Here is a 54,636-nt window from a genome sequence, read left to right as displayed (position 1 = left end):
ACCCGGCTGGCGCTGGCCAGCACCCCACGGTTGAGATGGAACCCCACCGCCTGCGCCATCACATCGGCGGAGGTCCGGTAGTACGGCGCCGTGGTGGCTGTCAGGTCGTCTCTCAGCTCAGCCAGCCTGCGGTCGGTACCCAGCAACGCGCGCGGGGCGAACCGCGAAGCCAGCATGCGTTGCACCACCAGGACACCCTCGGCGATCACCAGACCCTTGCCGGTGGGCAGGTCGGGACGGCGGTCAACGCTGTTCAGGTCGCGGAAATCGTCCAGGCGCGGGTCGTCGGGATCGGTGACGTCCTGAACATCGATGTCCGGCGCGGTCACGGGCTTTCGTCGACCAGAGCCGAGATCAGGTCGGACGCGTTGCGCAGGATGTCGAGCTGGGCATCGTCCAAAGTCGCAAGCCGCTCGGCCAGCCACTCCTGACGGGCCTGACGGGCCGCTCTGACCAATTCGGCGCCGGCCGCGGAGACCGAAACCAGCACCTGCCGGCCGTCGACGGGATGCGGGGCGCGGTCGACCAGCCCCTCGTCGGCCAGGGACGCGATCACCCGGGTCATCGACGGCGGCCGGACCCGTTCCCGGATCGCCAGCGCGCCGGGCGTCATCGCACCCTCGTTGGCCAGCGTCGTCAGTGCCGAAAGCTGGGTCAGCGATACCGGTGACGAAGCGTTCCGAAACCGGAGTTGGCGAGCCAGCCGCATGACTGCCAACGACAAGTCTGCTGCCAACCGCGCATCGCTGTCAGGCACAGCGCGAGGTTACAACCAAACGCCAGGGACGGGAATCAGAAACGGCGAACCACACGCCGCCGTCTCACCACGGCGATCGCCACCGGGATCGTCGGCGGTATGTTGAGACGCGAAATGACTGACCAGCCTGCACCCGAACCACCGCCGCTGCCACCGGCACTGCTTGCGGTATGGCCGATCATCCTGGTCGGTGCGTTGGGCTGGCTGGTCGCCGTGGCCGTCGCGTTCCTCGTACCCGGTCTCGAGACGTGGCGCCCGGTGGCTATCGCCGGCCTCGGGGTGGGGGTGCTGGGAACCAGCATCTTCGGGTGGCAACTTGCCGCCGCCCGCCGCGGCGCCAGAGGTGCGCAGGCCGGTCTGGAAACCCTGCTCGATCATCGATAACTCTAGGAGGACGCATGGCCGCCCCGCTGCTGCAGGCTTCGATCGACATCGACGCGCCGCCCGCCAAAGTGTGGGAGTTGATCTCTGACTTCCGGCGCATGCCGCAGTGGAGTCCCCAGTGCCGGTGGATGCGGCAGTTCGGACCGCTGCGCAACGGGACCCGCACGCTGAATCTCAACCGGCGCAACCGCCTGTTCTGGCCGACGACGTCCACGGTCGTGGAGGTCGTTCCGGAGAAGAAGTTGGCATTCCGGGTCGACACCAATCGCACCGTATGGAGCTACGAGCTCGAACCCCAAGGGGCGGGCACTCGCGTAACGGAGAGCCGCCACGCCGAAAACGGCACCAGCGCGGTGTCCAACCTGACGGTGAATGCACTGCTGGGTGGAACCGACAGCTTCGAGCGGGAGTTGGTCGAGGGCATGAACGCATCGCTGGAACGGATCAAGGCCGCCGCCGAGGGCCGCTGAGGCGCCGGCCGCGGCGGCCAGCACCGCGGCTTAGCGGTCAAAGCTGTTGAGCCGCAGCGTATTACAAGATCGATCGGGCGGCGTTAGCCGGACTCCGGACCGTGGCTGGGCGCGTCGGGCACCTGCGGTTGCACAGGCTCCGTGAGGTCTGTCGGTCCCGCTGTCTCAGCCAGTGCGGAGGGCTCCTGCTCCGTCGGCTCAGGGGTCTCGGCGGGCGCGTCAGTCTCAACCGGCGCGTCAGTCTCAACCGGCGCGTCAGTCTCAACCAGCGCGTCGGGCGCGTCAGCCGCGGCATCCAGAGCTTCGACGACCTCGACAGGCGGCTTCGCTGCCACGTCGAGCACCCCGTCGTCGTACGGTTCGTACATCGGCGAACCGGTACCCGCCGGGGCGGGAGTATCGGAATGCGCGCCGCACCCGTAGAACTTGTCGACGACGTGACCGTCGGCGGACAGTTCATTGCCGCAGACCCCGAACATCTCCCCGAGCGATCCGGCGAGCGGCAGGAAGAATCCGCAGTCACGGCACACGCGCTTGGTCGCGCGCGACATCGCCGAGTCGGGTCCGTAGTCGCCTTCATGCCAGCGCTCCGCGGCGTCGGCGCGGCCCCAGGGGCTCATCACCCAGCGCCGGCCCAGGCCGAGTTCGACGGCGACCTCATCGATGGAGGGATCCCCGCTCGCGCTGTATCCGGGGACCAGCCGCGGGTCGTCCTTCACCGGCGCCAACAGGTCCCCGGGGCCCAAGTCTCCCGGCCGCACCCGCTGGTCCCACGGAACCCAGTCCGGCGCGAGCAGCGCGGTCGGACCGGGGATCAGCACCACCTCGCTGATCGTGGCGTGGTCGGCACCGGGGTAGCCGGCGACGACGACGGCCCACTGCCAGCCCTGATATCCCGGCACGTGGGCCAGGAACCGGTGGGTGGCGGCGTTCGGGTCCTCGTAGCTGACACCCAGGTAATCGCCGACGGCGTCAGCCCCGCTGAACTCGGCCACCGCTTCCCTGGCCTGCTCAGCCGCACCCGTGAGCACCCCCGCGAGCTCGTCGGGCCACTCAGCCACGGTCGCTACGGAGGACTCCTGCATGGGTCCGGTCACAGTGTCACCTTAATGTCACCTTGTCGATGGCGTTCTTTCGTGCGCCCCCATACTGCCGGAAGACACGATGACCGAGCCACACCGGTTTACTCCGCGGCGACTCGGCATAGGACAGAATTGAATGGTGTCCGGACGGCGAGGTGATGATGCGGGCCGGATGGCCCCACCCCCGGGCCGCCGGACCCGATCGCCCAACCAGCATCCGGGCATGGCCAACTATCCGGCAGATGACGCCGACTATCGCCGGTCGCGCCGGCCGCCACCACCGCCGAGCGCCAACCGTTACCTGCCGCCGCTGGACCACGAGCCGCCCCGGGCGCGCGACGCCGAGCCCGAGTCGCCGCGCGCCGCCGGTGAACGCATCACCGTCACCCGCGCCGCCGCCATGCGCAGCCGTGAGATGGGTTCCCGGATGTACTGGATGGTGCAGCGCGCCGCCACCGCTGACGGAGCCGACAAGTCCGGGCTCACCGCGCTGACCTGGCCGGTGATGGCGAACTTTGCCGTCGACTCCGCGATGGCGGTCGCCCTGGCCAACACCCTGTTCTTCGCGGCGGCCAGCGGTGAAAGCAAGTCCAAGGTCGCGCTGTACCTGTTGATCACCATCGCACCGTTCGCCGTCATCGCGCCGCTGATCGGCCCGGCGCTGGACAAGCTGCAGCACGGCCGACGGGTCGCGTTGGCGTTGTCGTTCGCGCTGCGCACCGCGCTGGCGCTGGTGCTGATCATGAACTACGACGGCGCCAGCGGCAGCTTCCCGCCGTGGGTGCTGTATCCCTGCGCCCTGGCGATGATGGTGTTCTCCAAGTCGTTCAGTGTGCTGCGCAGCGCCGTGACGCCGCGCGTCATGCCGCCGACCATCGATCTGGTCCGGGTCAACTCCCGGCTGACGGTGTTCGGGCTGCTGGGCGGCACCATCGCCGGCGGCGCAATCGCGGCGGGCGTCGAGTTCGCATGCACCCACATGTTCAAACTGCCCGGAGCGCTGTTCGTCGTCGTCGGCATCACGATCGCCGGCGCCCTGCTCTCCATGCGCATCCCGAGTTGGGTGGAGGTGACCGCGGGCGAGGTCCCCGCCACCTTGAGCTACCACCGTCACAGCGACCACCTGCACCAGAGCTGGCAGGAGGAAAGCGCGAAGGTCGGCGGCAAGCTGCGACAACCCTTAGGCCGCAACATCATCACCTCGCTGTGGGGCAACTGCACCATCAAGGTGATGGTCGGCTTCCTTTTCTTGTACCCGGCGTTCGTGGCCAAGGCGCACGACGCCGACGGGTGGGTGCAGCTGGCCATGCTGGGCATGATCGGTGCCGCCGCCGCCATCGGTAACTTCGCCGGCAACTTCGCCAGCGCGCGTCTGAAGCTAGGGCGGCCGGCCGTTCTGGTGGTGCGGTGCACCCTGGCGGTGACTGCGTTCGCCATCGCCGCCGCGGTCGGCGGGAACCTGATCGTGGTCGCAATCGCCACGCTGGTCACCTCGGGTTCGAGCGCCATCGCCAAGGCCTCGCTGGACGCCTCGCTGCAGGACGACCTACCTGAGGAATCCCGCGCTTCAGGATTCGGGCGTTCGGAGTCCACCTTGCAGTTGGCGTGGGTACTGGGAGGCGCGGTCGGCGTGTTGGTCTACACCGAATTGTGGGTCGGCTTCACCGTCGTCAGTGCCCTGCTGATTCTTGGCCTGGCCCAGACGATCGTCAGCTTCCGGGGCGACTCGCTGATCCCCGGTCTCGGTGGCAACCGGCCTGTCATGGTCGAGCAGGAGGGCCGGCGCCCCGGCGCCCCGACGCCCGGAGTGATGCCGCGGTGAAACGCACAGTGGCCGCCCTGGTCGCGGTCGTCGTGGTGGCGCTGGCCGCCGGAGCCGGTCTCGGGATCTGGCTACTGTCCCGCGATCGAGGCCCGCACTTCCCGGAGATCAGCGCCTACTCGCGTGGCCACACCGTCCGGGTGGGTCCCTACCTGTATTGCAACGTGCTGAACCTCAACGACTGCCAGACGCCACAGTCGCAGGGCGAATTGCAAGTGAGCGAACGCTTTCCGGTGCAGCTGTCGGTGCCCGAGGCCATCGGCCGGGCCCCGTGGCGGCTGTTACAGATCTATGAGGACCCGACCAACACCGCGACCACCTTCTTCCGGCCGGACACCCGCCTCGCGGTCACCATCCCCACCGTCGACCCACACCGGGGCCGGCTGACCGGGGTGGTGGTGCAGCTATTGACCCTGGTGGTCGACGACGGCGAACTGCGCGAAGCACCGCATGCGGAATGGTCTGTCCGCGTGACCTTTTGACCTGCGCCGAACTCACGCGCCGTGAGCGGCTGGCACCCGTTCCCCGTCGGCCGGCGGCCCGGGTGGAGTGCCGTCACCGAACGGTCTGCCGCCCAACGCTTCCCGGCCGTGCGGTGTGAGCCAGCCGGACAGGTCGGGGCCCTTGGGCACGATGCGGGTGGGGTTGATGTCGGCGTGCACGATGTAATAGTGCTGCTTGATCTGAACGAAGTCGGTGGTGTCGCCGAAACCCGGCGTCTGGAACAGGTCTCGCGCATACGCCCACAGCACCGGCAGCTCTGACAGCTTGGACCGATTGCATTTGAAGTGCCCGTGATACACCGGGTCGAAGCGGGCCAGCGTGGTGAACAGCCGGACGTCAGCCTCGGTGATGGTGTCTCCCACCAGATATCGCTGCTGCGCCAGCCGGTCGCTGACCCAATCCAGCGCGGTGAACAACCGGTCGTACGCCGCCTCGTAGGACTCCTGCGAGCCGGCGAACCCGCAGCGGTACACCCCATTGTTGATCTCGGTGTAGATGCGCTTGCTCACTTCATCAATCTCGTCGCGCAACTCCCGCGGGTAGAGCTGCGGCGCCCCCTCCCGGTGGTAGGCCGTCCACTCGGTGGAGAAGTCGAGGGTGATCTGCGCGAAATCGTTGGTGACGACGGCGCCGGTCGGTATGTCGACGATTGCCGGGACCGTGATGCCCTTGGGGTAATCGGGATCACGCTTGAAATAGGCGTCCTGCAAGCGCGGAATCTTCAGTACCGGGTCCACTCCTCCGGGATCGAGGTCGAACGTCCAGCTGCGCTCGTCATGGGTGGGACCGCAAAAACCAATGGAGAGAACGGATTCCAGGCCGAGTAATCGGCGCACGATGATGGTGCGATTGGCCCAGGGGCACGCGCGGGCGACCACGAGCCGATATCGGCCCGGCTCCACCGGATAACCGTCACGCCCGTCGGCGGTGATGCGGGTGGTGATGTAGTTGGTGTCGCGGTTGAATTCGCCCTTGCCGGCAACGTAGGAGCCCATTCATCCATCCTGCCGCACGGACGATGGTGGATCAGGCCTCGAACTCCCGCGCGACGGCCTTGACCACCTCGGAGATCTGGCGGGCGGTCTTGCGATCCGGGTAGCGGCCCTTGCGGAGCTCGGGCTGCACGGTGCTTTCCAGCAAGGTGATCATGTCCTCGACCATGCCGTGCAGCTCGTCGGGACTGTGCTTGTGCTCGGCCGGAGCCTCCCGGCGCGGGCGGGCGCCGGCTCGGGCCAGGCTCGGCGGCGGGTCGATCAGCTTCAGGCTCAACGCCTGCGGTCCACGCCGGCCCGAGGCGATACCGAACTCGACCTTCTGCCCCGCTTTGAGCCCTTCGACACCCGCGGGCAACGCCGAGGAGCGGACGTAGACGTCCTCGCCATCCTCCTGCGACAGGAAGCCGAACCCCTTCTCGGAGTCGTACCACTTCACTTTGCCGGTCGGCACTGCTCTCACCTGCTTGTCTGATGGATCACTCGTATGCGACATAGAAGACGCGTCCCGCCTGCGCAGGACGCGTTGACGATCACAGATCCTACTCGGATGCCCGACCGCCGAGCACCCCGGTTTGGCGGGTACTCGGTAGGCTTGCATTACCGCTGGAGGAAAGATGCGCCTGATCCTGAACGTTATCTGGTTGATTTTCGGTGGCCTCTGGCTGGCTCTCGGCTATCTCCTGGCGGCGCTGGTGTGCTTTCTGCTGATCGTCACCATCCCGTTCGGTTTCGCCGCGTTGCGTATCGCGTCATATGCGCTGTGGCCGTTCGGGCGCACCATCGTCGAGAAGCCCGGCACCGGGACGGGCGCGCTGATCGGCAACGTCATCTGGGTCCTGCTGTTCGGGTTGTGGCTGGCGATCGGTCACCTCGCGAGCGCGATCGCCATGGCCGCCACGATCATCGGCATTCCCCTGGCGCTGGCCAATCTGAAGCTGATCCCGGTGTCACTGGTCCCGCTCGGTAAGGAAATCGTCCCGGCCGACGCACGGACGACCGCATGACGCTGACCGCTCTGGGCTTACCGTCGGTGCCACGGCAGGGCGCCGCTCGGGAACCCATGGACGGGCCTCTGCTGGACAGCTACGGCCGCGTCGCCACCGATCTGCGGGTCTCGCTCACCGACCGCTGCAATCTGCGATGCAACTACTGCATGCCCGAGGAGGGCCTGAACTGGCTACCCGGCCACCAGTTGCTGCAGCCCGACGAGCTGGCCCGGCTGCTGCGCATCGCCGTCGCCCGGCTGGGAGTCACCAGCGTCCGGTTCACCGGTGGCGAACCGTTGCTGGCCCGGCATCTCGAAGAGGTGATCGCCGCGGCGGCCGCGCTGACCCCACGTCCGGAAATCTCGCTGACCACCAACGGAGTGGGGCTGGCGCGACGGGCGGCGGCCCTGGCCGCGGCCGGGCTGGACCGGGTCAATATCTCGCTGGACAGCGTCAACCCCGCCCACTTCGCGGCAATCACCCGCCGGGACCGCCTTGATGATGTATTGGCCGGCCTGGCCGCCGCTGACGCCGCTGGACTGCGCCCGGTCAAGGTCAATGCGGTCCTGGATCCCGGCACCGGCCGGCAGGACGTCGTGGAACTGCTGCGTTACTGCCTGGCGCACGGCTACCAGCTACGTGTCATCGAGCAGATGCCGCTCGACGCCGGGCACCGGTGGCGTCCCGGCGCCGCACTGAGTGCCGACGACGTCCTCGAGGCCCTGCGCCCGCACTTCCGTCTTGAACCCGACCCGGCACCGCGCGGTTCGGCTCCGGCGCAGCTCTGGCTGGTCGATTCGGGACCGGACACACCGGGCGGCAAGGTCGGGATCATCGCGTCGGTGTCGCACGCGTTCTGTTCCACCTGTGACCGCACCCGGCTGACGGCCGACGGCCAGATCCGCAGCTGCCTGTTCTCGAGCGAGGAGACGGACCTCCGCGGACTTCTTCGTGGCGGCGCCGACGACGATGCCATCGAGACAGCCTGGCGCGCCGCGATGTGGGCCAAGCCCGCCGGCCACGGAATCAACGAACCGGGATTCATCCAGCCCGCCCGTCCGATGAGCGCCATCGGTGGCTGAGGTTCCCCGGCAGGCCACCGGCGTCGCGGTGACCGTCCGCTATTTCGCCGCCGCCCGCGCAGCAGCAGGTCTCGAGTCGGAAACGCTGGTGTTGCCAACTGGTACGACGGTGGCCGAGCTGGTTGAAAAGCTGGCCAACCGGGGTACCCACCTGGCAACGATCTTGAGCCGATGCTCCTATCTGCGCGACGGAATTGCGGTGCGAGATGAGGCCTCGGCGTTATCCGCCGGCGACACGGTTGACGTACTCCCACCGTTCGCGGGCGGATAAAAACTGTGAGTTATCTCACGTAACGGAACGATAACAACCCGGCCACGGCCCGGTGTCGGGTGCTATGAGCTGCGCAAACGCGGTCGATTCCTGGCGTTTTGCGGCGCCGCTGTGACGAAAACGCCGATCAATTGCACACGTGACGGGATCGCCAGAAACCGCTACCGTCTCGGGAGGCTCGTCAAACCCAACCCGAGCGATGAGCCCTCCTTCACCTACAGCGCGCTTAGCTCCATCCGTGTAGGCGAGGGATTCCGACCCGCGGATGGAGGCGGGGGACCCACCAGGTCCGCCGAGATCGGACCGGGGCCTTGCGGCCCCTTGGGGTGAAGCCGGCGTCGTATCAACGGTGAACGACGCGGCCGGGTGACCTCTCCCATCCGAACCCGACAGCTGACCTCGCAAGCGTGTTACCGAGAGGAACTACTCGCGTATGACTGGACGTCACCGCAAGCCCACTACCTCGAGCGTCAGCGTCGCCAAGATCGCCTTCACCGGTGCGGTCCTGGGTGGCGGCGGCATCGCCATGGCCGGTCAGGCCGCGGCTGCCACCGACGCCGAATGGGACCAGGTAGCCCGTTGCGAATCTGGCGGCAACTGGGCGATCAACACAGGTAACGGGTTCTACGGCGGCGTGCAGTTCGCAGCCGGTACCTGGGCCTCGCACGGAGGCGGCGAGTACGCCCCCTCGGCCCAGCTGGCCACCAAAGACCAACAGATTGCCATCGCCGAGCGCGTGCTGGCCTCTCAGGGCCGCGGCGCCTGGCCGGTGTGTGGCACCGGCCTGTCCGGCCCGTCGCCGCACAACCCGGCTCCCGAGGCGGCCGCCTGGGACCGCCAGCCGATGGACGCTCCCGCACTGAACGGCGAGCAGATCCCCGACGCGCCGCCGCCGGTCGAGGCCCCCGCACCCGAGGTGCAGATGGCCGGCAACGACCTCGCGCTGGCGCCCGCCCCGGCTGACCTGCCGCCCGCCCCGGCCGACCTGCCGCCGGCACCCGCGGACCTGCCTCCGGCTCCGGCCGACCTGCCGCCGGCACCCGCGGCTGACCTGCCCCCCGCGCCCGCCGACCTGCCCCCCGCGCCCGCCGACCTGCCGCCCGCTCCCGGCGACGTGCCGGCTCCCCCGGCCCCCGCGGTGGTCGACACCGGCTTCCAGCCCGCGCCCGCCGATGTTCCGGCACCGGCTCCGGGCGACGTCGAGAACCCGCCGGTCGAGATCCACCAGGTCGCCGAGGTCGGCTACCACCAGCAGTTGTGGCAGGCGATCGTCGGCCAGGAGATCGCCGGCAACGACGCGCTGGACGCGCTCGTCGCGGGTCCCGTCAGCTGACCCCTTCAGCCGGCCGAGTGGTTCAGCCCTGAGCCCGCCCGGCTCAGGCCGAACCCACCCATTCTTCGGACCCGTCGTCGAAGAACTGGTGCTTCCACACCGGTAACCGCTCCTTGATCGCGTTCACCAGCAGCGCGCAGGTGGCGAACGCCGCCTGGCGATGATCAGCGGCCACCGCGGCCACCAGAGCGGCTTCTCCGATGTGCAGAACGCCGACGCGGTGGCTGGCGGCCACCGCCCGCACTCCGTCGGCGTGACCGGCGACCTCCGCCACCACCTCCGCGAAGACATCCGGGGCCGACGGGTGCGCGGAATATTCCAGCCGCACCACCTGACGGCCGCCGTCGTGGTCGCGGATCATGCCGACAAAGCCCACGACGGCCCCGGCGGACTGATGATTCACCAGAGCCTCGTGCTCGGCGAGGGAAATCGGCTGATCGGTCACTGCGGCGCGCAGGACCGTCGTCATCGCGGGTGATCTCCGCCGGCAAGCTGCTCGAGTGCATGGATGAGCACGCCGTCGAGCACCCCGAGGCCGTCGCGCACCCCACCCGGCGATCCCGGGAGATTGACGATCAGCGTCTTGCCCGCCACCCCGCACACGCCACGCGACAACACCGACGTCGGCACCTTCGGCAGTCCCGACTGGCGAATCGCGTCGGCCAAGCCGGGGATCAGGTAATCCAGCACCGCCACCGTCTGTTCCGGGGTGGTGTCGGTCGGCGCGATGCCGGTGCCGCCCGAGGTGATGATCACGTCGACGTCGGCCTCGAGCGAATCGTGCAGCGCGTCACCCACCTCGTTCCCATCCGCCACCACCCTGGGCTGGGTCGGCAGAAACCCGCGCTGTTCCAGCCATTCGGCGATGATGGGTCCGCATTCATCGGTATACACACCCTTGGATGCGCGGGTGGAGGCGATGATGATCCGGGCAGTGCGGCTCATGGTCGCGTCCAACTTCCGCTGCGACCGCCTTCTTTGCTGATCACCCGGATGCCGTCGATGCGGGCGGCCGGGTCGACCGCTTTGATCATGTCGTAAAGGGTCAGGGCCGCCACACTTACAGCGGTCAGCGCTTCCATCTCCACCCCCGTTCGGTCGGTGCTGCGCACCGTCGCTCTGATCTCAACATCTGACTCCCCGACGGTGAAGTCAACATCGACCTTGGTGAGTGCGAGCTGATGACACAGCGGGATCAGGTCGCTGGTGCGTTTTGCGGCCAGGATGCCCGCCACCCGTGCGGTCGCCAGCGCATCGCCTTTGGGCAGGCCACCGGCCGATATGAGCGCCACAACCTCAGCAGAGGTGCACAGCACGCCAACGGCCACGGCGGTACGCCGCGTCGTCCCTTTGTCGGTGACGTCGACCATGTGCGCGGCCCCGCGCTCGTCCAGGTGCGACAGCGCCGACCCGGGGGGGTCAGGGCGTTGGTCAAAGGCCCCGGCCCCCGACATCCCGTGCCCTACCAGGTGGCGACCGTCACCGGATGGACGTAGGGCAACTCCTCGGCGGGCACCGGAAACACCACTTCGCCGAACGGCGAGAGTGCGCCCGTGCGGTCGGTCACGAGTTCGCTCACCGCATGGTCGTCCGGGTCCGTGGTCGGCCAGCCGGGGTCCACATACTTCTCTTTGCGCGCCTTCGAGTCAGCCACGCGCTCTATTCTGACAGGTCCGGCAACCGTCCGCGGCGGAAGGTTGAAGCTCACGCCTAGGCTTGATCAGCAATGACCGAACACACCCCGGATATCCCGCTGGGGTCCTGGCTGGCCGACCTGCCCGACGAGCGGCTGATCCTGCTGTTGGAGCTGCGGCCGGACCTTGCCCAGCCGCCTCCCGGCAGCATCGCGGCACTGGCCGCCCGCGCGCAGGCGCGTCAGTCGGTCAAGGCTGCCACCGACGACCTGGACTTCCTGCGGTTGGCGGTGCTGGACGCCCTGTTGGTGCTGCAGGCCGACACCGAACCCGTCCCGGTGACGAAGTTGACGGCCCTGGTCGCCGAGCTGGCTCCGGACGCCGACGTGACGGCGGCACTGGATGACCTCAGGAACCGCGCCCTGGTGTGGGGCGCTACGGCGGTGCGGGTGGCCGCCGACACCGGCAGCGCCCTGCCGTGGCATCCCGGGCAGGTCACCCTCGAGGACCGCGCCCACACCGGCGCGCAGATCGCCGCGCTGATCGCCGACGCCGATGACGCACAGCGCGACGTCCTGGAGAAGCTGCTCGAAGGGTCGCCGATGGGACGCACCCGCGACGCAGCACCCGGAGCTCCGATGGACCGGCCCGTCCCGCAACTGCTCGCGTCGGGCCTGCTGCGACGCGTCGACGCCGAGACGGTGATACTGCCCCGCCACGTCGCACAGGTGTTGCGCGGCGAGTCGCCCGGGCCGGTGCAACTGACCGAACCCGATCCGGTGGTGTCGACCGTCTCGGCTGCCGATGCCGACGCCGCAGCCGCCGGCGCCGTCGTCGACCTGCTGCGTCAGGTCGATGTGCTGCTCGAGAACCTCAGTACCGCACCGGTTTCCGAGCTGCGCAGCGGCGGCCTGGGTATCCGCGAACTCAAGCGGCTGGCCAAAGTGACCGGGATCGACGAGTCCCGGCTGGGCCTGATCCTGGAGATCGCCGCGGCGGCGGGGTTGATCGCCAGTGGCATGCCCGATCCCGACCCGGCCCACGGGGACGGACCCTACTGGGCGCCCACGGCGACAGCCGATCGGTTCAACACGCTGGCCGCCGCCGACCGTTGGTATCTGCTGGCCACCACCTGGCTCGACCTGACCTGCCGCCCGACGCTGATCGGCAGCCGCGGTCCGGACGGCAAACCGTTTGGCGCGCTTTCGAATTCATTGTTCTCCACGGCGGCCCCACTGGACCGGCGGCTACTCCTGACACTGCTCGCCGGCCTACCGGGCGGCGCCGGCGTCGACGCGAGAACTGCGTCCGCGGCGTTGATTTGGCGGCGCCCGCGCTGGGCCCGGCGGTTGCAGCCCGAGCCGGTCGCCGACCTGCTGGCCGAGGGCCACGCAGTGGGACTGATCGGTCGCGGGGCGATCAGCACGCCGGGCCGCGCACTGCTCGGTGACGAGAGCCCGGACGTCGTCGTCGACGCGATGACGCGGGCGCTGCCCAAACCGATCGACCACTTCCTGGTCCAGGCCGACCTGACCGTGGTGGTGCCGGGTCCGCTGGAACGCGACCTGGCCGATGACCTCGCCACCGTCGCGACCGTCGAATCGGCCGGTGCGGCAATGGTTTACCGGGTCAGCGAACAGTCCATCCGGCATGCACTCGACATCGGCAAGACGCGCGACTGGATGCAGGCCTTTTTCGCCGAGCACTCCAAAACCCCGGTGCCGCAGGGTCTCACCTACCTGATCGACGACGTGGCGCGTCGGCACGGTCAACTCCGTATCGGGATGGCATCCTCATTCGTGCGCTGCGAAGATCCGGCGCTGCTTGCGCAGGCGGTTGCGGCACCGGCTACCGAGGGACTGCAGCTACGGGCGCTGGCCCCCACGGTGGCGGTGTCGCCGGCGAGCATCGCCGAAGTGCTCGCCGCCTTGCGAACCGCGGGGTTCGCCCCGGCCGCTGAAGACTCCACCGGCGCGATCGTCGACGTGCGGACCCGCGGCGCCCGGGTCGCCGCTCCGCCCCAGCGCCGGGCGTACCGGCCGGTTCCCCGGCCCAGCAGTGAAACGCTGAACGCCGTGGTCGGGGTGCTGCGCAAGGTCACCTCGGCCCCGTTCGGCAACATCCGCGTCGATCCTGCGGTGTCGATGTCGCTGCTGCAGCGCGCCGCCAAAGACCAGGACACGGTGCTCATCGGCTACCTCGACGCCGCAGGGGTGGCCACCCAGCGGGTGGTGTCCCCGATCGTCGTCCGGGGTGGCCAGCTGGTGGCTTTCGATTCAGGGTCCGGGAGGATGCGGGATTTCGCCATCCACCGCATCACATCGGTGATGTCGGCGGACGAAGGATAATGGACGTTGCTCCCCGCCAACCGCTTGCCGGGGAGCAACGATTGGAGGAGCAGCGCCCATGACAGACGGGCCGTTGATCGTGCAGTCCGATAAAACGGTGCTGCTCGAAGTCGACCATGAGCAGGCCGGGGCGGCGCGCGCCGCCATCGCGCCGTTCGCCGAGCTGGAACGCGCACCCGAGCACATCCACACCTACCGCATCACACCGCTGGCGCTGTGGAACGCCCGCGCCGCCGGACACGACGCTGAGCAGGTGGTCGACGCGCTGGTCAGCTTCTCCCGCTACGCGGTGCCGCAACCCCTGCTGGTCGACATCGTCGACACCATGGCGCGGTACGGCCGCCTGCAACTGGTCAAGCACCCCGCGCACGGCCTGACGCTGGTGAGCTTCGATCGCGCCGTCCTCGAAGAAGTGCTGCGCAACAAGAAGATCGCGCCGATGCTCGGCGCCCGCATCGACGACGACACCGTCGCCGTTCACCCCAGCGAGCGCGGCCGGGTCAAGCAGATGCTCCTCAAGATCGGCTGGCCGGCGGAGGATCTCGCCGGCTACGTGGACGGCGAGGCTCACCCGATCAGCCTGGAACCCGACGGGTGGGAGCTGCGCGACTACCAGCAGCTCGCCGCGGACTCGTTCTGGGCCGGCGGCTCGGGCGTGGTGGTACTGCCCTGCGGCGCCGGCAAGACGCTGGTCGGTGCGGCCGCCATGGCCAAAGCGCAGGCCACGACGCTGATTCTGGTCACCAATATCGTGGCGGCCCGGCAGTGGAAGCGCGAACTCGTGGCACGGACCTCGCTCACCGAGGAGGAGATCGGCGAATACTCCGGCGAGCGCAAGGAGATCCGGCCCGTCACCATCTCGACGTACCAGATGATCACGCGACGCACCAAGGGCGAGTACCGGCATCTGGAGCTGTTCGACAGCCGCGACTGGGGCCTGATTGTCTATGACGAGGTGCACCTGCTGCCGGCACCGGTGTTCCGGATGACCGCCGACCTGCAGTCCAAGCGGCGCCTTGGCCTCACCGCCACGCTGATCCGCGAGGACGGCCGGGAGGGCGATGTGTTCTCGCTGATCGGGCCGAAGCGATATGACGCCCCGTGGAAGGACATTGAGGCCCAGGGCTGGATCGCACCGGCTGAGTGCGTGGAAGTCCGGGTCACTATGACCGACAACGAGCGGATGATCTACGCCACCGCCGAGCCCGAGGAACGCTACAAGCTGTGTTCAACCGTGCACACCAAAATTGCTGTGGTGAAATCGATCTTGAAGAATCACCCTGACGAGCAGACCCTGGTGATCGGCGCCTACCTAGATCAGCTCGACGAGCTGGGTGCCGAGCTGGGCGCCCCGGTGATCCAGGGGTCGACCAAGACCCGGGAACGCGAGGACCTGTTCGACCAGTTCCGGCGTGGTGAGATCGCGACACTGGTGGTGTCCAAGGTGGCCAACTTTTCCATTGACCTGCCGGAAGCCTCTGTTGCGGTTCAGGTTTCGGGCACCTTCGGGTCACGACAGGAGGAGGCCCAGCGCCTGGGCCGGCTACTGCGGCCCAAGGCGGACGGTGGCGGCGCCATCTTCTATTCGGTGGTGGCGCGCGACAGCCTGGACGCCGAGTATGCCGCGCACCGGCAGCGTTTTCTGGCCGAGCAAGGCTACGGGTACATCATTCGCGACGCCGACGACCTGCTAGGCCCGGCGATTTAGCAGGTCGCCGGGACGCTCCTCGGAACGGCCTGGCGATGTCACGCTGCGGCGGCCGACCCGGCGTTCGTGCCCTATCGCAATAGTTGCATAGTGCTATTATTGTGCCATCCATCAGGGACGGGGTGGGCAAATGAAGATCGCCATAGTCGGCGCCGGTATCGCCGGTCCAACCCTCGCATATTGGTTATCACGGTATGGCCATGAGCCGACCTTGATCGAAAAGGCGCCGCGACTCCGCACCGGCGGTTACGTAGTGGACTTCTGGGGAGGCGGATACACCGTTGCCGAACGCATGGGACTCACCGCCGAGCTGTACGCCGCGGGATACGTGATGCGCGAGCTCCGACTCGTCGATCGGCGTTCGCGGCGGGTAGGCGGTTTTTCGGCTGAATTGTTCCGGCGCAACCTTGATGGCCGGTTCGTCACGGTGCCCCGTGGCGACCTGTCGGCCATGATCTATCGCTCCATCGACAACCGGTGTGAAACCCTGTTCGGGGAAAGTGTTGCGGCAGTCGAGCAAGACGATTCGGAGGTGCGGGTCACCCTCCAGAGCGGTGAGCTACGGCAATTCGACTTGCTCGTCGGTGCGGGTGGAATCCATTCTCCCGTGCGGAACTTGGTATTCGGTCCCCCATCTGAATTCGAGACGGATCTCGGCTACCGAGTCGCGGCATTCGAAGCCGACGGCTATCGGCCGCGTGACGAACTCGTCTATGTCGCCTGCTCCATGCCAGGACGCATGGTCGCCCGATTCGCGATGCGCGACGACAAGACGATGTTTCTCTTTGTTTTCGACAGGGACCACATGAGCGGCCCCGATCCGCAGGACGTATCGGAGTCCAAGGCGACCCTGCACCGCGTGTTCGGCGACGCGTGCTGGGAATGCCCGGAGATCCTGCGCCAATTGGACGCGGTCTGCGACGTGTACTTCGACCGCACTAGCCAAATCGTCATGGACCACTGGTCGCAGGGGCGGGTGGTGCTCATCGGCGATGCCGCGGCCGCGGTCTCGCTGCTGGCGGGTGAAGGGACGGGCCTGGCAATGGTGCAGGCCTACACACTGGCGGGGGAACTCAATCGCGCGGGAGCCGATTACCGGAATGCGTTTGCTCGCTACGAGCGGCGGTTACGGCCGATCGTCGAGGCCAGACAGCGCTCGGCGCGGGCATTCGCCAAAATGTTCGCGCCAAGGACGGCGCTGGGCGTATGGACCCGCAACCGGGCATCAAGGCTGCTGAACCTTACGCCGCTGGCCGACTGGGCAATCCGCAGCGAGTTCCGCGACGACATAGCACTACCCGACTACGCCGATAGCCGGTCCGACCGCGGTTTGAGCTGAGAAGGTTTTGGGCTCAGGCAGCTTAGCCCCGCGAGCAGACGCAAAATCACCTCGGAACACGTGCTCCAAGGGGATTTTGCGTCTGCTCGGCAGGAAGCTAGAGCGACAGGATGGTCGCCGAGGCGGTACCCGGCGCGCCGTAGACCTGCGCCAGACCCACCCGCGGGTTGCCCGGCACCTGCCGTTCGCCTGCCTCACCGCGCAACTGCCGCACCAACTCATGCATCTGACGCAACCCGGACGCGCCGATCGGCTCGCCGTTGGCGATGAGACCGCCGTCGGTGTTGACCGGAATCGAACCGTGAATCTCGGTGGCCCCGTCGGCCACCAACTTCTCCTGTTCGCCGTCAGCGCACAAACCCGTCTCGGCCATGTGGATCACCTCGTTGCCGGCATCGGTGTCCTGCAACTGGGCCACGTCGACGTCCTCAGGCCCGATGCCCGCGGCCTCGTAGGCGGCCTCGGCCGCGTACACCGTCGGCGAAGCGTCGCCGTCCAGCGGAGCGAACGTGGCGTGCACCTCGTAGGCGCCGTAGCGCCGGGTGCGAATCTCGCAGGCGCGCACGTACACCGGCTTGTCGGTGTATTTGTGTGCCAGGTCGGCACGGCACATGATCACCGCCGCGGCCCCCTCGTCCGGCGCGCAGAACATGTACTGCGTCAGCGGATAGTTGAGCACCGCTGAGTTGAGGATCTCTTCCTCCGGAATTGCCTTGCGGCGGAACGCATTCGGGTTCATCGCGCCGTTGCGAAAGTTCTTGGCCGCCACCTTGGCCAGCGTCGCCTGAGAGATGTTGTGGTCGTGCAGATACTTGTTGGCCTTCATGCCGAAGAACTTCGTGGTGACGAACTGCCCGTTCTGCGCATACCACTGCGGCAGCGCGAGTTTGGCGGGATCGTCGGTGAACGCGCCGCGGGGATGCTTGTCCAGCCCGATCGCGATTCCGAGGTCGTACTTGCCCAACCGGATGGTGTCGGCGGTCTGCTGGATGGCGCTCGCCGCCGTGGCGCAGGCGTTGAACACATTGGTGAACGTGATTCCGGTGAGCCCGACCAGGCGCGTCACGGCGTCCGGGTTGGACACCTCGTGACTGCCGCCGAAGCCGAACTGGATGTCCTTCCAATCCACGCCGGCGTCGGTCAGGGCGGATTGGATCGCCTCGGCACCCATCTCCATCGCGGTCTTCTCGAACCTGCCGAAGGGGTGCAGGCCGACGCCGATGATGGCGACATCGTTGGTCATCTCATGCTCCTGTCGCTGCGACCGGCTGGAACGCGAAGGTCATGATTTCGGTGCCGTCGTCGTCGCGATTCAGCGGCACCATGGTGAGTTCGACCTCCTGACCGAAATCCAGCTTTGCCGGATCATTCTCGGTGAGCCTGCCTTCCACGCGGATCACGTCACCGAGTTGAACCAGGCCGACCCCGAACGGCACGAAGTCCTTGCCGACAGGTCCGGCGTAAGGCGCGCCCGGCGGGAACCCCTGGGTGGTCCATGCGACCAGCGTGCCGCGCCGCGGCAGCAACACCTCGGTCATCTCGCTGCGGCTGCAGCGCGGACAGTACCGCTGCACCGGGAACGTCGTGGCCTCACAACTGCCGCATCGGCTGCCGATCAGCTGGGGCCTCTCGTCCGGCCAGGTAGAGATTTCAGGGGCTAACGCCTTCTGCATCGACAAACCTCCGTGGAGCACGGGAAAAGTCCGACTCACTGAACGGTACAACACCGTTCCGCAAAAGTGGAAATTGCATTCTCATCCGAGTCGACACGGACGACTCGTTCGGTGTCGTGGAAAATTGCCAGCAATTACGATTTGGCCATGTCCCTCGTCGTTGGCCAGGTGTTCGCCGGATACACGATCCTGCGCGTGCTGGGTGCGGGCGGTATGGGCAGGGTTTATCTGGCAACGCATCCGCGCCTGCCCCGCGAGGACGCGCTCAAAGTGTTGCCCGCGGAGTACACCGACGATCCCGAATACCGGAAGCGGTTCGCGCGCGAAGCCGACGTGGCCGCCGGCCTGTCCCATCCCCACATCGTGCGGATCTACGACCGCGGTGAGACCGACGGCCAACTGTGGATCTCGATGGACTACGTGGCCGGCACCGACGCTTCCCATTTGTTGTCCGAGCGCTACCAGCGCGGCATGCCTGTCGACGAAGTGGTCGCCATCATCTCCGCGGTCGCCTCCGCACTGGACTACGCCCACCACCGCGGCCTGTTGCACCGCGATGTCAAGCCCGCCAACATCCTGCTCACCGAACCCGACGGCGGGCAGGCGCGCCGGATATATCTGGCCGACTTCGGCATTGCACGCCGTATCGATGACGCGTCGTCCATAACGGACATAAACGTCGCGGTAGGCACCGTCGCCTATGCCGCACCCGAACAGCTCAAGGGTGCGCCGGTCGACGGGCGCGTTGACCAATACGCGTTGGCCTGCACGGCTTATCACCTGTTGACCGGCGCCCCCCCGTTCACCGACAGCAGCCCGACGGTGGTTATCACCCAGCAGATCAGTTCCCCGCCCCCGCCGATCGGCACGCGTCGACCCGAATTGTCGTCATTGGACCCGGTTTTCGCCATAGCCATGGCCAAAGACCCGGACGGCCGCTACAGCAGCTGCAGTGACTTCGCCTTAGAGTTGACCAAACACCTCGCCACGCAAAACTACGACACCCCGGTCGATTTGCACGCCCGGCAAACTCAGCCCTCGATCCCGCTGATCAAGTCGAGCGAGCCGGACCCGAGAGGATGGGCGCGGCGGCCGGCCGTCCTCTTCAGCGTGCTGGTGGCCGTCGCGTTGCTGGTCGTCGGCGGCGTCTTCGCCGGCACCAAATTCAGGCATTCCGGCAAGCACACCGCCGCGCCGCTCGGGTCGTCCACCGCGGAGCCGCAGGCCATGCCCCCAGCGGCGCAGGGCCCGTTCACCGGCACTTACCGCGCCGACTTCGGCCCGGTTACGTTGATGAACGGCAAGCAAGTTCCAAATGCGCAACCCACCACGGGCACCTATGGCGTGCGCTCGACGTGCGGGGGCACTGGTTGCGTGGCAACGGGTTCGCGCCTTAAAGGCGAGAGATTTTTCGCCGCGAGCATGGTTTTCGATCAGCTGGGCAGCAGCTGGGTGGCGGTGGCGCTGTCCACCCAACCATGCAATGACACGACCAGTGAGATCTGGGAGGTCTTCACGTTGGAGGCACGTCCAGACGGAACTTTGGTCGGCGAACAAACGCGCACCGCCCGCAACAACTGCGAAGAGCGGCGAACCGTGACCTTCACCCGCACCGGCGACGCCCCGGCCGGCCTTCCCGACCCGGCGACCCTGCCGCCGCGGGTGCCGTCAGTGGCCGAGGCGTTTCACGGCCGCTATGCGCGGACCCTCACGGTGGCGGGCCGGGGCGCCCAGCCGGAGGGCGATTCCCAGGGCGTCACCAATTGCTTGCGTACCGGTGATCGGTGCATGAGCTTCTTTCACTTTGATTCAGGCGATGCTCCCCTGATATTCGCGGGCGGCAGCTGGACGTGGGATGAACTGAGCAGCGGCAGGTGTCCAGACGGGAGCCCGACGACGCTGCGGATCAGCGCCACGTACCCGCTGCCACAACCGGCTGCGGATCCGCTGCCGTCGCTGACCGGCCACGGGCACTGGGCGCAAACGGGGACGTGCTCGGTCAACGTAGATCTTGACGACACGTTCACTCGGACAGGCGATTAGCCCCGTGCCGCTGGATGTTGGACAAGCTTTCGCCGGGTACACGATCCTGCGCGTGCTGGGTGCGGGCGGCATGGGCACGGTGTATCTCGCGACGCATCCGCGGCTGCCGCGCGAGGACGCGCTCAAAGTGCTGCCCGCAGAGTTCACCAACGATGCCGAGTACCGGGCGCGGTTCAATCGCGAGGCGGAACTGGCCGCGGGTTTGTCCCATCCGCACATCGTCGGGGTTCAGGACCGGGGCGAATTCGACGGCCAGTTCTGGATCTCGATGGATTACGTGACCGGCGCCGACGCCTCCCGGTTGCTCAAAGACCAGTACACGTCGGGCATGCCCGCCGAGGAGGTGCTGCCCATCGTCACCGCGGTCGCAGCCGCGCTGGATTACGCCCATGACCGCGGGTTGCTACACCGCGACGTCAAACCGGCCAACATCCTCCTGGCCGATCCCGACGGGCAGGACCGCCGCGTGTACCTGGCCGATTTCGGGATCGCGCGGCGCATCGACGATTCTGCCGGGTTGACCGACACCAATGTGGCGGTCGGCACGGTTGCCTATGCCGCGCCCGAGCAACTCCGGGGCGACCCTATCGACGGACGCGCCGACCAATATGCGCTGGCGTGCACTGCCTTTCATTTACTGACCGGCGCGCCGCCGTATCCGGACGACAACCCCGCCGTCGTGATCACCCATCATCTGTACGCTCCGCCGCCGTCGGTGGGAGACCATGATGAGCAGTTGCGGAGTCTTGACCCGGTGTTTACCCGGGCCATGGCCAAGCAACCAGCCGACCGGTTCGTCACCTGCAGCGAGTTTGCCTCTCAACTGCGCAGGCACCTCGACGGCCGCGCGCCGATCACGGCGCCGGAGCACCTCGTCACCGCGCCCGTTGCCCGGCCGCCGCAAAAACGTTCCAGGGTGCTGATCGCCGCGCTCGTCGGCGTCGCGCTCCTGGTCGGTGGCGGGATCTTCGCCGGGTTCAAGCTCATGCACAAGCCGGTAGCCGCGCCCGCGCCGACCAACACCGCTACCGCCGCCACATCGTCGACCCCGGTTAGCATTCCGACCACCACTTCGGTAGCGCCACTGACCCCTGGCCCGTTCAATGGCCGCTACAAGGCGGATTTCGGCGCCGCGACCGATCTCGACGGCGACGGCCACGGCGCAGGGCCGGCCACCGTCACCTACGGGCTTCGCTCGGCGTGCAGAGGCGCCGAATGTGTGGCGACAGCCGAATCTCTGGGTAGGCCCAATGACCTGGCTAAGACGATGGTGTTCGACGAGGTCGGTGGCAGGTGGCTGGCGGTGGCGCTGATCACCGCTGATTGCCTTTCGGCGAATACCGAATTCTGGCTGGCGTTCTCCCTGCAGCTGGGTCCCGACGGCACCCTCACCGGAGAGATGACCCGGACCAGTGCCACCAACTGCCGTGACAAGAGGCCGATAACCCTGACGCGCACAGGCGATCTCGACGTCGATACGGTCGCCGACCCGGCCACCGTCGCACCGCGGGTGGCGTCCCCGGCCGAAGCGTTACACGGCCAGTATCAAGTTTTGCGGACCTACCCCACATCGGCGATTCCGTCGCAGCCCGCGCAGACCGCCGTCGTCACGACCTGCTTGCGCACGGGCGACCGCTGCATGAGCTATTTCCACGGGAAGTCGGGCGACAACCCTCTCGTTTTTCAGAACGGCATCTGGGCCCTCACCGCGAACGCCGATTACCCGTGTCCAGCGGGCGGCACTTTGCATTTCAGTGTCATTGCGGAGTTTCCGCTGCCCCAGCCGGCGCAGAATCCCATCCAGCTGCTCAGCGGGCACGGGCACCAGGCACAGACCGGCGCGTGCGAGGTCGACACCACCTTCGACCAAACCTTCACGCGTACCGGCGATTAACTGAGCGCCGGGATCACTTCCCGCTCGAACAGCTCGATGCCGGAGCGATCGTACGCGGCCTCGGGAAAGTAGCAGATCGCATAGTCACACCCTAGGTCACGTACCTTGGTGAGCCGCTCGATCACCTGTTCGGTCGTGCCCATCGCCGAGTCGGGCATGCCAGCCACCATCGAATCCGCCACCGCGTCCGGCACATAACCGTCCAGGCGGTCACGCACCCGCTGTTTGCGGTCGTTGACGTCGGCTTCCGATGTGCCGACCACAGCGGTGAAGTTGGCCGACCGCACGATCGCGTCGAAGTCGGTGCCCAGTGTGCGACAGTGCTCGGCGAGCACCTGCGACTTGTGGGCGAATACCTCGAGTTCCGGAGTGAAGTTGGTGTATTGCGCATAAGCGGCGGCGATGCGCAACGTCACCTTCTCGCCGCCACCGGCGATCCACAGCGGAATACCATTGCGCTGCAACGGCTTCGGGGCCACGATCGCGCCGTCAACCTGGTAGTGCTTCCCGTCGAAGCTGACTTTTCCGTCCCGCCAGGCATCCCGCATGATCTGGACGCCTTCGTCGAGGCGCGCCAGCCGCACTCCGGCGGAGGGGAATCCGTAACCGTAAGCGCGCCACTCGTGTTCGTACCAACCACCGCCGATACCCATCTGGACGCGGCCGCCGGAGATGATGTCGGCGGTGGCCGCGACCTTAGCGAGATACACCGGGTTGCGGTAACTCATCGCGGTGCACATCTGGCCCAGCTTGATTCGCGACGTCACCGCCGCGTAGGCCGACATCAGCGACCACGCCTCGTGAGTGGCCTGGTCGCTGGGCAGCGGGACGGTGTGGAAGTGGTCGTAGACCCACAGCGAGTCCCAGGCGCTGCCGTCGGCGTAGGTCGCGAGATCGCGCATCACCGCCCAGTGCTGCTCGGGTTCGATGCCGACGAGATCCATCCGCCAGCCTTGCGGGATGAAGAGACCGAAACGCATAGCGGTGACTCTACTTGGGTGAGCAGACACAAAATCGCCCATTTCGCTAGGCGAAAGGGCGATTTTGTGTCTGCTCGGCAGTACTAGGTGAGTGAGTCCGGCGGCAGGAAACGGTCGCCGTACTTCTCGGCCAGCTCGCGGGCGCGGGCCACGAAGGCTTCTTTGCCCCGGCCGAGCGGACCCTCGTAACCGACGATGTACTGCGCGCTACCACCGGTCCACGGCGGGAACCCGATGCCCATGATCGACCCGATGTTCGCGTCGGCCGTGGTCATCAGCACGTTCTCGTCGAGGCACTTCTGGGTCTCCAGCGCCTCGGCGAACAGCATCCGGTCGATCATGTCCTGCAGCGGCGGCTCCGAGCTACCCGACTTGAAGGTCTCCCGCAGCCCCGGCCACAAGCCGGAACGCTTGCCCTCGGGGTACTCGTAGAAGCCCGCGCCCTTCAGACGGCCCGAGCGGCCGAGCTCAATCATCTTCTCCACCACGGCTTCTGCCGGGTGCGGCTCGTACTTGCCGCCCGCGTCCTCGACACCCTTGCGGGTGGCGACGGCGATCTTGTGCATCAGCTCCAGGTTGAGCTCGTCGGACAGCTGCAGCGGCGGCGCCGGGTAACCGGCCTGCGAACCCGCCTGCTCGATGCTGGCCGGCTCGACACCCTCGCCCAGCATGGCCAGCGCCTCGTTGACGAAGGTGCCGATGACCCGGGAGGTGAAGAAGCCGCGGCTGTCGTTGACCACGATCGGGGTCTTGCCGATGGCCAGCGTGTAGTCGAACACGCGGGCCAGCGCCTCGTCAGAAGTCTTCTCGCCCTTGATGATCTCCACCAGCGGCATCTTGTCGACCGGCGAGAAGAAGTGGATCCCGATGAAGTCCTCCTGCCGCTTGACGCCGGTCGCCAGACCGGTGATCGGCAGCGTCGAGGTGTTGGAGCCGAGCAGCGCGTTGGGCTCGACGATGTCCTCGATCTCCTGGAAGACCTTGTGCTTGAGATCCTGGCTCTCGAACACCGCCTCGATCACGAAGTCGACGCCCTTGAAGTCAGCGGGGTCGGCCGTCGGAGTGATGCGCGCCAGCAGGGCGTCGCTCTTCTCCTGCGTGGTGCGGCCCCGCTCCAGCGCTTTGGCTTCCAGCTTCTCGGAGTAGCCCTTGCCCTTCTGCGCGGCCTCGATGCTGACATCCTTCAGTACCACGTCGTAGCCGGCCTTGGCCGAGACGTAGGCGATGCCCGCGCCCATCATGCCGGCGCCGAGCACGCCGATCTTGTTGATCTTGACCGGCTCGATGCCGTCCGGGCGGGACTTGCCGGCGTTGATGGCCTGCAGGTCGAAGAAGAACGCCTGGATCATGTTCTTCGAGACCTGGCCGGTGACCAGCGTGGTGAAGTAGCGGCTTTCGATGCGGCTGGCGGTGTCGAAGTCCACCTGCGCGCCCTCGACCGCGGCGGCCAGGATGGCCTTCGGCGCCGGCATCGGCGCACCCTTGATCTGCTTGCGCAGCAACGCCGGGAACGACGGCAGGATGGATGCGAGCGCGGGCGACGACGGGGTGCCGCCGGGCATCTTGTAGCCCTTCTTGTCCCACGGCTGCTCGTGGCTGTCGGGGTTGGCCTTGATCCACGCCTTGGCGGCGGGCACCAACTCCTCGACCGTCGGCAGCAACTCGTCGATGAGACCGAGTTCCTTGGCCTTGGCCGGCTTGAACCGGGTGCCCTGCGACAGGACATTCATGAAGGCGTTCTGGATACCGAACATCCGCACCGAGCGGGTGACACCACCCGCGCCCGGCAGCAGACCCAGAGTCGCCTCGGGGAAGCCGAACTGCGATCCCTTCACGTCGGCCGCAATGCGGTGGTGGCAGGCCAGGGCAATCTCCAGGCCCCCGCCCAGGGCCGCGCCATTGAGCGCGGCGACCACTGGCTTGCCCAGCGTCTCGAGCGTGCGCAGCTGCTTCTTGACGTTCTCGACCAGGTCGAAAGCCTCACCGGCGTTCTCCGGGCCGATCTGGATCATGCTCTTCACGTCACCGCCGGCGAAGAAGGTCTTCTTCGCACTGGTGATCACCACGCCGGTGATCGAATCCTTCTCCGCGACAAGGCGTTCCACCGCCTTGCCCATCGACTCGATGTACGCCTCGTTCATGACGTTGGCCGACCCCGACGGGTCGTCCAGGGTCAGCGTGACGATGCCGTCGGCATCCTTGTCCCACTGAATTGTGTTGTCGGACATTCTAATTAAACCCTCTCAGACTCGTTCAATGATCGTCGCGACACCCATGCCGCCGCCAATACAAAGCGTCACCAGGGCGCGCCGGGCATTGCGGCGCTCCAGCTCGTCGACCATGGTGCCCAGGATCATCGCGCCGGTGGCACCCAGCGGGTGGCCCATGGCGATCGCGCCGCCGTTGACGTTGAGCTTCTCGTCGGGGATGTTCAGGTCCTTCTGGAACTTCAGCACCACCGAGGCGAAGGCCTCGTTGAGCTCGAACAGGTCGATGTCGTCGACGGTCAGGCCGGCGCGGTCGAGCACCTTGCGGGTGGCCGGGGTGGGGCCGGTCAGCATGATCACCGGGTCGGCCCCGCTGGTCGCGGTCGCGACGATGCGGGCGCGCGGGGTCGCGTTGATGGCCGCCCCGGCCTTCTCGTTACCGACCATGACGAGGGAGGCGCCGTCCACGATGCCGGAGCTGTTGCCACCGGTGTGCACGTGGTTGATCTTCTCGACCCAGTGGTACTTCTGCAGCGCCACGTCGTCGAAGCCGCCCATCGCGGCCAGGACCTCGAACGCCGGCTTGAGCTTGCCCAGGCCTTCCTTGGTGGTGTCCGGGCGCATGTGCTCGTCGTGGTCGAGGATCAGCAGACCGTTCTGGTCGCGGACCGGCACCACGGACTTGGCGAAGTAGCCGCCCGACCACGCCTCAGCGGCCTTTTCCTGGCTGCGCAGGGCGTAGTTGTCCACGTCGTCGCGGGTGAAGCCCTCGATGGTGGCGATCAGGTCGGCGCCGATGCCCTGCGGGACGAACATCACGTCGTAGTTGGTCTCCGGGTCCAGGCCCATGGCGCCGCCGTCGGATCCCATCGGCACGCGGCTCATCGACTCCACACCGCCGGCCAGGACCAGGTCATCCCAGCCCGAGCGCACCTTCTGCGCGGCGGTGTTGACGGCCTCGAGGCCCGATGCGCAGAACCGGTTGAGCTGAACGCCGCCCGAGGTGACGGGCATGCCGGAGGCCAGCACCGCGGCGCGGGCGATGTCACCGCCCTGGTCGCCCACGGGTGAGACGCACCCCAGGATGACGTCGCTGATCAGGTTCTCGTCGAGGTCAGGGTTGCGCTTGCGCAGCTCCTCGATGAGGCCCACGACCAGGTCGAGGGGCTTGACTTCGTTCAGCGCGCCGTTGCGTTGCTTGCCGCGCGGCGTGCGGATGGCCTCATAGATGAAGGCTTCTTCGGACATGTCGGTTTCCTGTTCCAAAAAGGGAGGGTTTGGATCCGTCTTCAAGAGTAGGTCCAGGAAAGGAACACTAACAGGGGCCTCGGCCAACCTGTTGGTTGGGAGGGAGTTTGCAGGTCAGGCGCCCTACCTCGACCGCGAACGTGAAGCTGGCCGCACGTTGGATGCCGAACGTGAAGCTGGCCGCACGCTCGGCGACGACGGCGCGCCCTAAGCTCGACCACCATGACGGTCACGCGGCTGCAGCCCTACGCGACCACGGTGTTCGCCGAGATGTCGGCGCTCGCCGCGCGGATCGGCGCGGTGAACCTCGGCCAGGGCTTTCCCGACGAGGACGGGCCCCCGCGGATGCTCCAGGCCGCGCAGGACGCCATCGCCGCGGGCGTCAACCAGTACCCGCCCGGGCTGGGCATCGCACCGCTGAGACAGGCCATCGCAGCGCAGCGCCACCGGCACTTCGGCATCGACTACGACCCCGATACCGAGGTGCTGGTGACGGTCGGCGCCACGGAGGCCATCGCCAGTGCCGTGCTGGGCCTGGTGGAGCCCGGCTCGGAGGTATTGCTGATCGAGCCGTTCTACGACTCCTACTCCCCCGTGGTGGCGATGGCCGGCGCTCACCGCGTCGCGGTGCCCCTGGTCGCCGACGGCCGCGGCTTCGCGTTGGACGCCGACGCACTGCGTCGCGCGATAACCCCGCGAACACGTGCCCTGATCGTCAACTCACCCCACAACCCCACCGGCGCAGTCCTGAGGACGCAGGAGTTGCACGCCATCGCCGAACTCGCGGTGGCCGCCGACCTCCTGGTGATCACCGACGAGGTCTACGAGCACCTGGTGTATGACGACCACACCCACGTACCGCTCGCCGGGTTCGACGGCATGGCAGAGCGCACCGTCACCATCTCCAGTGCCGCCAAGATGTTCAACTGCACCGGTTGGAAGATCGGCTGGGCGTGCGGACCCGCGCACCTGATCGCCGGCGTGCGCGCGGCCAAGCAGTACCTCAGTTATGTAGGTGGGGCGCCGTTTCAGCCCGCGGTGGCGCTGGCTCTGGATACCGAAGACAACTGGGTGAGGGCTCTGCGCGATTCGCTGCAGGCGCGACGGGACCGGCTGGCCTCGGGACTCAAAGGAATCGGTTTCGAGGTCCACGACAGCTTCGGCACCTACTTTCTGTGTGCCGACCCACGTCCGCTGGGCTACGACGACAGCTCGGCGTTCTGCGCGGCACTACCGCAGAAAGTCGGCGTGGCGGCCATTCCGATGTCGGCCTTCTGCGATCCGGCCGCGGAGCACGCCGACCTATGGAATCACTTGGTGCGCTTCACATTCTGCAAACGGGAGGACACCCTGGACGAGGCGATCAGCCGACTCGGGGCACTGCGCGACAGCTAGCCGAGGCTTCCCATCACCCGGCGTCGCAGTCCCTCGGTGGCCGCGTCGAGGATCTTCCTGCGGGCCCGGTTGACCAGGAATTCCGGTAGCGGCGCCGAGGGTTCGACGGTGATGGTGAACCGCACCCGCGTCTTGTCGTCGCCCTCGCGGCTCAGGTTGTACTCGCCGTGCTGACCGTGTTGCTGCTTGGTCTTCTTCGCATCCCACACCACCCAGTCCGGGCCCCAGTGATACTCGAGCAGCTCCCGGTCGATGATCCCGACGACCTTGATGGCGACCTTCACATAACGCGGGCGACCGTCCGGCCAGGTTTCGACGACTTCGGCCTGCTTGTGCACCGACGACCACGACGGCACCGCCTGCATGTCGGCAAGCGCGTCGATGATGACGTCCGGCGGCGCGTCGATAACGACTTCACTGGAAGCTTGAATGGCCACTGTTGTTCAAACTAGCAATCATCGACCGGCTGAAAACGTCACTGCTCGTCCTGCTCCGACGTGTCGCCCATGACCCGCTTCTGTAAGCCCTTGGCCGCGGCGTCGAGAATCTGCTCACTGGCCCGTCGGACGATGAATCCCGGAATGGGTCCCGACGGCTCGACGGTGACGTCGAACCGCACCCGGGTCTTGTCGAGACCTTCGGGGGTGAGCTTGTATTCGACGTGCTGACCGTGCTGCTGGAAGGTCTTGTCCGCATCCCAGCACACCCAGTCCGGGCCCCAGTGATATTCGAGAATCTCCTTGTCGACCAGGCCCAGAATCTTGACCGTCGCCCGCACGTGGTGTGGCCGGCCGTCGGGGTAGTAGTCGATCACTTCGACGCTTTTGTGCAGCGGTGACCACGACGTCAGAATGCTGACGTCTGCCAGCGCCTCCATGATCGCTTCCTGGGGCGCATCAATGACGAATTCTCGCGATGCTTTTACGGCCACCGAGTTCAAGCTAGCAACGCCGCCGCGCACCCGGACACGGTTCAGGCAAATACCTTGTTACCAGCCTATTTCGGCGAGGGTCGTGGTCTGCACCGGCGGCCGCCCCACCGGCGGGGCCGGCGTGCGGGAGAACCGCGGCGCCGGCGCGGCCTGCTCGACGCCGTACGCGGTGATCACCGTCGACCGGCCGGTCAGATGAGCATCGCAAGCGGCTTCGGCCCACGTCAGCACCGGCGTCACGCAGGCATCGGTGCCGGCAAAGACCCCGGTCCACTCGTCGCGGGTGCGACTGGCGAACTTCTCGGTGAACAGCTCACGCATCCGGGTAAAGGAGCCGGCGTCCAGTTGAGCGGGCACCTCGTCGGGCGACAGTCCCAGGCCGGCCAGTAGCGCCGCGAAGAACTGCGGCTCGATCGCTCCGACTGCGACGTACTTGCCGTCGGCGGTCTCGTAGCAACGGTAGAACGGGGCGCCGCCGTCGAGCAGGAACGATTCGCGCTGGTCACGCAGCGACCCGGTCGACTTCATCGTCCACATCATCTGGGCGAGCACGCTGACCCCGTCGACCGTGGCGGCGTCGATCACCTGCCCCAGGCCCGAGTGCTCACGCTCATACAGCGCCGTCACGATGCCCAGCAGCACCAGCATCGAACCCCCACCGAAATCGGCCACCAGGTTCAGCGGCGGCATCGGTGGCCGGTCGCGGTAGCCGAGCGCCGACATCGCGCCGGTCTGCGACAGATAGTTGATGTCGTGACCCGCCGTGGATGCCAGCGGCCCATCCTGGCCCCAGCCGGTGATGCGCGCGTAGATCAGGCGCGGGTTCACGGCCGCGCACTCGTCAGGGCCGATGCCGAGGCGCTCGCAGGTGCCCGGCCGGAAGCAGTCCAGCAACACGTCTGCCTTGGCCGCCAGGTCCAGCAGCGCTCCGGGCTGCGTCTTGACGTCGAGGTCGACGATCCGCTTGCCGCGGTGCAGCAGATCCTGGTCTTCGGCGGGCATCTGCAGGGGCCTTTTGTGGCGACCCGCTTCGCCCGGCTTCGCCGCGCTTGCGATCGCCACGTCAGGCCGGCGCACCCGGACCACGTCCGCCCCGAGATCAGCCAGCACCATGCCGGCGTGCGGACCCGGACCGATGCCGCCGAGTTCGATGACCCTGACCCCGGCCAGTGGCCCCCCGCCAACCACTGCCGGCTACTTCCCCTTCTTCACCTTCAGCACGCGCTCGCGCAGATCCTTGGTGGCCGAATCGATCGTCCCCTTGACGGCCCGCTTGAGTACGAAACCGGGCAGCGGCACATTCGGATCTGCCAGGAGGTCGAACTTGACCAGGGTGGAGTCGCCCTTGGGAACCAGCACGTACTTCCCGTCCTGGGCCTTCTGCTGAGCAGAGCTGACCAATTCCCAGCTCACCTCGTTGTCTTTCCACGTGTAGGCGACCACTTGTTCGTCAGTGATCCCGGCGACTTTGACCTTCATCTTGACCTTGCTGGGACGTCCGTCGGCGCCCGTCTCGAGGATCTCTGCGCTCTGATGTGGCTCGGACCACTCGGGCATCGCCTCAAAATCGGCGATGACATCCAGGATCTCCTCGGGACTGGCTTCGATGACGATCTCGCGGGATTCTTTGATTGCCATGGCCCGCACGATATCGCGGGCAGCGCCCGGCGGGAATAGGCTCTTTGCGGGGTACCGTCGTTTTCGTGACTGATCCCGCTTACACCGTCGGTGATTATCTTCTCGACCGCCTTGCCGAACTCGGGATCTCGGAGATTTTCGGCGTTCCGGGCGACTACAACCTGGCGTTCCTCGATCACATCGTGACCCACCCGAAGCTGCGCTGGGTCGGCAACGCCAACGAACTGAACGCCGGCTATGCCGCCGACGGTTACGGGCGTCTTCGCGGATTGTCAGCTGTGGTAACGACTTTCGGCGTCGGTGAGCTTTCGCTCGCCAACGCCATAGCGGGCAGCTACGCCGAACACGTACCCGTTGTCCACATCGTCGGCGGGCCGTCCAAAGACGCGCAGGCCTCCCGCCGCGCCCTGCACCACTCGCTCGGCGACGGCGACTTCGAGCACTTCCTCCGGATAAGCCGCGAAATCACCTGCGCTCAAACCAATCTCATGCCGGCGACAGCTTGCCGGGAGATCGACCGGGTGCTGTGCGAGGTCCGGGAACAGAAGCGCCCCGGCTACATCCTGATGTCCACCGACGTGGCGCGCTTCCCCACCGAACCTCCCGCGAGCCCATTGCCCGGCACCAGCGGGGGTACCAGCCCCCGCGCCCTGGCCATGTTCACCGAGGCGGCAGCCAAACTGATCGGTGACCACCAATTGACCGTGCTCGCCGACCTGTTGGTGCACCGTCTGCAAGCGGTCGACGAACTGCAATCCCTGCTGGACGCAGACGTTGTGCCACATGCCACGTTGATGTGGGGCAAGAGCCTGCTCAACGAAAGCTCGCCCAACTTCATGGGTATCTACGCGGGCACGGCCAGTACCGAACGGGTCCGCGCGGCCGTCGAGGACGCACCCGTGCTGGTCACAGCGGGGGTGGTCTTCACCGACATGGTCAGCGGCTTCTTCAGCCAGCGGATCGACCCGGCTCGAACCATCGACATCGGCCAGTACCAGAGCAGCGTGGCCGATGAGGTGTTCGCGCCACTGGAAATGAGTGCCGCACTCACCGCGCTGACGGCGATTCTCACCGAACGCGGGATCGAGTCGCCGGCCGTCCCGGCACCGGTGGCCCCGCCGCCGGCGCCAACGCCCGCGCGCGACGAGCCGCTGACCCAACGAATGCTGTGGGACAGGCTCTGTGCCGCACTCACGCCCGGCAACGTGGTGCTGGCCGATCAGGGCACGTCGTTCTACGGGATGGCCGACCACGTGCTGCCGCAGGGCGTCACCTTCATCGGCCAACCCCTCTGGGGCTCAATTGGTTACACGTTGCCCGCCGCCTTCGGCGCGGCGGTGGCGCATCCCGAGCGCAGGACGGTGCTGTTGATCGGCGACGGCGCGGCACAGCTGACCGTGCAGGAACTCGGCTCCTTCTCCCGCGAGGGACTTTCGCCCGTCATCGTGGTGGTCAACAACGATGGTTACACCGTCGAACGCGCGATTCACGGAGAAACCGCCCCGTACAACGACATCGCCGGCTGGAACTGGACCCAGGTCCCCGCCACGCTGGGGGTGGCCAACCACCTCGCGTTCCGGGCGCAGACTTATGGCGAACTCGACGACGCACTCACCGCGGCCGCCGAGAAGCAGGACCGGATGGTCTTCGTCGAGGTGGTGCTGCCGCGGCTCGAAATCCCGCCGCTGCTAGCCCAACTTGTGGGGAACATGCATCCGGCGCCACGCTCATAACACGAAAGGGCGGTCAGCGTCCGCGTGTCGGCCCAGGTGAAGATCTCGCCATCAAGCCCGGGAGATCAGGAGCCGCTGCCGCGGCAACACGGTGGCGTCATGCCGTCGGCAGACCGGTCCGCGGTGCGCGACGTGATGATGGCCCGGACGGTGCGTCGACAGCGACCGCAGTCGGCCCCCGCGCCGCAGGCGGCGGCGACCTGCTTCGTGGTTGCCGCCCCAGCCGCCACGGCATCGGCCACCATCTGGCTGGTGATGCCGTTACACAGGCACACGAACATCGAGTGGTCCGATCACTCCACGTCGATCCGCATCATGTCGAAATAGCGACCGACGAACAGTGGCGGGTAAGCGCCCACCCCCGCACCGCCACCCATCCATTGGGCGGTCGCGTCGGGGTGATCGATCCACTGACGGGCACTTTCCTCGTCGGGAAACTCCTGCAGGATCAGCACTTCGTGGGAATCGTCAAAAGCCTGGAACACCCAGGTCTTTCGGACACCAGCTGAGGAGAATCGGTCCATCGCATGCCCGACCCGGGCGGTGAGGGCGGACACGTCGTCTACTGATGCGAATGCGGCCAGGACTACTCCCGGAGCCTTGGGTGCGGCGGGCGGGCTGGTGATGAATCTTTCGACGATCTCCCCGGCGAACACCGCCGGTATGTCCTCGACACCGGCCTCGTCGAACCAGTCGAAGAACACCCGTGAGCGCAGCAACTCCACGATCGGCTCGCGGCTGTGCACGCCGATCATGACCAGGACGCGGCCGTAGTCGTGCGTCGAGACATAGACCAGGACGTGATGTGCCCCGATGTCCGCCAGAGCCGCTTTGTTTCGCTCGAGCAAAGGCCACACCCGCGTAGGATCCGGGATCCGGTAGTCCGACGCGATCACCATCGAGTGAATGTCGCCGTCGGTCATCGGACTCCTCAAGCCGGATTGAACTGCGAGATGAGCCACTTCCCATCGGCTTTCGTCAGCGTGACCAGCACACTGCTGGACGTCGTCGTCGGCTCCGGGCGGTCGCGGCTCTGCGTGCTCTGGTTGATGAACAGCAGCACGGTGGCCGATTCAGGATGGAACTCCGTGAGCGCGCCGCGCAACACCACGGCAGTCGTCTTGACCGCCTTCTGCTTGGCGGCCGGTGCGACGATCTGCTGGGTGAATTGGTCGTAGTACGAGAGGAAGTCGCCCGTCAGATGAGATCGTGCGCTGGAGAAATCGCGGTCGAGAGTGTCCGGTGAGTACGAGAGGATGGCGATCGTCCCGTCGCTGGCGGCCGCGATGGCCGACTTGGCCGCCTCGGCATCGACCGCGCGGTCCGGCCGGTAGGAAAACCAGTACAGCGCTCCCAGGGCCGAAAGCGACGTCACGACAACCAAGGTCAGTACGACGACACCGATCTTCCCCGACCATTTGGAACGCTTTGACGACCGCTTGCTGACTCGTTCGGTCCAACCCCTGAACCGCCCGGCCCGCGGCTCGTCTGACTTCTCGATGGCCTTTGGCTCTTCGGCGGCCTCAGCCGTCGTCGATTTCTTGGGACTCAAGGGACGAACTCGACTTTCGACATTTTGAGCTGTCCACCATCTCGTGTCATGGTCACGATCAGCCGGTACTTGCGTGGATCCTGTTTGGCGCCGGCCGCGTTGGTGACTTCCGACGTGCTGGCCACCAGCACCACTGCCGAGTTGTCGGTCATCGAATCCAGATCCACCGCGGCGGCCTGGACAGAACCCTGCGAGACCACCTTCGACTGTTCGACGACGTTGGTGAAATCATCGGCCATCTTGAGAAAGTCGTCCTTGAACGTTCCCGTCGAGACTTCGACGATGCGTTGCACTCCTTCTTTCGCGTGCTCAAAGTCCAGTGACGTCAAGGTCACCACACCCTGCCGCGCCGCTGCGGCGTACTCGGCCACCTGCTGACGCTCCCGCACCGCGTGCTTGTGCAGTACCGCCATTTCCACGCCCGCACCCAAGGCGACGAGCGATACGAGGACGGCCAGCACGGCGGCAATCGCGGACAATTTCGGGCGGCCCGGCCACCGTCGGCCCGCCTCAGGCTCTTCGGTTTCCAGCGAATCCTCGTCAGCCTCCGCGGAATCGGCGTCGGCCTCGGCTTCCTCTGGTTCCTCCGCGGACTCGGTGTCTTGCGGCTCGTCTTCCGGGGCCTGCTCGCTGACAACCGATTCCGTCGGCGCGGCCTCGTCTTTCTCATCCTGGGCCGCGGCAGCTTCGCTGATGTCTTCTTCGACAGGCTTTTTGGTTTCGACAAGTTCAGCTTCGCGCCGCAACCTGATGGCCCGGGCGCGGGCACGGGCGGCAGCGGCAAGAGCTTCAGCTTCGGCGGCCTCAGCCTCAGCCTGATCGGCGAGAGACCGGATCTCCGCGGCAGTGTGGGGTGTGTCGCCCTTTTTCACCAGACCTGCTCGTCGCTCAACCTGAACTCCTCTACCGCTTGCCCCGTCGGTGACGAATCACCTCGTTGCCGCTGGAACGCGACCGGCGCCGCCGTTGGCCAAACCCTACTCGGCACCGGCAGGGGCGGCGAGTAACCGGGCGGCCTACGACCACATCCGACGGCGATCCCGTGGAGAAGCAGATTATCACCCTCCGCCGCACAAACTACCGGGACGGCATCGCCTCGGCCGTTAAAAGCGTGGCAAGCAGTGGAAATAGTGTTCTCAAACCTAGCATATGGATGCGTTTACGGCTCCCCTGATGTCTTATCTGAGCAGATCCTTGACCACCTTGCCGGTCGCGTTGAGCGGCAGGGCCTCAAGGAACTCGACCGTCCGGGGCACCTTGAATCCCGCCATGTGCTGCCGGCACCAGTCGATCAATTCCGTTGCGTCGACCGGACTCTTCCGGACGATGAAAGCCTTACCGATCTGGCCGAGCCGCTCGTCGGGCACACCGATGACGGCGGCCTGAGCCACCGCCGGATGGCCCATGAGGAACCCTTCGATCTCGGCCGGGTAGGCGTTGAAGCCGCCCACGATGAACATGTCCTTCTTGCGGCCGACGATGCGCAGCCGACCGGTTTCATCGAAATTGCCCAGGTCGCCGGTGTGCAGCCAGCCGTCGGCATCGATCGCCTCCGCGGTCGCGCCGGGGTCGTCGAGGTAGCCCTGCATGACGCCGTAACCGCGCACCAGAACCTCGCCGTCCTCGCCGGCACGCACCTCGACCCCCGCACAGGGCAGTCCGGCCGTCATGGCCACATCCTCGAAGGAATCACCAGGCCGGGACAGCGTCACATTGCCGGCCTCGGTGAGGCCGTAGCCGGTCATCAACGTCTGAAACGGCAACTCGCCGTGGATGCGCCGGACGAGTTCGACGGGGATGTCCGCCGCCCCGGTCACCCCTGCGCGCAACGTCGACAGCCGGGATTTGTCGGAAACCGTCAATAACGAGTGATACAGCGTCGGCGGGCCGGGCAGCATCGTGACCCGTTCGCGCTCAATGAGATCCACCACCGAGTCGACGTCGAACACCGCTACCGGCAACATCGTCGCGCCCCGCAGGAAGGACGTGACCAGTCCGGCCTTCAGGCCGAACGTGTGGAAGTACGGATTGATCTGCAGGTAACGATCGCCCTCACGCAGGTCCGCCAGCGTCGCCCATTCGTCGTACATCCGCAGCGTCTGGCGATGATTCATCATCGCGCCCTTCGGTCGGCCCGTCGTGCCCGAGGTGAAGATGATGTCGGAGATGTCGGTGCCGCTCATCTCGCGCTCGAAAGGCGAACCACTGGAAAGGAAGTCAGACTTCAGATCGATCACGGGGACATCCGCCGGAGCGCCGTATTCTTGCCCCAGAAACCCCTGCTGAACGAGCACGGCCCGGGCCCCGCTGCGGGTGATGATGTCGCCGGCCTCATCGGCTTTGAACCGGGTGTTGACCGGCACCAGCACGCCGCCGGCGGTGAGTAAGCCGAACGCCGCGACGATCCACTCCACCGAGTTGGGCGCCCAGATCGCCGCCCGGTCACCCTTGCCGATGCCGAAATCAGCGAAAGCGCCTGCGGCGCAGCGAATCCGCTCAACGATTTCGGCGAAGGTGTAGCGCAGCGCGCCGTCCACGACCGCTTCGGCGTCGCCGAACCGGTCCGCCGCGCTCAAGACCATCTCGGGGATGGTCCGCCAGGTTTGCTTGGCCGGGTGGCTCGTCACACCGTGACGAGCCGACCGAGGTTTCCGCCCATGATCTTCGCCTGCGACTCAACGGGCAGGTGTGACAGCGCGTTGATGTAGTACGTCGGCTCCGCCAGCCCCTCCGGGTGTGGCCAGTCCGAGCCGTAAAGCACCTGGTCCACGCCGACGAGATTGATCAGATCGTCGATGCCCTCCTCGAAGAACGGGCTGACGTAGATCCGGTTCTTGACGGTCTCGACGGGATCGCTCGGAAAGGCTTCGGGAGCCTTGCGGAAGACCTCGGCCAGGCCGTCCAGCAGCGGGGTCATCCACTTCGAACCGGCCTCGACGATCGCGACCTTGAGCTTGGGGTGGCGGTAGAGCGCGCCGTGAATCACCCACGAGCCCACCGCGTCCTGGATGGGCCGCCACTCGTTGAGGATGCCCATCGCGTTGGTCTGGAACGGCAGCATCTCCTGGTCGGCGCCGTCCCACTCCGAGGTGTAACGGGAGTAGCCGCTGTCGCTGGAATGCATGCCGACCAGCAGGTCGTGTTCGACGACCCGCTCCCAGAACGGGTCGAACCGGGCAGCGCGAACGACCGCGGGCCGCGGAAGCCAGGGACCGGAGCCGGGCGGATCAGGATGCAGCGCGCACCACGCTTGACCACCCACTCCAGCTCCTCGATCGCCTTCTCCACAATGGGCAGGGTGATGACCGGGGTGGTGAAGATGCGGTTCTGGTAGTTGAAGCCCCAGACCTCGTCGAGCCACTGGTTCAGCGCGTGGATCAGCACATGGATGGCGACCGGGTCGTCGCGCAGCCGCTCCTCGATCAGACTGGCCAGCGTCGGGAACATCAGGGTGCGATCCAGGCCCAGCTCGTCCATCTTCTCCAGGCGCGGACCGGGCTCGAAGAACGCCGGGATCGCGCGCATCGGTTCGCCGAACAGCTCGCGTTTGGTCTTGCCGTCCGGGTTGCCGTATTTGAAGTACTCCTCCCAGGCGCCCGGCCGGGCGACGACCTCGAATGTCGGGTTGGGAATGTAGTTACTGATCACCCCGCGCAACGCGATCTTGGTGCGCCCGTTGATCTGCACGTACTGGACGTAGTCCTTGTACTCCTTGGGCAGGAATTTGGTCAGCGCTTCCGGCGGCTCGTAGAGGTGATTGTCCGCGTCAAAGAGCGGGAACGGGACGTCTTCCCGGTGCGACAGCTGCCCCATGAAATCCTCCTTCGCGTTTTGTGAGAATACTATTCTCTCCGCTGGGCGTGCGCAACGACGGGGTGGCGCGACAGGGTGCGCGCGCAGCGCGCGGGGGAGCTCAGCAGGTGGCTTTGATCTTGAAATCCACCGTCGCCGCCTCGTTCGGCTTCGCGGTGGTGGCGCCGTTGGCGGTACCGCTGATGACGAAGTTGCTGCCGTCGAAACGGGTGGCGGCCGCCCCACCGCCGCCGGGCGCGGCCGTGGTGGTGCCGGTGAACCCACCCAGATTGTGAAAGCGCACGGAGATAGTGGTCGCAGGGTGTTGACGCTGGTCCAGGATGGCCGTGGCTCCAGACTCGTCATTGCCCAGAGCGATTGTCCGGTACCACTCCTGCTGATAGCACCTGACCAGATCGGGCCGCACTTCGGTGCCATTGATATTCACGGTCGCCGTGCTGGCGAGCTGGCCCTGGGACGGCGTGCTGCAGGCGGCGAGTGGGGCCACCACGGACACCGCCGCGATGACTGCTGCGATTCGGTTCTGCACCTGGCACCCCCTGAAACAACTTCTGTCAACTTCGGGACCTGCACCGATGATGCTATTCTCCGTGAACGAGAATGCCAATATCGCCGTTCTCGCGCCCCAAGGAGTGATCACCCATGGTCGAGCTGGAGTACGACGAGCTCGGTACCGGGGTCGCCGTCCTCACCATCGATCGGCCGCACGCGCGCAACGCCATCGCGCTGGAAACCATGGGGCAGCTCGAACAGGCACTGCACGCGGCCGCCGGTGCCCGGGCTCTGGTGATCCGGGGCGCCGGCGACCGGGCGTTCGTATCCGGCGGCGATCTCAAGGAACTCAGCGCGCTGCGCACCGAAGAGGACGCCGCGGCGATGGCGAGGCGAATGCGGGCGGTGTGCGATCAGATCGCGTCGTTCCCCGCTCCGGTGATCGCCGCGCTCAACGGTCACGCCTTCGGCGGTGGCGCCGAAGTCGCCGTGGCAGCGGACATCCGGGTTGCCGCCGACGACATCAGAATCGCGTTCAATCAGGTGCAGCTGGAGATCATGCCCGCGTGGGGCGGGGCCGAGCGCCTGGCCGCACTGGTCGGCAAGAGCCGGGCACTGTTGTTGGCGGGCAGCGGAACTGCGCTCGACGCCGCCGATGCCGAACGGATCGGCCTGGTGGACGTCGTGCTGCCGCGGGCATCCTTCGACACTCCCGACAAGGGATGGCGCGCGGTCGCCACGTCGTTGGCCCGCCGTCCCGCCGCCGAGATAAAGCGGGTAATCGGCGGAGTTTCCGCTGATGAGGCGATAGCATCATTTGCACGGCTGTGGGTGGCAGACGCGCACTGGCAAGCCGCAGAGCGGGTCATGAACCGCACAGCCAATCCGCGCCCAGCAGCCGGAGGAGCGATATGACAATAACCGCAACGAAACTCGCAGTCCTGGCCATATCGCCGTTGCTTGTCGGGCTGCTGCGCCATGCTCCGGCCTACGCCGACGACGACCCGCCCATGCATCAGGTGGTCTACACCATCTCGGCCAAGAACCCGATCTACGCCGATATCTACTACCAGGATCAAGACCCGAGCAAGTTCTCCGACTACAGCCACAATCCCTACACGTTCACGCCGAACATCCAGGCCGACATCGCCCCCGGCAGGCCGTGGACCCAGCAGGTGATGCTCATCAACCCCGACGCCTGGGCGATGGTCAGCGTCAGCACCGGGCGGCAACCCGGTACGCCCGGTTTTCACTGCACAGTGTCGGTGGACGGCAATGTAGTGGTGTCCAAGGATGGGGACAAGGGCGTGCTTTGTTCGCTACGGACCTGGTGAGCCGCTGCACCGCCGAACATGTCCGCCCTCGGTTCGCCTTCCAGACGGCGCAGGTGCCGCTCGACGAACTCCGTCGCCTCGACGTGACCATCCGACATTCCCAGCGCCTGCTCGAGCACCAGGAACCGCGACAGACTGGCCATGAACACGGTCCAAACCATCGGCGGCACATCGTCGGTGTTGACCGCGTAACGCTGCAACGCAGCCGACACCGCCCGGCGCTGCTCCTCGCGAAAACGTTCGGCGTAGTAGGCGATTTCGGCCCGCATTTCCTTGCGGTGATTCGCCAGGGCCATGAACTCCATCGAAATCCGGGCGAAACCTGGATCGGAACCGAACTTCCACAGCGCCCACAGGGGCTGCGGCGACTGCAACAACCGGCTCTGCGCCTGCAGTCCCTCCTCGGCCCGGCGCCGAAAAACAGCCAGGAAAAGCTCCTCCATGGTGCGGAAGTAGTAATGCACCAGCTGCGGTTTGAGTCCCGCCTCGCCGGCCAGCCGCCGCGAAGTCACGGCGGCGTAGCCCTCTTCAAGCATCAGCCGTTCGGCCGCGTCGAGCAGCAAGCCGCGATTCTTCGCGTACGGCGCTCCGATCCTGCGGGCCGATGTCATCGCTGTACTCCGTACTCTGCGCACTCACCTGGCGGTCACGCCGATCGTAGTCACCGGACCCGGCCGGTCCGGCCGCGCAACCTTGACCCTGACATTACCGTCATGCTAAGCAAGTGCTCAGCAAAGCATCTCATTCGGGCGGCGCCAGCTCTCGTCGCCGACTCAGCATCGGCGCCACGCAGGCCCGGCTCCAGGAGGCACGCGAAAACATGACCGAGTACGACACCATCGACTTTTTCACCGATCCGTCACTGGTTCCCGATCCGTATCCGTATTTCGACTATCTGCGTAGCTGCAACCCGGTGCTGAAGCTCCCCCATCACGGGGTCGTTGCCGTGACAGGGCACGCAGAGGCGACCGCCGTCTACAAAGACACCGAGTCCTTCTCGAATTGTGTTGCGCTGGGCGGGCCTTTCCCCCCGCTCCCGTTCACACCCGAGGGCGACGACATCAACGCCCAGATCGACGCGCACCGCACCAGCTTCCCGATGTACGAGCACATGGTCACCATGGACCCGCCCGACCACAGCCGCGCCCGGTCGATCCTGAGCCGGCTGCTGACTCCGAGCCGACTCAAGCAGAACGAGGAGTTCATGTGGCGCCTCGCCGACCGTCAGCTCGACGAGTTCCTGGTCAACGGCCGCTGCGAGTTCATCGGGGAGTATTCAAAGCCGTTCGCGACGTTGGTGATTGCCGATCTGCTCGGTGTTCCCGAGGAGGACCACAAGGAGTTCCGGGTCGTCCTCGGCGCTGACCGCCCAGGACGGGTGGGGGCACTTGACCACGAGTCGGTGGGCATCAACCCATTGGAGTTTCTCGACGACAAATTCTCCTCCTACATCGAGGACCGGCGCGCACACCCGCGCGACGACGTGCTGACCGCGCTGGCCACCGCCAAGTACCCGGACGGGTCGACGCCCGAGGTCATCGACGTAGTACGTTCGGCCACCTTCCTTTTCGCCGCTGGGCAGGAGACCACGGCCAAGCTGCTCAGCGCCGCGTTGCAGGTGATCGGCGACCGGCCGGACATCCAGCGGCAACTGCGCGACGACCGCAGCCTGATACCCGGGTTCATCGAAGAATCGTTGCGGATGGAGAGCCCGGTCAAGAGCGACTCGCGACTGGCCCGCCGGGCCACTCAGGTGGGCGGGGTGGACATTCCCGCGGGCACCGTGGTGATGGTGCTACCGGGAGCGGCCAACCGCGACCCGCGCCGGTTCGACAATCCGCACGAATTCCAGATCGACCGCAAGAACGTCCGGGAGCACATGGCTTTCGCGCGTGGTGTGCACTCCTGCCCGGGTGGTCCGCTGGCCCGGGTGGAGGGCCGGGTATCCATCGAGCGCATTCTGGACCGTATGGCCGACATCGGGATCGATGAGACCGAGCACGGCCCCGCTGACGCCCGCCGATACACCTATGAGCCGACGTACATCCTGCGTGGGCTCAACCAACTGCACCTTACCTTCACCCCGCAATAAACCCTCAGTTCAACGCCAATCCCACGAAGTAGCTGCCGAACAATCCCGCGGCGATCAGCAGCACCCAGGCGTCGGTCAGCCGGCGGAGCAGGGCCGGGGCCTGCCTGACCTCCATGAACTCGCGAAAGATGATGCGCACCTTGACCAGTGCGATGACGATGACGCCACAGGTGACCACCACGTTGGATCGCGGCGATCCGTCGGCCGAATGGTCGATCCACAGATAGCTCACCGTCAGCGCGGCCAGCACCAACCAGACAACCAGCAGCCTGCTGTTGAATTTCACCGCTCACCTCACCACGTAGAGCATTGCGAAGATGAGCACCCACAGGAAATCGACTGTGTGCCAGTACGTCGCGGCCGTCTCGATCAGCACCTGGGATTCACCGGTGCCGCGCCTGGCATCCCGCAGCCGGTAAACGATGACGCCGAGGGCGACGAAACCGATCAGCAGGTGCACGAAGTGGATGCCGGTGAGAAAGAAGTAATACGTGAAAAAGTCGTTGCTGTCCAAGCCGTTTCCCATCCGCACCAGGCGGGCCCATTCCACGATCTTGAAGACCAGGAAGACCGCGGCGAATGCGGCTGTGAGGACGGCGTCGCGCAGTGCCGCCCGGTGGGCGCCGGCCCGCGCAGACTGAACGCACCGCGCCACCGACCACGAACTCAGCAGCAGGACAAGGGTGTTGAGCACCCCGACGCGCAGATCCAGGTGTGCCTGAGACTGCAGGAACAATGCTGGGCTTCGGGCGCGGTAGAAGAGGTAGAAGCCGAAATATGCGGTGAATATCAATGTCTCGAACAGAACGAACGCCCACATGTCCGGCTGCCCCGGCACGGCGGTCGTGCGCCTGGCCCTCCTGGTGGAGTCCGTCACGACGCGGCCACTCTCTTCGTGGGCAGGTCCGGCAGCGGGCCCGTGCCGAAGTCTTCACGCCGGATCAGCTGAAAAAGCATGACGATGAAAGTCACTTGGTAGATACCGAATACGACCATGTCCAGCCACCAGGCGATCTGCCCGTTCCAGGCCAGGACGCCGCGTCCGAAGATCCAGCAGGGCGCGACGACCACCTCGGTGAGCGCATTGCACAGATTGAGGTAGCCGAACCAGTTGGGGAATACCCGGTTGTTGTCGATCAGGATCGCGACCATCCAGATCAGCGAGCCGATCAGGAACACCCCCATGGTTCCGTCGAAGGACAGGAAGGCGAAGTCGTAGAGCCAGCCGAGCACCCTGGGGTCCCGGCCGGGGCGCAACGTTCCGACGATGAGCGCGATGCAGAGCACCAACATGCCGGGTACCGCGGCGAGCGAGTAGATGACCAGGTACGAGTATCCGAAGATGCGGCTGACCGACATACGTCGCATCGAGTAAGCGATCAGAGCGTTGTTGATCGCGGTCATTCCGGTGATCACGAAAATGATGCCGAACCCGATGGGTATCCCCAGGCGGCGTTCTTCGAACCAGTGGACCTGGGTCGCGAGGTCCCAGGTGGGCTGCGGCGGCGGCTGCACCTGGGCCACGATGAAGAACACCGGGAAGAAGACGTTGTAGAACACGATCTGGGTCCACCAGGCCAGCCACAGCTCGCGCTTCGGGTTCTGCCGGAGGCTCGTTGCGACGCTCACGCGCTGCCCGGTTCTGTTGCGCCCGAGTCTTTCTCGGTGCGCTCCCGATACACCGCCCGGGCCAGGACGACGCCCATCACGACGATCCAGACGCCGATCGCGAGATTCTTCACCCAGAACGACAACACGCCATCCCACGCCAGCGGGCCGGACAACGTCACGCCGGCGAAGGCCGCCGGCACCAGGGCTGCGGCGACGAGCAGGTTGAAGCGGGCGACCCAGCGGCCGAAGACCGGCTGCGGCTGATCGTCGAAATAGATTGCCAGCGCCAGGATCACGCTCTGCCCGATCAGGAAGGGAACCAGGATGGTGAAGGTGATCCACGCGAAATCATTGAGCAATTGCGTCAGTTCGGGACTTCGCTCCGGACGAAAAGCGGCCAGCAACCAGCAGACGTTGGCGATGAGAAACAGCGTCGGACCACCCGCCGCGCAACCCAGCATTGCGTAAGAAAAGATCGGCGTGCGATGCGCCATTCGCCGGATCTGCATCACGATCAGCGCCAGGATCGGTACCAGACACACCCCGAACCAGTTGAAAACGATCATGCTGTAACGAATTTCGGGGAGATGCGCCGGATCGCGGTAGAACGCGGCAACTTCCTCCGCCGACATGGTGGGCGACATCGGCGGATTGAAGCCCGGAAACAACAGGAAGGCGGCGATCCAGATGACCACCGTGACGGGCAGCGTCCACAACAGAATCAACTCACCATCGGTACGCCGCAACCCAACTCGCGGCGGTCCCGAATTCTGAGTCGTGCCGATCTCTGTCATCAGTGAATCCTTCCAGCGCACGTCATCGTGCGGCTAAGGTCGGCCCAGACACCGAAGCTAGCCGATCGGCTATTCCGGGTCAATAGCCGATCGGCTACGCTGCCTGGTGTGGTCGAAGCGACGCCCCGGAGCCAGTTCCGGTTCATCACGCACAGCGCCGCACAGACGCGCGTGCTGGATGCCGCGCTGAAGCTGATCGGTGAGCACGGCGTCGGCGGCACCTCGCTGCAGATGATCGCCGACGCCATCGGGGTGACGAAAGCTGCTGTCTACCATCAGTTTCACACCAAGGAGCAGATCGTCATCGCGCTCACCGAGCGCGAATTGGGCGGCCTCGAGGAGGCTTTGGAGGCAGCGGAAGCCCACGACCACCGGATCGAGGCCCGCGACGTTCTTCTCAACCGCGTCATCGATGTGGCCGTGCAGCGGCGTGGCGCCGCAAGCACCCTGCAGTTCGACCCGGTCGTGGTGCGACTGCTCGCTCAGCACGAACCTTTCCAGCACTTCATTCAGCGGCTCTTCGGTGTGCTGGTCGACGACATGGCCGAGGACACCCGGGTCTCGGCCGCGATGCTCTCCGGCGCCATCGCCGTTGGAGTCATGCACCCTCTGGTGGCCGGCATCGACGACGAGACATTGCGCGCCCAGTTGCTGCGGATCACCCGCCGGCTCTTCGACGCGGATTGATCAGAACCGATTCTCGCCGTTCCATTTTCACAGGCGGGCCGCTCGGATACCGTTCTTGTATGGACAGCGTCAAACGTCTCGCCGCCGTGGCGATCGTGGTCACCAACGGCTTCGGGCTGGCAGGCATGGGCACGGCCCAGGCCGATGACGACCTCCCCTGGCCATGGGTGGGATACCACTGGTGCCCGGGTCAGCCCTTCAACGCGGGGGCCTGGGGACCGCAGTTCGACCAGACCACCTGCCACGACGCGCACCATCGGGACATGGACGGCACGATCCACAGCCGTGATTACTTCGGTCCCAGCCCCTTCCAGGACTGGCCGGAGATTCCCAACAACCGGCCGTGACGTCTGCTCAGGTGTCGCCGCGCTCCCAGACCTTCTTACCGTCATGGGAATTGCAGACCAGGAACAAACCATCCGGCGCCTGTGCGACGTAGTAATCCGGGTAATCGCTGCACGAGGAGTTCTCATTCTTGACGCCGACCATCGGTGGGGAACGGAACCAGCGAGGCTCATACCGCCGGGGTGAACCGCAGAACATCAACCGTCCCGGCTCGGTCGCAAAGGACACGTAGTAGTCGGCGGTGCCGAACACGTAGTAGGTGGTGTTGTCGCAGGGCGCTCCGAGCACCTGGTGTCCGGCGATCCCTGGCGTGCAGTCCGGGTAATCGCACCCGACCGGATCTGCGGCGGCCTGCGGCGACGCCACCACACCAGCGCCGAGCAATGCGGCAACCGCTGCCACAATGAATCGCACCACCTTAATTTGCCACAGCCGAAAAGAAAATTCATTATGTTGGCGACAGAAGGTAAGAAAATTCTCTCAAACGGAGAGGGTACTGAGAGTCTGGCATCGGGCCGATCGACACGGGCGTCAACAGGTGCCGGTGATAATGTGACTCTCTTGTAGTCGCGGGGTGAGGAGGTGATTCATGCCGCCACGTGAAACCTCGGCCGAAGCGTCCGCTACGGAAGCCGGCGTGGATGACCTCGAGACCGACGACCTCGCCGAGGCGGAAGCCCGCGCCGAGGCCGCCCGTGCCCGTGCGCGCGAGCTGCGCAGGCAAGCCGAGGAGGCATCGTCTCCCCCAGAGACCGACGCCGAAGCGGGCCCGTCCCGGTTTCGCCGATGGCGACCACGCCGGCCCGGCCGAAAGGCCCTCATCGCCGCGGCCGCGATTCTGATCTCGAGTGCGGCGTCGGCCGGCAGCGGCTTTTTGGTGTGGCACCACCGCCACGTCGTGCAGCAGAGCCACCGTTCCACGGAATTCGCGACGGCCGCCCGCAACGCCGTTGTGCTGATGATGTCGATCGACCCGAATAAGGCGAGAGAGGACATGCAACGTTTCGCCGACCAGACGACCGGCCAATTCAAGGCCGGCGTATTGATGGGCGCCGAGGATATGGTCCGGGCATTGGAACAGTCCAAAGTCGTTGCGAAAGCCGCGGTGCAAGCAGTGGGCGTGCAATCGATGACGGAGGATTCGGCCGTCGTACTGGTGGCGGCGAAGTCGGAGATCACCAAGACCGACCAGGCGAAGCCGGAAACGCGCACCTGGCGACTGGTCGTCGACGTCGAGCGGGAGGGCGGCCAGCTCAAGATCTCCAAGATCGAGTTCGTCCCGTGACGGATGCGCGCACCGGGCGGCGCCGGCTGCATCGGTTCCTGTCGCGGTGGCGGGTGATTGTGCTGACGCTGCTGGTTGTCGGCACCACCGGGTTCAGCGCCGGCTACTTCTCCTTCGTGTACCGATCCGACATGGACACCGACCGCGCGGTCACCCGCGAGGTCGTCAAGGCCGCCAGCGACGGCACCGTGGCGTTGCTGTCCTATTCGCCCGCCACGCTCGGCCGCGATATGGACAACGCCAAATCCAGGATCACCGAGAATTACCTGCGCTATTACCAGCAGTTCGCCGACCAGATCGTGGGACCGTCGACCCAGCGTGCACAAGTCACCACCACCGCTACCGTGGTCAAGGCGGCGGTCGCCGAACTGAATCCGAATTCGGCCGTCGTACTGGTTTTCGTAAAACAAAAGACGGCAAGCAAGGAAAAGCCGGAACCGGTGGTGACATCCAGCAGCCTTCGGGTAACGTTGAAAAAGGTCGACAGTTCATGGCTAATTGAGAAATTCGAGAGCATGTGAGCTCATATCTACTTTCGCTGTGAACGTTCGACCGCAGGTCAAATTCTCCGAATACGGCGCGTCGAGGAGCAGCAGGTGATGCGTTCAGCAAGTGCGGCGGTCAGCGCCACCCTCGCGGTGGGCGGGATGGCGGTCATGCTCCACACGGCCCCGCCCGCCTCGGCCTACAACCCGGCCATCAACGGCAGATTCACCGCCACCTTGATCGGCGACTGGGCGCGGACCCGAACCGTGTATCACGACGAAGCCGTGGTGCAGAGCACCTGGACGATCAGCTCGTCGTGTTCGACCGCGCAGGACTGCAGTGGTCAGGTGGTCAGCGACCAGGGCTGGACGGCGCAGATGACCATGCACGATGGGCTTAACTGGTACGTCAAGCGGGACGTACCGAACTGGGAGACGTGCGACGACGGCACCACGTTCACCGGCCATGAAGTTTTCTACTTCTATCCCGCCAACCCCGAAACCGGTGAAAACGTGCTCGGCTCATCGGTTTTGGCCGGACGGGAACACATAGCCGGCGCTAGCGGTGCGTGCGGCACCAACGCCCCGCTGTACATCGAGCAACCGTTCCGGCTGGACAGGATCGGCTGAACCCACCCGGCTCAGAGGGCGAACATGTCCTTCCACGTCTTCGGCGCCTTAGACGCGACGAGATCCGTCTGACGATAGACCTGGCCATCGGGCGCCACGTAGCTGCCGTTCTCCGGGTTGTATTGAGCGAACGCCACCGAGGGACCCGGGGATTCGTTGCGCCCGAACGCACTCGGAGCCGCGGAGGGGGATGCGCTGGGCGCTGCCGCGGCCGGGGCCGGGTTGCCAGCCTGATCGAGCGGTGCGATGGAAGCTACCTGGCCCATCGGCGCCTGCGGCGTAACTCCGGGCGCCACCGGCGCTCCCGCCGGCGGGGGTACCACTCCCGGGGGAAGCGGTGTTCCCTCAATCGGCCCGAAAATCCTCTCTCGGTTCTGGTTAACCCGGTCGTCCGGCGGGACGCCCTGGGCCAACAGGTTCGGGTCCAGCGGGTACGTGCCGAACACGTGCTGCCTCATCGCCAGCGGCATGAAGGGCTTGTCGCTGTCACAGATCTCGACGGTCGGCGCCCGCTTTCCCGGGTGTCCCATGCACGGGTAGTTGCGCGCTCCGCGCACCCCGATCGGCGAATCCTGCGGGAGCTTGCAGTACAACCCGTCGGGGGTGTCGATGGTGGTGGTGTCGGCCGGTGATCGCCACTGGCTAGGCGGCAGGAATCCGACGGTGCAAGCGGGCGGGTCACTGAGGATGAGATTGAAGGCGCCGGTGGCCAATCCGGTCGGGCTCTTAGTGCCCAGGAAGGATTGGATGGCTGCGGTGAACGGCGGCAGAATCACCAACACCTGCTCAAGAGATGCGTGGTACGTCACCCCGATCTGGCCGATCGTCGTGAGGTTGGCCAGCAGCACCGGCAGCGTCGGCTTAATCTGGTCCAGCAGCCGGGACGCCTCGTTCAGCGCTTCGGGCCCGTTTTCCAGCAGAGTGCGCACCTGCGGATCGTTGGTCGCCAGTTGGCCGGTGAATCCGGCCAGGCTGTGGGCCCAGCGCCGGATCGAGCCGGCGGTCTGCGCCTGACTGTCCAGCAACGGCCCGGTGTCCTCGGTCAGGCTGCGCGCCCGGTCCGAGACGCCGTTGAGGTCACCGGAGATCTGGGCCGACGAGTCGAAGAGCGAGCCGAAATCGTAACTGGCGCCGTTGAATGCCTTGAACGACTCGTCGAGCAGCTGGGTGAGCTTGCCCTGCGGGATGCTGTTGAGCAGCGCGCTGGTCTGATCCAGTACCGGACCGATCGGCTGCGGAGTCTTGGTGTCCTTCGCCGCGATCACCGAACCGTCGTGCAAATAGGGTCCCGAGTCGGTCCGGGGGCGCAGATCGACGTACTGCTCGCCCACCGCCGAGATGCTGCGCACCTCGGCATCCAGATCAGCCGGGATCTTCGGCGAAGTGTCCAGCCGCATCGTGGCTTTCGCGCCGCGGGCGGTCAGCTCAACGCCGGTGACCTTGCCGATCTGCACGCCGCGGTACGTGACATTGCTGAAGCGGTAGAGGTTTCCGGTCTCACGCAGTTCCAGCGTGACCGTCATCTTGCCGATCCCGAGCAGCGTCGGGGCCTGCACGTAGTAGATGACCATCACGAACAGACCGATGACGCCCACGATCGCGAAGACCGCCAACTGGATTCGGATGAAGCGAGTCAGCATCTAGCCACTCCCCTCCGCCGGTGCGACGGCGGGCGGTAACCCGTTTGGCAACGTCGCGCTCTGGTCGGTCGCCGGCGCCGACGAGGGCGGCGGTCCGGGTGCGGCCTGGGGTGGTCCAGGAGTCGCCGGGGGCGGACCGGGCAGGTACGAGCCGGGAGCACCGGGCGCGCCGTACCGGAACTGCAGATACTCGGGTTCGCCGGCCGCCGGGACGCTCTCGGCCCCTAGCCGTTCCCAATGGGTGCCGCGCAGGATGCTCCTGCGCAACGCCGCGTTCGTCAGGTCGATGATGAAGTAACCGTTGACGTAGTCGCCCCGGACGTAGCGGTCGATGAAGCCCTGGGTGAAGGGGAAAGTCGGCGCGTAGGCAAGGGCCGCATCGAGATCGGGTCCCACGTCGGCCAGCGCGCTGATGGTGGGCTCGAGGTTCTTGAGGTTATTCACCAGGTCGTCGCCCGCGTCATTGACCAGTCGGGTTGCCGTGTTGCTGAACGTGCCGAGTTTGTTCAACGCGGTGGTGAGGCGGGGCCGCTCCCGGTTGAGCACGTCGAGCGCCGGCGGAATCTTGTTCAGCGCCTGGGTGATTACGTCGCGCTGCCCGGCCAGCGTGCCGGAAAGCCGGTTCAGCGCCTGGACCGACGCAACGATGTTGTCGCGCTGGGCGTCAAAGGTGCCGACGAACCGGTCGAGCCGGTTCAGCAGATCCCGAACGTCGCCCGCGCGGCCGGAGAGCGCGGCGTTGAAGTTGTTGATGATGTCCCCGATCTGTCCCAGCCCGCCGGCATTGAGAACCACCGACAACGAGGACAGCGTCTGTTCGGTCGACGGGTAGGTCGAGGACCGGTTGAGCGGGATCGTGGCACCCGGTTGCAGGCGGCCGGTCGGCGCCTGGCCCAGCGGTGTATTCAGTTGCAGGTGCATCGATCCCAGCAGGCTGGTCTGGCCGACGCTGGCCACTGCGTTGGCCGGGATCACCACATGAGGCTGCACGGACACCTCGACATCGGCGTGCCAGCCCCGCACCGACAACTTCCTGATGCTGCCGACGATGACATCGTTGATCATCACCGGCGAATTGGCTTCCAGCGTCCCGACATTGGCTATCTCGACGTGATAGCTGGTCGAACCGGGGCCGCGTCCCACCGCCCCCGGCAATGGCAGGGAGTTCAGGCCGCTGAAGGCGCAGCCGGTCGAGGTGAGCACGACACTCAGACCGATGCCCAGCATCAGGCGCAGGCGCCGCATCGTCGCTGTCATGGTTGCGGCCTTTCCGCAGGCAGCAACAATTCGGGCACGCTCTGCGGAGCCGGCGGCGGCTCGGCCGGCACAGTCGGCGGTGGCGGCTCGGGCATCGCGGCTCCCGGTATTCGCGCCGGAGGTCCGGGCGGTGGCGGCGCCTCGGGAACGTCGCCCGGCAATCCGGTATACGCGGAGACGGCCGGCGGCAACTCGGGCGCCGTCGGCTTGGGGCCCTCTCCGCCGGGCGCCAGCCGCTGTTCGGTGTAGACGACGTTCTTCGGATCGAATGCCGGGGCCAGGAACGGGTTCACCGGAATCGGGAAGTAGTTGAAGTTGAAATAGGTCAGCGGGTTGAACACCTTCAGCGCGGGGCTCAGATACAGCCCGCACAACTTGCCGGTCTCGACCGAGGTGACGTTCTCCAGTGCGCCGATCTGCGAGCAGAACGCGTTCGTCGGATTGCTGAGATTCTGCAGGCCGACGCCGCCGCGGACGTTGCCGACATCGGGGTCGTAGTCGTTGTAGGCGTTGGCAAGTGCGTTCGGCGCCACATGCAGCACGTTCTGCAGCGCCATCTTGTTGTCGACGAGAATCTGGGTTAGGTCGGCCAACCGGGTGATCTGCTCAGCGGTCTGGTCACGGCTGCCCGCGATGAACCGCTGCACTTCTCCGACCGCACTCGAGAGGTCGGTCAGCGCAGCGTCCAGGGTGGATTTGTTGTCGTCGAGCACGCTGGTGAGGCTGGCCAGCCGGTCGTTGAACTGCACGAGCTGGACGTTGCTGTCCCGCAGGGCGCCGACGAAAGTCTGCAGATTCTTGATGATGTCGACGAGGTTGCCGCTGCCGTTGGCGAAAATCCGTCCCAGTGCCGACAATTGGCCCAGCGTCTGGCGCAGCTTGTCGCCGTTGCCGCCGAGCGCGTTCGCGGCGGCGTCGATGAACCGCGCCACCGACGGCGTCGACACCCTGCTGTTGGGGCCGAAATCGGTTGCCAACCGCATCAATTGGTCTTTGATCTCGTCCCACTCGACCGGTGTCGCGGTCCGGTTGACCGGTATCACCGCGCCGTCGGCCATCGTCGCCCCGGCGTTGCGGTAGGCGGGAGTGAGCTGGACATAGCGTGCCGCCACCAGGTTCTGGGCGACGATCACCGCTTTCGCGTCCGCCGGAACGGAGATGCCGTGGTCCACGTGCATCACCATTTTGGCCTGGGTTCCGGCCGGTTCGATCGATTCGATGGTGCCGACCTTTAGGCCCGATACCCGCACATCGTCGCCGGGATAGATCGCGGTGGCGGTGTGGAAGTAGGCGATGATCGTGGTTGGCCGGAAGAACGTGTTGCGGATGGCGACCCCCGCGCCGACCACGAGCAGCACCGCCAGCAGGACAGCGAGGGCCAGCTTGAAACCCTTGCGCCGCATCATCGCGAGCCTCCCGGGTTCTGGTTGAACGGGAACGGTAGCAACGCCCGCGGGCCGGCGTTGTCCGGCGGTTGTCCCGGCGCACCGTAGGCGCGGAAGCCGAAGGCGTAGTCGAACAACCATTGGAAGAACTGCAGCGTGAAGATGTTCGGGATGAACGGGTTGTAGTAGAAACCGCTGGATACGGTCTCACCCTGGGTCAACTCGAACTTGGCCAGCCCGGGCAACGCTTTGCCGAGGTTGTCGCGGTTCTCCTCAAGCATCGCTGTGACCGAGTTCAGCTTGGTCAGCGTCGGCGCCAGCTTCGCCTCGTTGTCGTGCACCAGACCCGAGAGTTGTTTGGCCACCGAGGAAGTGCTGGCGAGCAACCGCACGATCGCCTGCCGCCGCTCGACGAGCATGGACAGCAGGTCATCGGCATTGAGGATCAGGGTGTTCAGCTGGTTGCTGCGCTCCGAGAGGATGTGTGTGACATCGGCTGCGCCCTTGAGCAACTGACTCAATGTCTGATTGCGTTCATTCAGGGTCGACGACAGCCGGGTCACCCCGTCGAAGGTCGGGCCCAGTTGTGGCGCAATCTGATTCAGCGTGTTCGACAGCGTGTCCAGGGACTGGTTGAGGGTGTCGGTATTGGTCCCGGCGATGTCCGAGGCGAGGTCACCGACGGCCTCGGACAGCGAGTAGGGCGAGGAGGTTCGTGACAGCGGAATCACCGCCATCGGGCGCATGTTGCCGCTGCCGGTCGATTCGACGGTCAGTACGCGCTGGCCCAGCAGCGAACCGGTGCGGATGTGCGCGGTGCTGGCCGAACCGAGTTGGACCGCTCCTTTGACCGTGAACGTCACCAGGACATCACCGCCCTGCAGCGACATGCCCGACACACTGCCGACCTTGATCCCCGACACCGTCACGTCATTGCCGGTCACCAGGCCGCCGGCATCGGCGAACACCGCCTGGTACCGGACCGTGGTGGCCCGCTGCAGCAACTGGTCCGGGGACAGACCTACAGCGATGACCAGAACTATCAACACGACACCGATGAATCCGGCTCGAATCAGGCGCGCTCCGCGGTACTTAAGCATCGGGTTCCGCACACCTCCCGGTGACCTGGTGGGTGACACCCACCTCGACCGTTCGGTACTGCAAGTCGGAGACCCGCAGCGCAAGGCCGCACAGGTAGTAGGGGAACCAGGCGCCGTATGCGCCCAGCCTGGTCAGCTTGCGGTAGTTGTTCGGCAACTTCTTCAGCGAGATGTCGATGAGGTTCTTGTCCTTGTCCAGCAACGGGGCCAGCCGGTTGAGCTGGTCGATGGTGCCGGATAGCGGTGGGCGGGCGCGGGTCAGCAGATCTGCGATTGACGCTGTTCCGTTGTCCAGAGCGGTGATTGCGGTGCCGATCGTGTCGCGGTCGGAGGACAATCCGCTGATCAGGCGCTCCAACCGGTCGATCGCGCCGGAGAACTTGGTGCCCTCGGCGTTGACGGTGCCCACCACGGTGTTGAGGTTGTCGATCAGGGCCTGCACGGTATCGCTGTTGTCGGCCAACGTGTTCGAGAACGACGACGTCTTGGACAGCAACGACTGCAGTGTCCCGCCCTCGCCCTGGAACACCTCGATCAGCGATGCGCTGAGCGCGTTGACGTCTTCGGCCTTCAGGCCCTTGGTGACCGGCTTCAATCCACCCAGCAACAGATCCAGGTCCAGAGCCGGCGCGGTGCGGTCGATCGGGATCTCCGCACCTCCCGGCAACGGTTTGGTATTGCCCGGACCGTCGAGAAGCTCGAGGTAGCGGTCACCCACCAGGTTCAGGTACCGGATGACAGCGCGGGTCCCTCCGGTGAGCACCACGTCGCGGTTGGCGTCGAACTTGACCAGAACCTTTTTGTCCGAGCGCAATTCGACGCTGTTCACCGTGCCCACCCGGACACCGGCGACCCGCACGGTCTGCCCCTCCTTAAGGCGCGAGACGTCGGTGAAGAGCGCGGAATACTCCGTGGTGGAACCGGTTTGGTACTGACCGAAGATGAAGAACAGGGAAATCGTCAGCAACACCATCACTAGCGCGAAGGCGCCGAACTTGATGATCATCCCGCGTGAGTTGCTCATCCGGGTTGTCCTATTTGCATCGTGTTGCGCGGCGGTCCGTCGATCGGCCCGTACAGCAGTTGCTTGAGGGCGTCGGAGTTCAGCAGCAGTTGTTGGTTCCCGTACTCCATCGGGTTGGCCCCGACGTCAGCGACCACGAACGGCGGCGCAACGTCGTACGGCACCACGGGAAGCGTCTGACACTGTGGGCCGCCCGTAGCGGCCACCTTGGGCAGGTTGCTCGGGTAGCGATAACGCTCGGCGCCGAACCCGATGTACACCAACACCTTGATCATCGGCTCGGGCAGGTTGGGCGAGTGCAGGTTCACCAGGGAGCCGGCCAGGCCGCACCACAGCGCCTGGTGGTACTCGTTGGTGAGGTTGGTGGTGGGCAGGAGCAGGTGTAAGACGTCGGTCAGGGCCTGCCGGTTCCCGCCGATCACCTCGTTGCCGATGTCGGCCAAACCAATTGAGCTGATCAGGAATGCGTCCAGGTTCTGTTGCTCTTCGACGACCGACTTGCTGATTCTGATCGCATTCTCGGCCGACCCGATCAGGTCCGGTGCCGCGTCGGCGTAGGCGTTGCTCACCACGGGCAGGACCGAGAGGTCATGGTTCAGCGCGGGCAGCGCCGGATCCTGCTTGGCCAGAAAGGCATCGAGGTCGGACAGTGC

60 protein-coding genes, 1 pseudogene and 1 riboswitch (2 of these 62 running past the window's edge) are annotated in these 54,636 nt (G+C 66.0%); of the genes and pseudogenes, 24 read left to right on the top strand and 37 right to left on the bottom strand.

What is annotated here, in order from left to right; genetic code table 11:
* Both ACNQS7_RS25000 and ACNQS7_RS24995 read right to left on the bottom strand, forming a co-directional pair.
* Positions 1–329, bottom strand: the 5' end (the start) of a protein-coding gene (locus ACNQS7_RS25000; RefSeq protein ID WP_418014644.1) for a TrmH family RNA methyltransferase. The gene continues 496 nt to the left of window position 1, outside the view; 329 of the gene's 825 nt are visible here — the first part of the coding sequence; it begins with the start codon at positions 327–329; its stop codon lies beyond the left edge, outside the window.
* Positions 326–757, bottom strand: a complete 432-nt coding sequence (locus ACNQS7_RS24995; RefSeq protein ID WP_418014643.1) for a MarR family transcriptional regulator — start codon at positions 755–757, stop codon at positions 326–328. Before ACNQS7_RS24995 ends, ACNQS7_RS25000 begins: the two co-directional genes overlap by 4 nt.
* Positions 758–871: 114 nt before the next feature.
* Between ACNQS7_RS24995 and ACNQS7_RS24990 the strand changes: the two genes are divergently transcribed.
* Complete coding sequence (locus tag ACNQS7_RS24990; protein WP_055580610.1) at positions 872–1,141, top strand: DUF2530 domain-containing protein; 270 nt, start codon at positions 872–874, stop codon at positions 1,139–1,141.
* 14 nt (positions 1,142–1,155) lie between these two features.
* Positions 1,156–1,611, top strand: a complete 456-nt coding sequence (locus ACNQS7_RS24985; protein WP_418014642.1) for an SRPBCC family protein — start codon at positions 1,156–1,158, stop codon at positions 1,609–1,611.
* Positions 1,612–1,931: 320 nt separating this feature from the next.
* On the opposite strand, the pseudogene ACNQS7_RS24980 reads toward ACNQS7_RS24985, so the two are convergent.
* Positions 1,932–2,708: pseudogene (locus ACNQS7_RS24980) on the bottom strand (DUF3027 domain-containing protein); the annotation flags it as partial.
* 157 nt (positions 2,709–2,865) lie between these two features.
* Here ACNQS7_RS24980 and ACNQS7_RS24975 point away from each other — a divergent pair.
* Both ACNQS7_RS24975 and ACNQS7_RS24970 read left to right on the top strand, forming a co-directional pair.
* Positions 2,866–4,515, top strand: coding sequence for an MFS transporter (locus ACNQS7_RS24975; RefSeq protein ID WP_418016139.1), 1,650 nt, complete (start codon positions 2,866–2,868; stop codon positions 4,513–4,515).
* Positions 4,512–4,997: a DUF2771 domain-containing protein gene (locus ACNQS7_RS24970; RefSeq protein ID WP_418014641.1), complete on the top strand. Its 486-nt coding sequence runs from the start codon at positions 4,512–4,514 to the stop codon at positions 4,995–4,997. Before ACNQS7_RS24975 ends, ACNQS7_RS24970 begins: the two co-directional genes overlap by 4 nt.
* A gap of 12 nt (positions 4,998–5,009) precedes the next feature.
* On the opposite strand, the gene ACNQS7_RS24965 is transcribed toward ACNQS7_RS24970, so the two are convergent.
* Positions 5,010–6,014 carry a glutathione S-transferase family protein gene (locus tag ACNQS7_RS24965; RefSeq protein ID WP_418014640.1) on the bottom strand — a complete coding sequence of 335 codons (1,005 nt, stop codon included), beginning with the start codon at positions 6,012–6,014 and terminating at the stop codon, positions 5,010–5,012.
* Between the two features lie 31 nt (positions 6,015–6,045).
* Positions 6,046–6,465, bottom strand: coding sequence for a cold-shock protein (locus ACNQS7_RS24960; protein ID WP_418014639.1), 420 nt, complete (start codon positions 6,463–6,465; stop codon positions 6,046–6,048).
* A 163-nt stretch (positions 6,466–6,628) separates the two neighbouring features.
* Here ACNQS7_RS24960 and ACNQS7_RS24955 point away from each other — a divergent pair, with 163 nt between their 5' ends.
* The 4 genes from ACNQS7_RS24955 to ACNQS7_RS24940 all read left to right on the top strand — a co-directional run bounded on the left by ACNQS7_RS24955 (position 6,629) and on the right by ACNQS7_RS24940 (position 9,686).
* Positions 6,629–7,018, top strand: a complete 390-nt coding sequence (locus ACNQS7_RS24955; RefSeq protein WP_418014638.1) for a YccF domain-containing protein — start codon at positions 6,629–6,631, stop codon at positions 7,016–7,018.
* Positions 7,015–8,082, top strand: a complete 1,068-nt coding sequence (gene moaA / locus ACNQS7_RS24950; protein ID WP_418014637.1) for a GTP 3',8-cyclase MoaA — start codon at positions 7,015–7,017, stop codon at positions 8,080–8,082. Before ACNQS7_RS24955 ends, moaA begins: the two co-directional genes overlap by 4 nt.
* Complete coding sequence (locus tag ACNQS7_RS24945) at positions 8,075–8,353, top strand: MoaD/ThiS family protein (protein WP_418014636.1); 279 nt, start codon at positions 8,075–8,077, stop codon at positions 8,351–8,353. Before moaA ends, ACNQS7_RS24945 begins: the two co-directional genes overlap by 8 nt.
* Positions 8,354–8,588: 235 nt before the next feature.
* A riboswitch (cyclic di-AMP (ydaO/yuaA leader) is annotated at positions 8,589–8,778 on the top strand.
* An 8-nt stretch (positions 8,779–8,786) separates the two neighbouring features.
* Positions 8,787–9,686 (top strand): transglycosylase family protein, encoded by a 900-nt coding sequence (locus tag ACNQS7_RS24940; protein ID WP_418014635.1) that lies wholly within the window; start codon positions 8,787–8,789, stop codon positions 9,684–9,686.
* A 43-nt stretch (positions 9,687–9,729) separates the two neighbouring features.
* On the opposite strand, the gene ACNQS7_RS24935 is transcribed toward ACNQS7_RS24940, so the two are convergent.
* From ACNQS7_RS24935 to ACNQS7_RS24920, 4 genes are read right to left on the bottom strand one after another with little or no spacing between them, the layout of a single operon-like run.
* Positions 9,730–10,155: a molybdenum cofactor biosynthesis protein MoaE gene (locus tag ACNQS7_RS24935; RefSeq protein ID WP_310773828.1), complete on the bottom strand. Its 426-nt coding sequence runs from the start codon at positions 10,153–10,155 to the stop codon at positions 9,730–9,732.
* Complete coding sequence (locus tag ACNQS7_RS24930; protein ID WP_418014634.1) at positions 10,152–10,631, bottom strand: MogA/MoaB family molybdenum cofactor biosynthesis protein; 480 nt, start codon at positions 10,629–10,631, stop codon at positions 10,152–10,154. The genes ACNQS7_RS24935 and ACNQS7_RS24930 overlap by 4 nt, the downstream gene beginning before the upstream one ends.
* Positions 10,628–11,140 (bottom strand): cyclic pyranopterin monophosphate synthase MoaC, encoded by a 513-nt coding sequence (gene moaC, locus ACNQS7_RS24925; RefSeq protein ID WP_418014633.1) that lies wholly within the window; start codon positions 11,138–11,140, stop codon positions 10,628–10,630. The genes ACNQS7_RS24930 and moaC overlap by 4 nt, the downstream gene beginning before the upstream one ends.
* Before the next feature lie 8 nt (positions 11,141–11,148).
* On the bottom strand, positions 11,149–11,349 hold the full coding sequence (locus tag ACNQS7_RS24920; RefSeq protein WP_055580670.1) for a hypothetical protein: 201 nt from the start codon (positions 11,347–11,349) through the stop codon (positions 11,149–11,151).
* A 63-nt stretch (positions 11,350–11,412) separates the two neighbouring features.
* Here ACNQS7_RS24920 and ACNQS7_RS24915 point away from each other — a divergent pair, with 63 nt between their 5' ends.
* From ACNQS7_RS24915 to ACNQS7_RS24905, 3 genes are all read left to right on the top strand, one after another.
* Positions 11,413–13,668, top strand: a complete 2,256-nt coding sequence (locus ACNQS7_RS24915; protein ID WP_418014632.1) for a helicase-associated domain-containing protein — start codon at positions 11,413–11,415, stop codon at positions 13,666–13,668.
* A gap of 58 nt (positions 13,669–13,726) precedes the next feature.
* A complete protein-coding gene (locus ACNQS7_RS24910) occupies positions 13,727–15,376 on the top strand; it encodes a DNA repair helicase XPB (RefSeq protein ID WP_418014631.1) in 1,650 nt (549 codons plus the stop codon).
* Positions 15,377–15,506: 130 nt separating this feature from the next.
* Positions 15,507–16,715 carry an FAD-binding domain gene (locus ACNQS7_RS24905; RefSeq protein WP_418014630.1) on the top strand — a complete coding sequence of 403 codons (1,209 nt, stop codon included), beginning with the start codon at positions 15,507–15,509 and terminating at the stop codon, positions 16,713–16,715.
* A 97-nt stretch (positions 16,716–16,812) separates the two neighbouring features.
* On the opposite strand, the gene ACNQS7_RS24900 is transcribed toward ACNQS7_RS24905, so the two are convergent.
* Together ACNQS7_RS24900 and ACNQS7_RS24895 are read right to left on the bottom strand one after the other, a co-directional pair.
* Positions 16,813–17,958, bottom strand: coding sequence for a thiolase family protein (locus ACNQS7_RS24900; RefSeq protein ID WP_418014629.1), 1,146 nt, complete (start codon positions 17,956–17,958; stop codon positions 16,813–16,815).
* A gap of 1 nt (position 17,959) precedes the next feature.
* The gene (locus ACNQS7_RS24895) at positions 17,960–18,388 is read right to left on the bottom strand and encodes a Zn-ribbon domain-containing OB-fold protein (RefSeq protein WP_418014628.1); all 429 of its coding nucleotides are present in this window, start codon (positions 18,386–18,388) and stop codon (positions 17,960–17,962) included.
* A 147-nt stretch (positions 18,389–18,535) separates the two neighbouring features.
* On the opposite strand from ACNQS7_RS24895, the gene ACNQS7_RS24890 reads away from it, so the two are divergent.
* Entirely contained in the window at positions 18,536–20,431 is a 1,896-nt protein-coding gene (locus tag ACNQS7_RS24890) for a serine/threonine-protein kinase (protein WP_418014627.1), read from the top strand.
* 4 nt (positions 20,432–20,435) lie between these two features.
* Positions 20,436–22,325, top strand: coding sequence for a serine/threonine-protein kinase (locus ACNQS7_RS24885; RefSeq protein ID WP_418014626.1), 1,890 nt, complete (start codon positions 20,436–20,438; stop codon positions 22,323–22,325).
* Here the strand turns inward: ACNQS7_RS24885 and ACNQS7_RS24880 are convergent.
* From ACNQS7_RS24880 to ACNQS7_RS24870, 3 genes are all read right to left on the bottom strand, one after another.
* Entirely contained in the window at positions 22,322–23,305 is a 984-nt protein-coding gene (locus tag ACNQS7_RS24880) for an LLM class F420-dependent oxidoreductase (protein WP_418014625.1), read from the bottom strand. The two genes, ACNQS7_RS24885 and ACNQS7_RS24880, sit on opposite strands and share 4 nt — an antisense overlap.
* An 83-nt stretch (positions 23,306–23,388) precedes the next feature.
* Positions 23,389–25,533, bottom strand: a complete 2,145-nt coding sequence (locus tag ACNQS7_RS24875; RefSeq protein WP_418014624.1) for a 3-hydroxyacyl-CoA dehydrogenase NAD-binding domain-containing protein — start codon at positions 25,531–25,533, stop codon at positions 23,389–23,391.
* A 15-nt stretch (positions 25,534–25,548) separates the two neighbouring features.
* Entirely contained in the window at positions 25,549–26,760 is a 1,212-nt protein-coding gene (locus tag ACNQS7_RS24870) for an acetyl-CoA C-acetyltransferase (RefSeq protein WP_055580590.1), read from the bottom strand.
* Positions 26,761–26,982: 222 nt separating this feature from the next.
* Here ACNQS7_RS24870 and ACNQS7_RS24865 point away from each other — a divergent pair, with 222 nt between their 5' ends.
* Complete coding sequence (locus tag ACNQS7_RS24865; protein ID WP_418014623.1) at positions 26,983–28,155, top strand: pyridoxal phosphate-dependent aminotransferase; 1,173 nt, start codon at positions 26,983–26,985, stop codon at positions 28,153–28,155.
* Here ACNQS7_RS24865 and ACNQS7_RS24860 read toward each other — a convergent pair.
* From ACNQS7_RS24860 to ACNQS7_RS24845, 4 genes are read right to left on the bottom strand one after another with little or no spacing between them, the layout of a single operon-like run.
* Positions 28,152–28,592, bottom strand: coding sequence for an SRPBCC family protein (locus ACNQS7_RS24860; protein WP_418014622.1), 441 nt, complete (start codon positions 28,590–28,592; stop codon positions 28,152–28,154). The two genes, ACNQS7_RS24865 and ACNQS7_RS24860, sit on opposite strands and share 4 nt — an antisense overlap.
* Positions 28,593–28,630: 38 nt before the next feature.
* On the bottom strand, positions 28,631–29,086 hold the full coding sequence (locus ACNQS7_RS24855; RefSeq protein WP_418014621.1) for an SRPBCC family protein: 456 nt from the start codon (positions 29,084–29,086) through the stop codon (positions 28,631–28,633).
* A 57-nt stretch (positions 29,087–29,143) separates the two neighbouring features.
* Positions 29,144–30,274: a CaiB/BaiF CoA transferase family protein gene (locus ACNQS7_RS24850; RefSeq protein ID WP_418014620.1), complete on the bottom strand. Its 1,131-nt coding sequence runs from the start codon at positions 30,272–30,274 to the stop codon at positions 29,144–29,146.
* 6 nt (positions 30,275–30,280) lie between these two features.
* Positions 30,281–30,724 carry an SRPBCC family protein gene (locus ACNQS7_RS24845; protein WP_055580586.1) on the bottom strand — a complete coding sequence of 148 codons (444 nt, stop codon included), beginning with the start codon at positions 30,722–30,724 and terminating at the stop codon, positions 30,281–30,283.
* Between the two features lie 65 nt (positions 30,725–30,789).
* On the opposite strand from ACNQS7_RS24845, the gene ACNQS7_RS24840 reads away from it, so the two are divergent.
* Positions 30,790–32,457, top strand: a complete 1,668-nt coding sequence (locus ACNQS7_RS24840) for an alpha-keto acid decarboxylase family protein (protein WP_418014619.1) — start codon at positions 30,790–30,792, stop codon at positions 32,455–32,457.
* 65 nt (positions 32,458–32,522) lie between these two features.
* Here the strand turns inward: ACNQS7_RS24840 and ACNQS7_RS24835 are convergent, their stop codons facing one another.
* The 6 genes from ACNQS7_RS24835 to ACNQS7_RS24810 all read right to left on the bottom strand — a co-directional run bounded on the left by ACNQS7_RS24835 (position 32,523) and on the right by ACNQS7_RS24810 (position 37,271).
* The gene (locus ACNQS7_RS24835; RefSeq protein ID WP_418014618.1) at positions 32,523–32,738 is read right to left on the bottom strand and encodes a (2Fe-2S)-binding protein; all 216 of its coding nucleotides are present in this window, start codon (positions 32,736–32,738) and stop codon (positions 32,523–32,525) included.
* A 12-nt stretch (positions 32,739–32,750) separates the two neighbouring features.
* Positions 32,751–33,380: a fatty-acid--CoA ligase gene (locus ACNQS7_RS24830; protein WP_418014617.1), complete on the bottom strand. Its 630-nt coding sequence runs from the start codon at positions 33,378–33,380 to the stop codon at positions 32,751–32,753.
* A gap of 8 nt (positions 33,381–33,388) precedes the next feature.
* Complete coding sequence (locus ACNQS7_RS24825; protein ID WP_418016138.1) at positions 33,389–33,958, bottom strand: twin-arginine translocation pathway signal; 570 nt, start codon at positions 33,956–33,958, stop codon at positions 33,389–33,391.
* Positions 33,959–34,005: 47 nt separating this feature from the next.
* Positions 34,006–34,881, bottom strand: a complete 876-nt coding sequence (locus ACNQS7_RS24820; RefSeq protein ID WP_418014616.1) for a hypothetical protein — start codon at positions 34,879–34,881, stop codon at positions 34,006–34,008.
* 306 nt (positions 34,882–35,187) lie between these two features.
* Positions 35,188–36,636: a FadD3 family acyl-CoA ligase gene (locus ACNQS7_RS24815; RefSeq protein WP_418014615.1), complete on the bottom strand. Its 1,449-nt coding sequence runs from the start codon at positions 36,634–36,636 to the stop codon at positions 35,188–35,190.
* Complete coding sequence (locus ACNQS7_RS24810; RefSeq protein ID WP_418014614.1) at positions 36,633–37,271, bottom strand: amidohydrolase family protein; 639 nt, start codon at positions 37,269–37,271, stop codon at positions 36,633–36,635. Before ACNQS7_RS24810 ends, ACNQS7_RS24815 begins: the two co-directional genes overlap by 4 nt.
* Before the next feature lie 110 nt (positions 37,272–37,381).
* Between ACNQS7_RS24810 and ACNQS7_RS24805 the strand changes: the two genes are divergently transcribed.
* The gene (locus ACNQS7_RS24805) at positions 37,382–37,846 is read left to right on the top strand and encodes a hypothetical protein (RefSeq protein ID WP_418014613.1); all 465 of its coding nucleotides are present in this window, start codon (positions 37,382–37,384) and stop codon (positions 37,844–37,846) included.
* Positions 37,847–37,922: 76 nt separating this feature from the next.
* Here the strand turns inward: ACNQS7_RS24805 and ACNQS7_RS24800 are convergent, their stop codons facing one another.
* Positions 37,923–38,351 (bottom strand): lipoprotein LpqH, encoded by a 429-nt coding sequence (locus tag ACNQS7_RS24800; protein WP_418014612.1) that lies wholly within the window; start codon positions 38,349–38,351, stop codon positions 37,923–37,925.
* 113 nt (positions 38,352–38,464) lie between these two features.
* On the opposite strand from ACNQS7_RS24800, the gene ACNQS7_RS24795 reads away from it, so the two are divergent.
* Both ACNQS7_RS24795 and ACNQS7_RS24790 read left to right on the top strand, forming a co-directional pair.
* The gene (locus ACNQS7_RS24795; RefSeq protein WP_418014611.1) at positions 38,465–39,229 is read left to right on the top strand and encodes an enoyl-CoA hydratase/isomerase family protein; all 765 of its coding nucleotides are present in this window, start codon (positions 38,465–38,467) and stop codon (positions 39,227–39,229) included.
* Positions 39,226–39,648 carry a hypothetical protein gene (locus ACNQS7_RS24790; protein WP_418014610.1) on the top strand — a complete coding sequence of 141 codons (423 nt, stop codon included), beginning with the start codon at positions 39,226–39,228 and terminating at the stop codon, positions 39,646–39,648. Before ACNQS7_RS24795 ends, ACNQS7_RS24790 begins: the two co-directional genes overlap by 4 nt.
* On the opposite strand, the gene ACNQS7_RS24785 is transcribed toward ACNQS7_RS24790, so the two are convergent.
* Positions 39,564–40,259, bottom strand: coding sequence for a TetR/AcrR family transcriptional regulator (locus ACNQS7_RS24785; protein ID WP_418014609.1), 696 nt, complete (start codon positions 40,257–40,259; stop codon positions 39,564–39,566). The genes ACNQS7_RS24790 and ACNQS7_RS24785 overlap by 85 nt on opposite strands.
* A gap of 209 nt (positions 40,260–40,468) precedes the next feature.
* Here ACNQS7_RS24785 and ACNQS7_RS24780 point away from each other — a divergent pair, with 209 nt between their 5' ends.
* Complete coding sequence (locus ACNQS7_RS24780; RefSeq protein ID WP_055580666.1) at positions 40,469–41,740, top strand: cytochrome P450; 1,272 nt, start codon at positions 40,469–40,471, stop codon at positions 41,738–41,740.
* 4 nt (positions 41,741–41,744) lie between these two features.
* On the opposite strand, the gene ACNQS7_RS24775 is transcribed toward ACNQS7_RS24780, so the two are convergent.
* The 4 genes from ACNQS7_RS24775 to ACNQS7_RS24760 are packed head-to-tail and all read right to left on the bottom strand — an operon-like array spanning position 41,745 to position 44,145.
* Positions 41,745–42,026 carry a cytochrome C oxidase subunit IV family protein gene (locus ACNQS7_RS24775; RefSeq protein WP_418014608.1) on the bottom strand — a complete coding sequence of 94 codons (282 nt, stop codon included), beginning with the start codon at positions 42,024–42,026 and terminating at the stop codon, positions 41,745–41,747.
* A 3-nt stretch (positions 42,027–42,029) separates the two neighbouring features.
* Entirely contained in the window at positions 42,030–42,560 is a 531-nt protein-coding gene (locus tag ACNQS7_RS24770; protein WP_418014607.1) for a cytochrome c oxidase subunit 3, read from the bottom strand.
* A gap of 53 nt (positions 42,561–42,613) precedes the next feature.
* Positions 42,614–43,369, bottom strand: coding sequence for a hypothetical protein (locus tag ACNQS7_RS24765; protein WP_418014606.1), 756 nt, complete (start codon positions 43,367–43,369; stop codon positions 42,614–42,616).
* Positions 43,366–44,145 carry a hypothetical protein gene (locus tag ACNQS7_RS24760; RefSeq protein WP_418014605.1) on the bottom strand — a complete coding sequence of 260 codons (780 nt, stop codon included), beginning with the start codon at positions 44,143–44,145 and terminating at the stop codon, positions 43,366–43,368. Before ACNQS7_RS24760 ends, ACNQS7_RS24765 begins: the two co-directional genes overlap by 4 nt.
* 174 nt (positions 44,146–44,319) lie before the next feature.
* On the opposite strand from ACNQS7_RS24760, the gene ACNQS7_RS24755 reads away from it, so the two are divergent.
* Both ACNQS7_RS24755 and ACNQS7_RS24750 read left to right on the top strand, forming a co-directional pair.
* Complete coding sequence (locus ACNQS7_RS24755; RefSeq protein ID WP_418016137.1) at positions 44,320–44,832, top strand: TetR/AcrR family transcriptional regulator; 513 nt, start codon at positions 44,320–44,322, stop codon at positions 44,830–44,832.
* 59 nt (positions 44,833–44,891) lie between these two features.
* Positions 44,892–45,179, top strand: coding sequence for a hypothetical protein (locus ACNQS7_RS24750; protein ID WP_310773907.1), 288 nt, complete (start codon positions 44,892–44,894; stop codon positions 45,177–45,179).
* A 7-nt stretch (positions 45,180–45,186) separates the two neighbouring features.
* On the opposite strand, the gene ACNQS7_RS24745 is transcribed toward ACNQS7_RS24750, so the two are convergent.
* Positions 45,187–45,591 (bottom strand): hypothetical protein, encoded by a 405-nt coding sequence (locus ACNQS7_RS24745; RefSeq protein WP_418014604.1) that lies wholly within the window; start codon positions 45,589–45,591, stop codon positions 45,187–45,189.
* Positions 45,592–45,766: 175 nt separating this feature from the next.
* On the opposite strand from ACNQS7_RS24745, the gene ACNQS7_RS24740 reads away from it, so the two are divergent.
* From ACNQS7_RS24740 to ACNQS7_RS24730, 3 genes are all read left to right on the top strand, one after another.
* Positions 45,767–46,462 (top strand): hypothetical protein, encoded by a 696-nt coding sequence (locus ACNQS7_RS24740; protein WP_418014603.1) that lies wholly within the window; start codon positions 45,767–45,769, stop codon positions 46,460–46,462.
* Positions 46,459–46,983: a twin-arginine translocation pathway signal gene (locus tag ACNQS7_RS24735; protein ID WP_418014602.1), complete on the top strand. Its 525-nt coding sequence runs from the start codon at positions 46,459–46,461 to the stop codon at positions 46,981–46,983. Before ACNQS7_RS24740 ends, ACNQS7_RS24735 begins: the two co-directional genes overlap by 4 nt.
* Positions 46,984–47,061: 78 nt before the next feature.
* Entirely contained in the window at positions 47,062–47,577 is a 516-nt protein-coding gene (locus ACNQS7_RS24730; protein ID WP_418016136.1) for a hypothetical protein, read from the top strand.
* 11 nt (positions 47,578–47,588) lie between these two features.
* Here the strand turns inward: ACNQS7_RS24730 and ACNQS7_RS24725 are convergent, their stop codons facing one another.
* The 6 genes in view from ACNQS7_RS24725 to ACNQS7_RS24700 are tightly spaced (each overlapping or abutting the next) and all read right to left on the bottom strand, a layout consistent with a single transcriptional unit that may run on beyond the window.
* Entirely contained in the window at positions 47,589–49,217 is a 1,629-nt protein-coding gene (locus tag ACNQS7_RS24725; RefSeq protein WP_418014601.1) for an MCE family protein, read from the bottom strand.
* Positions 49,218–50,474 (bottom strand): MCE family protein, encoded by a 1,257-nt coding sequence (locus ACNQS7_RS24720; RefSeq protein ID WP_418014600.1) that lies wholly within the window; start codon positions 50,472–50,474, stop codon positions 49,218–49,220. It lies immediately after the preceding gene.
* Entirely contained in the window at positions 50,471–51,880 is a 1,410-nt protein-coding gene (locus ACNQS7_RS24715; protein ID WP_418014599.1) for an MCE family protein, read from the bottom strand. Before ACNQS7_RS24715 ends, ACNQS7_RS24720 begins: the two co-directional genes overlap by 4 nt.
* Positions 51,877–52,959 (bottom strand): MCE family protein, encoded by a 1,083-nt coding sequence (locus ACNQS7_RS24710; RefSeq protein WP_055580660.1) that lies wholly within the window; start codon positions 52,957–52,959, stop codon positions 51,877–51,879. The genes ACNQS7_RS24715 and ACNQS7_RS24710 overlap by 4 nt, the downstream gene beginning before the upstream one ends.
* Positions 52,952–53,983 carry an MCE family protein gene (locus ACNQS7_RS24705; RefSeq protein ID WP_418014598.1) on the bottom strand — a complete coding sequence of 344 codons (1,032 nt, stop codon included), beginning with the start codon at positions 53,981–53,983 and terminating at the stop codon, positions 52,952–52,954. Before ACNQS7_RS24705 ends, ACNQS7_RS24710 begins: the two co-directional genes overlap by 8 nt.
* Positions 53,980–54,636, bottom strand: partial view of an MCE family protein gene (locus tag ACNQS7_RS24700; protein ID WP_310773937.1) — the 3' portion only. Its footprint extends 603 nt past the window's final position; 657 of the gene's 1,260 nt are visible here — the last part of the coding sequence; its start codon lies beyond the right edge, outside the window — the gene reads right to left on this strand; it ends in the stop codon at positions 53,980–53,982. The genes ACNQS7_RS24705 and ACNQS7_RS24700 overlap by 4 nt, the downstream gene beginning before the upstream one ends.

The sequence above is a fragment of the Mycobacterium sp. 23 genome (genome assembly GCF_048287075.1).
GTDB classification, from domain to species: Bacteria; Actinomycetota; Actinomycetes; order Mycobacteriales; family Mycobacteriaceae; genus Mycobacterium; species Mycobacterium gordonae_B.
This window is presented reverse-complemented; position numbering and strand designations above follow the sequence as displayed.

What these genes read in the sequence shown, in the direction of transcription:
- ACNQS7_RS24795 (WP_418014611.1), top strand. Translation starts at nt 38,465, where the DNA reads ATGGTCGAGCTGGAGTACGACGAGCTCGGTACCGGGGTCGCCGTCCTC.
- ACNQS7_RS24905 (WP_418014630.1), top strand. Translation starts at nt 15,507, where the DNA reads ATGAAGATCGCCATAGTCGGCGCCGGTATCGCCGGTCCAACCCTCGCA.
- ACNQS7_RS24790 (WP_418014610.1), top strand. Translation starts at nt 39,226, where the DNA reads ATGACAATAACCGCAACGAAACTCGCAGTCCTGGCCATATCGCCGTTG.
- ACNQS7_RS24760 (WP_418014605.1), bottom strand. Translation starts at nt 44,145, where the DNA reads ATGACAGAGATCGGCACGACTCAGAATTCGGGACCGCCGCGAGTTGGG.
- ACNQS7_RS24730 (WP_418016136.1), top strand. Translation starts at nt 47,062, where the DNA reads ATGCGTTCAGCAAGTGCGGCGGTCAGCGCCACCCTCGCGGTGGGCGGG.
- ACNQS7_RS24835 (WP_418014618.1), bottom strand. Translation starts at nt 32,738, where the DNA reads ATGTTCGTGTGCCTGTGTAACGGCATCACCAGCCAGATGGTGGCCGAT.
- ACNQS7_RS24990 (WP_055580610.1), top strand. Translation starts at nt 872, where the DNA reads ATGACTGACCAGCCTGCACCCGAACCACCGCCGCTGCCACCGGCACTG.
- ACNQS7_RS24965 (WP_418014640.1), bottom strand. Translation starts at nt 6,014, where the DNA reads ATGGGCTCCTACGTTGCCGGCAAGGGCGAATTCAACCGCGACACCAAC.
- ACNQS7_RS24740 (WP_418014603.1), top strand. Translation starts at nt 45,767, where the DNA reads ATGCCGCCACGTGAAACCTCGGCCGAAGCGTCCGCTACGGAAGCCGGC.
- ACNQS7_RS24880 (WP_418014625.1), bottom strand. Translation starts at nt 23,305, where the DNA reads ATGCGTTTCGGTCTCTTCATCCCGCAAGGCTGGCGGATGGATCTCGTC.
- ACNQS7_RS24955 (WP_418014638.1), top strand. Translation starts at nt 6,629, where the DNA reads ATGCGCCTGATCCTGAACGTTATCTGGTTGATTTTCGGTGGCCTCTGG.
- ACNQS7_RS24875 (WP_418014624.1), bottom strand. Translation starts at nt 25,533, where the DNA reads ATGTCCGACAACACAATTCAGTGGGACAAGGATGCCGACGGCATCGTC.
- ACNQS7_RS24865 (WP_418014623.1), top strand. Translation starts at nt 26,983, where the DNA reads ATGACGGTCACGCGGCTGCAGCCCTACGCGACCACGGTGTTCGCCGAG.
- ACNQS7_RS24830 (WP_418014617.1), bottom strand. Translation starts at nt 33,380, where the DNA reads ATGACCGACGGCGACATTCACTCGATGGTGATCGCGTCGGACTACCGG.
- ACNQS7_RS24780 (WP_055580666.1), top strand. Translation starts at nt 40,469, where the DNA reads ATGACCGAGTACGACACCATCGACTTTTTCACCGATCCGTCACTGGTT.
- ACNQS7_RS24930 (WP_418014634.1), bottom strand. Translation starts at nt 10,631, where the DNA reads ATGAGCCGCACTGCCCGGATCATCATCGCCTCCACCCGCGCATCCAAG.
- ACNQS7_RS24770 (WP_418014607.1), bottom strand. Translation starts at nt 42,560, where the DNA reads ATGTGGGCGTTCGTTCTGTTCGAGACATTGATATTCACCGCATATTTC.
- ACNQS7_RS24785 (WP_418014609.1), bottom strand. Translation starts at nt 40,259, where the DNA reads ATGACATCGGCCCGCAGGATCGGAGCGCCGTACGCGAAGAATCGCGGC.
- ACNQS7_RS24915 (WP_418014632.1), top strand. Translation starts at nt 11,413, where the DNA reads ATGACCGAACACACCCCGGATATCCCGCTGGGGTCCTGGCTGGCCGAC.
- ACNQS7_RS24720 (WP_418014600.1), bottom strand. Translation starts at nt 50,474, where the DNA reads ATGACAGCGACGATGCGGCGCCTGCGCCTGATGCTGGGCATCGGTCTG.
- ACNQS7_RS24705 (WP_418014598.1), bottom strand. Translation starts at nt 53,983, where the DNA reads ATGAGCAACTCACGCGGGATGATCATCAAGTTCGGCGCCTTCGCGCTA.
- moaC (WP_418014633.1), bottom strand. Translation starts at nt 11,140, where the DNA reads ATGTCGGGGGCCGGGGCCTTTGACCAACGCCCTGACCCCCCCGGGTCG.
- ACNQS7_RS24870 (WP_055580590.1), bottom strand. Translation starts at nt 26,760, where the DNA reads ATGTCCGAAGAAGCCTTCATCTATGAGGCCATCCGCACGCCGCGCGGC.
- ACNQS7_RS24900 (WP_418014629.1), bottom strand. Translation starts at nt 17,958, where the DNA reads ATGACCAACGATGTCGCCATCATCGGCGTCGGCCTGCACCCCTTCGGC.
- ACNQS7_RS24935 (WP_310773828.1), bottom strand. Translation starts at nt 10,155, where the DNA reads ATGACGACGGTCCTGCGCGCCGCAGTGACCGATCAGCCGATTTCCCTC.
- ACNQS7_RS24895 (WP_418014628.1), bottom strand. Translation starts at nt 18,388, where the DNA reads ATGCAGAAGGCGTTAGCCCCTGAAATCTCTACCTGGCCGGACGAGAGG.
- ACNQS7_RS24750 (WP_310773907.1), top strand. Translation starts at nt 44,892, where the DNA reads ATGGACAGCGTCAAACGTCTCGCCGCCGTGGCGATCGTGGTCACCAAC.
- ACNQS7_RS24985 (WP_418014642.1), top strand. Translation starts at nt 1,156, where the DNA reads ATGGCCGCCCCGCTGCTGCAGGCTTCGATCGACATCGACGCGCCGCCC.
- ACNQS7_RS24715 (WP_418014599.1), bottom strand. Translation starts at nt 51,880, where the DNA reads ATGATGCGGCGCAAGGGTTTCAAGCTGGCCCTCGCTGTCCTGCTGGCG.
- ACNQS7_RS24975 (WP_418016139.1), top strand. Translation starts at nt 2,866, where the DNA reads ATGGCCCCACCCCCGGGCCGCCGGACCCGATCGCCCAACCAGCATCCG.
- ACNQS7_RS24710 (WP_055580660.1), bottom strand. Translation starts at nt 52,959, where the DNA reads ATGCTTAAGTACCGCGGAGCGCGCCTGATTCGAGCCGGATTCATCGGT.
- moaA (WP_418014637.1), top strand. Translation starts at nt 7,015, where the DNA reads ATGACGCTGACCGCTCTGGGCTTACCGTCGGTGCCACGGCAGGGCGCC.
- ACNQS7_RS24725 (WP_418014601.1), bottom strand. Translation starts at nt 49,217, where the DNA reads ATGCTGACTCGCTTCATCCGAATCCAGTTGGCGGTCTTCGCGATCGTG.
- ACNQS7_RS24940 (WP_418014635.1), top strand. Translation starts at nt 8,787, where the DNA reads ATGACTGGACGTCACCGCAAGCCCACTACCTCGAGCGTCAGCGTCGCC.
- ACNQS7_RS24845 (WP_055580586.1), bottom strand. Translation starts at nt 30,724, where the DNA reads ATGGCAATCAAAGAATCCCGCGAGATCGTCATCGAAGCCAGTCCCGAG.
- ACNQS7_RS24890 (WP_418014627.1), top strand. Translation starts at nt 18,536, where the DNA reads ATGTCCCTCGTCGTTGGCCAGGTGTTCGCCGGATACACGATCCTGCGC.
- ACNQS7_RS24910 (WP_418014631.1), top strand. Translation starts at nt 13,727, where the DNA reads ATGACAGACGGGCCGTTGATCGTGCAGTCCGATAAAACGGTGCTGCTC.